Origin of the sequence: uncultured Sutterella sp., assembly GCF_937923675.1 — a bacterium.
Classification (GTDB): domain Bacteria; phylum Pseudomonadota; class Gammaproteobacteria; order Burkholderiales; family Burkholderiaceae_F; genus Sutterella.
Window position 1 is genome coordinate 1 of sequence record NZ_CALDXB010000036.1, and the last position, 49,021, is coordinate 49,021.

The 49,021-nt window shown below is 59.5% G+C and carries 40 protein-coding genes; 25 read left to right on the top strand and 15 right to left on the bottom strand.

Going from position 1 to position 49,021, the window contains the following annotated elements:
* Positions 1 to 222 precede the first annotated feature (222 nt).
* Both Q0106_RS04760 and Q0106_RS04765 read right to left on the bottom strand, forming a co-directional pair.
* Positions 223 to 1,053 carry a Fic family protein gene (locus Q0106_RS04760; RefSeq protein WP_297609582.1) on the bottom strand — a complete coding sequence of 277 codons (831 nt, stop codon included), beginning with the start codon at positions 1,051 to 1,053 and terminating at the stop codon, positions 223 to 225.
* Positions 1,054 to 1,309: 256 nt separating this feature from the next.
* Positions 1,310 to 2,446: a porin gene (locus tag Q0106_RS04765; RefSeq protein WP_297609585.1), complete on the bottom strand. Its 1,137-nt coding sequence runs from the start codon at positions 2,444 to 2,446 to the stop codon at positions 1,310 to 1,312.
* A 339-nt stretch (positions 2,447 to 2,785) separates the two neighbouring features.
* On the opposite strand from Q0106_RS04765, the gene Q0106_RS04770 reads away from it, so the two are divergent.
* Positions 2,786 to 3,949 carry an aminotransferase class I/II-fold pyridoxal phosphate-dependent enzyme gene (locus tag Q0106_RS04770; RefSeq protein WP_297609588.1) on the top strand — a complete coding sequence of 388 codons (1,164 nt, stop codon included), beginning with the start codon at positions 2,786 to 2,788 and terminating at the stop codon, positions 3,947 to 3,949.
* 141 nt (positions 3,950 to 4,090) lie between these two features.
* Here the strand turns inward: Q0106_RS04770 and Q0106_RS04775 are convergent, their stop codons facing one another.
* A complete protein-coding gene (locus tag Q0106_RS04775; RefSeq protein WP_297609591.1) occupies positions 4,091 to 4,702 on the bottom strand; it encodes a response regulator in 612 nt (203 codons plus the stop codon).
* Positions 4,699 to 6,471 carry a sensor histidine kinase gene (locus tag Q0106_RS04780; protein ID WP_297609594.1) on the bottom strand — a complete coding sequence of 591 codons (1,773 nt, stop codon included), beginning with the start codon at positions 6,469 to 6,471 and terminating at the stop codon, positions 4,699 to 4,701. Before Q0106_RS04780 ends, Q0106_RS04775 begins: the two co-directional genes overlap by 4 nt.
* A gap of 116 nt (positions 6,472 to 6,587) precedes the next feature.
* Between Q0106_RS04780 and Q0106_RS04785 the strand changes: the two genes are divergently transcribed.
* From Q0106_RS04785 to Q0106_RS04800, 4 genes are all read left to right on the top strand, one after another.
* Positions 6,588 to 8,384, top strand: a complete 1,797-nt coding sequence (locus Q0106_RS04785; protein ID WP_297609597.1) for a flavocytochrome c — start codon at positions 6,588 to 6,590, stop codon at positions 8,382 to 8,384.
* Positions 8,385 to 8,651: 267 nt separating this feature from the next.
* Positions 8,652 to 9,083, top strand: a complete 432-nt coding sequence (locus tag Q0106_RS04790) for a hypothetical protein (protein ID WP_297609600.1) — start codon at positions 8,652 to 8,654, stop codon at positions 9,081 to 9,083.
* Between the two features lie 135 nt (positions 9,084 to 9,218).
* Positions 9,219 to 9,950, top strand: a complete 732-nt coding sequence (locus tag Q0106_RS04795) for a transposase (protein WP_297609602.1) — start codon at positions 9,219 to 9,221, stop codon at positions 9,948 to 9,950.
* 126 nt (positions 9,951 to 10,076) lie between these two features.
* Complete coding sequence (locus Q0106_RS04800; RefSeq protein ID WP_297609605.1) at positions 10,077 to 10,262, top strand: hypothetical protein; 186 nt, start codon at positions 10,077 to 10,079, stop codon at positions 10,260 to 10,262.
* Positions 10,263 to 10,967: 705 nt separating this feature from the next.
* Here Q0106_RS04800 and hypE read toward each other — a convergent pair.
* The 8 genes from hypE to hybE form a co-directional block, all read right to left on the bottom strand.
* Complete coding sequence (gene hypE / locus Q0106_RS04805) at positions 10,968 to 12,032, bottom strand: hydrogenase expression/formation protein HypE (protein ID WP_297609607.1); 1,065 nt, start codon at positions 12,030 to 12,032, stop codon at positions 10,968 to 10,970.
* A 52-nt stretch (positions 12,033 to 12,084) separates the two neighbouring features.
* Entirely contained in the window at positions 12,085 to 13,203 is a 1,119-nt protein-coding gene (gene hypD / locus Q0106_RS04810; RefSeq protein ID WP_297609611.1) for a hydrogenase formation protein HypD, read from the bottom strand.
* The gene (locus tag Q0106_RS04815) at positions 13,200 to 13,460 is read right to left on the bottom strand and encodes a HypC/HybG/HupF family hydrogenase formation chaperone (protein ID WP_152158020.1); all 261 of its coding nucleotides are present in this window, start codon (positions 13,458 to 13,460) and stop codon (positions 13,200 to 13,202) included. Before Q0106_RS04815 ends, hypD begins: the two co-directional genes overlap by 4 nt.
* A 4-nt stretch (positions 13,461 to 13,464) precedes the next feature.
* Complete coding sequence (hypF, locus tag Q0106_RS04820) at positions 13,465 to 15,870, bottom strand: carbamoyltransferase HypF (RefSeq protein WP_297609615.1); 2,406 nt, start codon at positions 15,868 to 15,870, stop codon at positions 13,465 to 13,467.
* 33 nt (positions 15,871 to 15,903) lie between these two features.
* Entirely contained in the window at positions 15,904 to 16,770 is an 867-nt protein-coding gene (gene hypB, locus Q0106_RS04825; protein WP_297609618.1) for a hydrogenase nickel incorporation protein HypB, read from the bottom strand.
* A 95-nt stretch (positions 16,771 to 16,865) separates the two neighbouring features.
* Entirely contained in the window at positions 16,866 to 17,216 is a 351-nt protein-coding gene (locus Q0106_RS04830; protein ID WP_297609621.1) for a hydrogenase maturation nickel metallochaperone HypA, read from the bottom strand.
* Entirely contained in the window at positions 17,147 to 18,634 is a 1,488-nt protein-coding gene (locus Q0106_RS04835) for a hypothetical protein (protein ID WP_297609624.1), read from the bottom strand. Before Q0106_RS04835 ends, Q0106_RS04830 begins: the two co-directional genes overlap by 70 nt.
* Entirely contained in the window at positions 18,631 to 19,407 is a 777-nt protein-coding gene (gene hybE / locus Q0106_RS04840; protein ID WP_297609627.1) for a [NiFe]-hydrogenase assembly chaperone HybE, read from the bottom strand. Before hybE ends, Q0106_RS04835 begins: the two co-directional genes overlap by 4 nt.
* 460 nt (positions 19,408 to 19,867) lie before the next feature.
* Between hybE and Q0106_RS04845 the strand changes: the two genes are divergently transcribed.
* The 12 genes from Q0106_RS04845 (at position 19,868) to Q0106_RS04900 (ending at position 34,003) form a co-directional block, all read left to right on the top strand.
* Complete coding sequence (locus Q0106_RS04845; RefSeq protein WP_297609630.1) at positions 19,868 to 20,962, top strand: hydrogenase small subunit; 1,095 nt, start codon at positions 19,868 to 19,870, stop codon at positions 20,960 to 20,962.
* Positions 20,962 to 22,725 (top strand): nickel-dependent hydrogenase large subunit, encoded by a 1,764-nt coding sequence (locus Q0106_RS04850; protein ID WP_297609633.1) that lies wholly within the window; start codon positions 20,962 to 20,964, stop codon positions 22,723 to 22,725. The genes Q0106_RS04845 and Q0106_RS04850 overlap by 1 nt, the downstream gene beginning before the upstream one ends.
* A gap of 24 nt (positions 22,726 to 22,749) precedes the next feature.
* The gene (cybH, locus tag Q0106_RS04855) at positions 22,750 to 23,469 is read left to right on the top strand and encodes a Ni/Fe-hydrogenase, b-type cytochrome subunit (RefSeq protein WP_297609636.1); all 720 of its coding nucleotides are present in this window, start codon (positions 22,750 to 22,752) and stop codon (positions 23,467 to 23,469) included.
* A gap of 286 nt (positions 23,470 to 23,755) precedes the next feature.
* Entirely contained in the window at positions 23,756 to 24,844 is a 1,089-nt protein-coding gene (locus tag Q0106_RS04860; RefSeq protein WP_297609639.1) for a Fic family protein, read from the top strand.
* Positions 24,845 to 25,072: 228 nt separating this feature from the next.
* Positions 25,073 to 25,870, top strand: a complete 798-nt coding sequence (locus Q0106_RS04865; RefSeq protein ID WP_297609642.1) for a MetQ/NlpA family ABC transporter substrate-binding protein — start codon at positions 25,073 to 25,075, stop codon at positions 25,868 to 25,870.
* Positions 25,871 to 25,912: 42 nt separating this feature from the next.
* Entirely contained in the window at positions 25,913 to 26,641 is a 729-nt protein-coding gene (locus tag Q0106_RS04870) for a 4Fe-4S binding protein (RefSeq protein WP_297609644.1), read from the top strand.
* The gene (locus tag Q0106_RS04875; RefSeq protein ID WP_297609647.1) at positions 26,638 to 27,273 is read left to right on the top strand and encodes a hypothetical protein; all 636 of its coding nucleotides are present in this window, start codon (positions 26,638 to 26,640) and stop codon (positions 27,271 to 27,273) included. Before Q0106_RS04870 ends, Q0106_RS04875 begins: the two co-directional genes overlap by 4 nt.
* A complete protein-coding gene (locus Q0106_RS04880) occupies positions 27,270 to 28,166 on the top strand; it encodes an isocitrate lyase/PEP mutase family protein (RefSeq protein WP_297609650.1) in 897 nt (298 codons plus the stop codon). The genes Q0106_RS04875 and Q0106_RS04880 overlap by 4 nt, the downstream gene beginning before the upstream one ends.
* Before the next feature lie 192 nt (positions 28,167 to 28,358).
* Positions 28,359 to 29,762 (top strand): flavocytochrome c, encoded by a 1,404-nt coding sequence (locus Q0106_RS04885; RefSeq protein ID WP_297609653.1) that lies wholly within the window; start codon positions 28,359 to 28,361, stop codon positions 29,760 to 29,762.
* Positions 29,763 to 30,254: 492 nt separating this feature from the next.
* Positions 30,255 to 31,601 carry an adenylosuccinate lyase gene (gene purB, locus Q0106_RS04890; RefSeq protein ID WP_297609656.1) on the top strand — a complete coding sequence of 449 codons (1,347 nt, stop codon included), beginning with the start codon at positions 30,255 to 30,257 and terminating at the stop codon, positions 31,599 to 31,601.
* 150 nt (positions 31,602 to 31,751) lie between these two features.
* Entirely contained in the window at positions 31,752 to 33,155 is a 1,404-nt protein-coding gene (locus Q0106_RS04895; protein WP_297609659.1) for a DASS family sodium-coupled anion symporter, read from the top strand.
* A 119-nt stretch (positions 33,156 to 33,274) separates the two neighbouring features.
* Complete coding sequence (locus Q0106_RS04900; protein WP_297609662.1) at positions 33,275 to 34,003, top strand: GntR family transcriptional regulator; 729 nt, start codon at positions 33,275 to 33,277, stop codon at positions 34,001 to 34,003.
* 49 nt (positions 34,004 to 34,052) lie between these two features.
* Here Q0106_RS04900 and Q0106_RS04905 read toward each other — a convergent pair whose 3' ends face one another.
* Positions 34,053 to 35,138 carry an ATP-binding protein gene (locus Q0106_RS04905; RefSeq protein WP_297609665.1) on the bottom strand — a complete coding sequence of 362 codons (1,086 nt, stop codon included), beginning with the start codon at positions 35,136 to 35,138 and terminating at the stop codon, positions 34,053 to 34,055.
* Between the two features lie 264 nt (positions 35,139 to 35,402).
* Here Q0106_RS04905 and Q0106_RS04910 point away from each other — a divergent pair, with 264 nt between their 5' ends.
* Positions 35,403 to 37,310: a sensor histidine kinase gene (locus tag Q0106_RS04910; protein WP_297609668.1), complete on the top strand. Its 1,908-nt coding sequence runs from the start codon at positions 35,403 to 35,405 to the stop codon at positions 37,308 to 37,310.
* Complete coding sequence (locus tag Q0106_RS04915; protein ID WP_297609671.1) at positions 37,303 to 37,947, top strand: response regulator; 645 nt, start codon at positions 37,303 to 37,305, stop codon at positions 37,945 to 37,947. The genes Q0106_RS04910 and Q0106_RS04915 overlap by 8 nt, the downstream gene beginning before the upstream one ends.
* Before the next feature lie 75 nt (positions 37,948 to 38,022).
* On the opposite strand, the gene Q0106_RS04920 is transcribed toward Q0106_RS04915, so the two are convergent.
* Positions 38,023 to 39,519 carry a flavocytochrome c gene (locus Q0106_RS04920; protein WP_297609675.1) on the bottom strand — a complete coding sequence of 499 codons (1,497 nt, stop codon included), beginning with the start codon at positions 39,517 to 39,519 and terminating at the stop codon, positions 38,023 to 38,025.
* A gap of 435 nt (positions 39,520 to 39,954) precedes the next feature.
* Between Q0106_RS04920 and Q0106_RS04925 the strand changes: the two genes are divergently transcribed.
* The 4 genes from Q0106_RS04925 to Q0106_RS04940 all read left to right on the top strand — a co-directional run bounded on the left by Q0106_RS04925 (position 39,955) and on the right by Q0106_RS04940 (position 44,213).
* Positions 39,955 to 41,706 carry an alkaline phosphatase gene (locus Q0106_RS04925; RefSeq protein ID WP_297609678.1) on the top strand — a complete coding sequence of 584 codons (1,752 nt, stop codon included), beginning with the start codon at positions 39,955 to 39,957 and terminating at the stop codon, positions 41,704 to 41,706.
* 99 nt (positions 41,707 to 41,805) lie between these two features.
* Positions 41,806 to 42,258: a hypothetical protein gene (locus Q0106_RS04930; protein ID WP_297609681.1), complete on the top strand. Its 453-nt coding sequence runs from the start codon at positions 41,806 to 41,808 to the stop codon at positions 42,256 to 42,258.
* Positions 42,258 to 42,935 carry an ATP-binding cassette domain-containing protein gene (locus Q0106_RS04935; RefSeq protein ID WP_297609684.1) on the top strand — a complete coding sequence of 226 codons (678 nt, stop codon included), beginning with the start codon at positions 42,258 to 42,260 and terminating at the stop codon, positions 42,933 to 42,935. The genes Q0106_RS04930 and Q0106_RS04935 overlap by 1 nt, the downstream gene beginning before the upstream one ends.
* 12 nt (positions 42,936 to 42,947) lie before the next feature.
* Positions 42,948 to 44,213, top strand: a complete 1,266-nt coding sequence (locus tag Q0106_RS04940) for an ABC transporter permease (protein ID WP_297609687.1) — start codon at positions 42,948 to 42,950, stop codon at positions 44,211 to 44,213.
* A 177-nt stretch (positions 44,214 to 44,390) separates the two neighbouring features.
* Here the strand turns inward: Q0106_RS04940 and fumC are convergent, their stop codons facing one another.
* Complete coding sequence (fumC, locus tag Q0106_RS04945) at positions 44,391 to 45,827, bottom strand: class II fumarate hydratase (protein ID WP_297609690.1); 1,437 nt, start codon at positions 45,825 to 45,827, stop codon at positions 44,391 to 44,393.
* 570 nt (positions 45,828 to 46,397) lie between these two features.
* Between fumC and Q0106_RS04950 the strand changes: the two genes are divergently transcribed.
* On the top strand, positions 46,398 to 47,339 hold the full coding sequence (locus tag Q0106_RS04950; RefSeq protein ID WP_297609693.1) for an aldo/keto reductase: 942 nt from the start codon (positions 46,398 to 46,400) through the stop codon (positions 47,337 to 47,339).
* Positions 47,340 to 47,669: 330 nt separating this feature from the next.
* On the top strand, positions 47,670 to 48,851 hold the full coding sequence (locus tag Q0106_RS04955) for an alpha-hydroxy-acid oxidizing protein (protein ID WP_297609696.1): 1,182 nt from the start codon (positions 47,670 to 47,672) through the stop codon (positions 48,849 to 48,851).
* Positions 48,852 to 49,021: the final 170 nt, after the last annotated feature.

Below are 49,021 nucleotides of genomic sequence, written 5' to 3' on the forward strand. Positions count from 1 at the left end.
AGAGAGCTGAACAAAGGAACCACCCCGGTAAAATTGGTGGATTCCAGCTAACGGCTCATCCCCAACGCGTCTGCGATTTCTGAGAATGCCTTCTTCTCCTCAGGAGTGATTTTCAGGGATATGGAGGCTTTGGCTTCTTTCATGGTCGCGTCCTTTGTTGTCATGAAGGTTGTCGTTACGGGCGACTACTTTGGGTGAGAGAACTTGATTCGAAGAGGGGGCTCAGCGGCGGGCGCTCTTGATGCTTTCGAGTGCTCGTTTTTCCGCAAGGAGCTGCTCAGGCGCTTTCCCCTGGAGCTCTTCAATGGAGTGCTTGTACTCCTCGAGGAACAAGTTCTTGTAGAGCGTGTGGTCGCCCGTTTCGTAATAATGGAGCACAGATGCCAGATAATCCGGGATGCTCTTTTCCTGAAGGAAAATCGGCGTCAGTTGATGAGCTGCCAGAACGGCAGTCTGCATCAAGCGGGAGGTGCGCTTGTTCCCGTCTTCGAAATACTGAAGGTAAGCCAGGTTGCAGTGCACGTAGACGGCTTGAGAAAACGGGCGGGTGATTTTCCCGGCTGTTTCCAGAATCGTTTCGAACGCATCTTCCAATGCGTACGGACTGGCGAGCGGAATATATCCGGATCCCGCAATGGCGACTGGGCGGCGGCGAATCTGGCCCCTAGCTTCCGTTCGAATCAGCTGGTCGGTGATCTGCGAATGGATTGAGCGAACATAGGATTTCGAGAGGACGCCGCTGATCTTCTCTTCACGATCCTGCATGACGCTCACAAAAGCGTCGCGGAGATTGACGAGCATTGCGGCATCCTGATACGTTCTTCCAGCCTCAGTGATGCCGTACTGGAGCAGCATGGCCGCGCCTTTGCGCGAGTACTTGTTGCCTTCAATTTTGCCTGAGACATAGGCGTAATCGATGGCGCGATTCTCAAATTGGCGGCGGTTGCGCAAAAGCGCGTCGATTGAATATTCGTTTGCGAGCGACTCCAGGCAGTCCTCTTCCGAAGCTGTGAAGATGGATGTGTTTTCGAGGAAGCGGGAGTTGTATTCCATTGTTTTCCTGGGCTCTGACGGCGCATGCCGATGGACATTGCTCAAAGCGAAGGCTAGCATTGATTCGCGCTCCCAAACGCGGCGGGAGACGGCTCAAACCCCGAAGCGATGAAGCATCCCGGCAGCATGACGACTTGTCCGGCGCTTCCCGTGAGACTCCGGAGCAAAAAAATCCCGGAGAGGCTTTCGGGGCCTCTTCCGGGACAGACTTCCGAGAAAGGAGATGAAGAAAAGAGGAGTGTTTCGCTGGGAAAAATCACAAGTTGTATATCATGCCGGCCGCCCCCATGAACTGGTTGAAGCGGGCGGGTTTGGACAACAGCTTGTCGCCGTCAGCGTAGGAGGCGGCGAGATAAAGACGCGTGCGCTTTGAGAGCGCATAGTAGTAGACGCTGCCGCCCGAAATGACGGTACCTTCCGTTTCGCTGAGGCCTTCCTTGTTGCCCTGCCACTCAAACTTCCCGTAGGTGAGGGACCCAGTAAAAGTGTGGCGTCCCACCGGATAGGCGGCCGTCACCACAACGGCGTTGCTTCTCAGGCCTTTGGCGGACTTGTCGTAGGAGGTAGATCCCACCATCTGGTTTCTCAGGTCGGCAGCGGCGCCGATGCGCCAGTCGTTTTCGCCGTGGTAGTAGGTAACGGCAGAGACAACGGGCCCGAAGTCGTAGCTCGCGATCAGATGCGTGCCGAAGGTGTCGTGCTTCTTCGGGGCCTCGGGATTGAGGCGGTCAGGCTTCTCCCAGGAGAGGATGGTGCCGAAGCGGAGCTTTTCGCCCGTCCAGCCGCCTGCAAGCTGGGCGACGATGTTGCGGTCCGACCAGCCGTAGTTCTTCTCCTGAGTTTCCGAGCCGTTGGAATAGAGACCCTGAAGGAAGAAGCCTTTCGTGCCTTTGGTCGAGAAGGCGACGGCATTGTCGAGGTTTTGCGGCGCATTGAAGGTGACGTTTGCCGGAGCAATGCCGACGAAGCTCGCGTTCGTCATGTTGGCGCGAAGCCGCATGTACATGGAATAGGGCTGCGTCGCGCAGGAGAAGTTCGCAATTCGGCCGAAGGAGAACTCAATGTCGTTGTTGCCGACGAAGAGGCGCGTGGAGCCGAAAAGGTGATCCGGGTTGGCGAGAGACCCGGTGTCGAGCGCGATGGTCGAACCGACATGAAAGCCCGCGTACCAGTCGTCCCAGAGCTTTTCCGTGCCTTTCAGGTTGATGGCGGAATCCCACGGCGTTTCCTTGTAGCCCGCCATTTTGAAGGCATCGTCGCCGTTCTTCGGGTTCGTGTAGTAGACGCCTTCGGCAATGATGCCGGAGATCTGAACCTCGGCGGCGGAGGCGGCAGCTGCCGTGAGGGAGAGTGCAGCGGCTGCGGCGGCCAGCGTAATTCTGGAGAGAGGCATTTGGTCGGATTCCTTTTTGCGGTTGATTTTTGTGATTGCGCCCGATTCTTTATTCGGGGCCGTGGGGGCCGCCAGAAGTGGTCGGCTTCGTGCGGACCCCTTGAAAACAATCTATTGGAATCGATTGGATGCGCCTATCGGATCTTTCCTCGCGTCTCCGATCACTTCAGAGAAAAGTTCTTCCCATTTTTGATAGTTCGTTTGGATTAGGTCGTTGGTATGGGACGCATTGAGATGGCGCAGGTATTACTTCAATCAATCCCTGATCTCTCTGCGGATGAGCGCAGAATCATGAGACAAACGCCATCGAAGCCTTTCGTTCGAGCAGGGGAGATATTCATGATCACGCTGAGTCAACGCAGCAGCACCTTTACCGATTCCGTCATCCGCCGCATGAGCCGCGTGTGCGCCAAATACGGCGCCCTCAATCTCGCGCAGGGGTTCCCCGACTACAACCCGCCCGAACCGATGCTGAAGCGCCTTGCGGAAGTCGCCTACCAGGGACCGCACCAGTATGCGACCACCTGGGGCGCGCAGAATTTCCGCGAAGCGCTCTGCGAAAAGGTGAAGCATTTCAGCGGACTCGAATACGCTCCGAATTCCGAGGTCGCCGTTACCTGCGGCGGCACGGAAGCCATGATGGCCTCCGTTCTCGCAACGGTGAACCCCGGCGACAAGGTGGCGATCTTCTCGCCCTTCTACGAGAACTACGGCGCCGACGCGATCCTTTCGGGCGCAGAACCCATTTTCGTGCCGCTGAAGCCCCCAGCCTTCTCGTTTGACGAAGAGGAGCTCCGTAATGCCTTCCGTCAGGGCGCGAAGGCCCTCATTCTCTGCAATCCGTCGAACCCGTCCGGCAAGGTCTTCACGAGGGACGAGCTCCTTGCGATCGCGAAAATCGTGAAGGAGTTCGACGCCTTCGTGATTACGGACGAGGTCTACGAGCACATCATCTACAAGCCTGCGGTTCATACGTACTTTGCGGCGCTCCCCGGCATGCGCGAGCGCACGATCGTCTGCAATTCGCTCTCGAAGACCTATTCGATCACGGGCTGGCGCCTGGGCTACGTCCTCGGGCCCGCGGAAGCGCTCGACCGCGTCCGCAAGGTTCACGACTTCCTGACGGTCGGCGCTGCGGCGCCCCTCCAGGAGGCTGCCGTCACGGGCCTCAGGTTCGGCGACGACTACTACGAAGAGCTTCAGGCCGAATACACGCACCGGCGCGATCTCTTCCTGTCGGGACTCGATTCCTTGGGCCTCAGGTACTTCCGTCCGCAGGGCACGTACTTCGTGCTCGTCGACATCAAAGATTTCGGCTATGACGACGACTATCAGTTCTGCCTCGACCTTGCCGAAAAGGTGAAGCTCGGCGCTGTTCCGGGGTCGAGCTTCTTCCGCGAGCCCGTGCACGACTACATTCGTCTGCACTTTGCGAAGGGCGACGACCGGGTGCTCGAGGACGCGATCAACCGCCTGAGGAACATCAAGATTTTGCAGAAGTAATCTGCGGATGTTCCCATGACAAAGGACCGGGAGCTTGAGGAAGCTTTGCCGGTCCTTTTATTTCAGAGCGCACGCGGCGTCTTTCAGGCGCGGGATGGAAGTGCGCCGCCCGTTCGGGCGAATGGGCTTCAAGCGGCAGTCTTATCCGAGGCGGAGCTTCAGCTGCCGCAGCTCGTTGAGATTCGATACGCCGAGCTTGTGGTAGGCATTCGCGCGGTGCGTTTCGACGGTTCGGTCGCTCAGCGACAGGCGCTGCGCGATCTGGCAGTTGAGGAGCCCGATGAGAACCAGATCGAGAATTTGCCGCTCACGCTTCGTGAGGGTCTCCCAGCGTTCTGATTCCTCGCCGCTCCCGACAGGGGTTTGTCTGGCTTTAAGGTCTTTGCCCACTGCGGCATCAACAGCCCGGAGAAACTCTTCCGGGTTGACCGGTTTTTTGAGCAGGTCGTCGGCGCCTTTTCTGAAGATCGTGATCGCCATGTCGACGTCGGCATGCGCGGTCAGAAAAACAATCGGCTGGGTATAGCCGCGCCGGAGCATCAGCGCCTGAAGCTCCACACCGTTGATGCCGGGCATTTGATAGTCAAGCACGACGCATCCCGGACGGTCGGGGTCGTCCTCTTGAAGAAACGCTTCGCCGCTCTCATAGGCCTTCGCCGTCCACCCTTCCGCCCGCAGCATGAAGAGGAGCGCTTCGCAGTGTGCGAGGTTGTCGTCCACAATGCGGATGAGCGCATTTTGTTCCTTCTTCATGATGTCTTCTCCAGAGGTAGCTTAATAACTGCTGAAAGACCGCTCCCGGGCCCCGCTTCAAAGAGAAGCTTCCCGCCATGATTTTCAACGATGGAGCGGACAAGCACAAGGCCGAGACCGAGACCGCTCGGCTTCGTGCTTTGCAGCGGCGTTCCGAGTGCCCGGAGCTCTTTTTCGGAGAGCGGCGAGCCGTTATCGGAGATCCTGATGAGGCAGTGGCCGTCGGCTTTTTTCGCCGATACCCGGATTTCGGGCCGGGGCGTCTTGTCCGCATGGAGCGCGTCTGCCGCGTTTCGAAGGAGATTAAGCACGGCAAGCTCGATTTCCATGGAATCCGCAAAGATGGGGAGACTCCCTTCAAGTTCGCTCAATACTCTGCCCGAAAAGCGCCCGCTCGCGCGGAAGACTTCCAGAGCCTGCTTCACGACTGCCGAGGCATCGAGATGCTCTCTGTCTGAAGGCTTGCGGCGTGCGTAGGCGCGGACTTTGTTGACGATGCTTTCCGCATCCTGAGTTTCGGCGGCCATCCGGAAAAGCGCCTCTCTGGCGGCGGATGCGTCAAAATCGGGCTTTTCCGTCATCCGGAGAAGTCCGTGGATGTAGGCGGAAAGGGAAGAGAGCGGCTGTCGAAGCTCATGCGCGATCATCGAGCTCATCTGTCCGATCAGGCCGACCTTCTGGAGAGACTCAAAACGCTCTTCTGCGGCTGCCGCCACTTTCTGGAGTTCGAGCTGCCGGCTGAGCGCCCGGGAAAGTTCTGCGGTCCTGCGGCTGACGAGATGCTTCAGAAGCAGGCTGTAGAGGGCAAGGAGCACGAGAAGCGCCGCGCCGGCAAGGATCCACGGTCGGTATTCTTCCCAGAAGCCCTTGAGCGTCCAGCCTTTCAGCACGTCGTAGACGCCCGTCTTCATGTTCCGGTAGAGCTCGTCGACGGCGCTGAAGTCGGTTGCAACGCTCCAGCGGTAGTCGGATGCGTCGCTCGCGTTGAGGAGAATCTGCATGACTTCGCGCGCGAGCTCAGGCGATGTTCCGGGAGCGGCGGAGAGCGTCCAGTTGGGATAGTCGGCGGTTGATCGGCGGCAGGGCATGATGCCGGGCTTCGGCTCCAGAATCCTGAGCGCCCTTCGTTCCGGAGCATCTGCAGGAAAATTGTCCTCAAGAAAGCAGCTCGGCACCGTTGCCGCATCGGCCTCGCCCCGAAGGAGCGAAGCGAGCACGCTGAAGCTTCCTGCATCCAGAAAGACCTGTTTGGAGAAGAACCCGAGATGGTCGTAGCCGCGCGCCTCGAGTTCGCCCATTGCGGCGACGTAGCCGTAAAAGCCCATGGGTCGGTTGGCGACGAGCCGTCTTCCGCGGAGGTCGTCGAGCTTTCTGTAGGGGGAGTCTGCACGGACGACGAAGACCGAGCCGTAGGCGTGGTTGGGGTCGGGAAAGCGCTTCGAAGTGATGGTGAGGAGGTCCTTTGTGCCTTTGTTCATCATCCGGCGCGAGAGACCCGCCGTGGAAATGAAGAAGCTGAGGCGGTTCGCAAGAACGTCTTCTGTGAGCTTGTCGACATGAATCGTCTCAAAGCTCACGCGGTCTTTGCCGAAATGCGCCTCCAGGGCTTGCTTCGTTTCCGTAAAGACGGAGACGTGTTCCGGTTCATGACCGCCCGGGGTGATGCCGATCCGGATCGCCGGCTCCGGGACCGCTGAAGCGAGCGCCGGGAGGAGCAGGCAGAGCGTCAGAAGAAATAAAGGACGGCTTTGAGGCGCAGCGTTTGTCATGAATCTCTCCGGGCTTATGAATTCTGGGAGCCCGCGTGTACTTAAGTACCGGATACGTAGGTACCCGGCTGAATATTCTCTATCCCAACGAGTGAACAATCTCTGGAGAGAGAACTATGAAGCAGCACATCGCATTATCCGCCGCTCTCGCGGCCGCCCTCGCCCTCATGAGCACCGGCGCATCGGCCGCACTTAAGGACGGCACGTATGAAACCCAGGTCATCGGCCACAATGCGCCCTTTACGGTGAAGGTGACCGTAAAGGACGGGAAGGTTGCGTCGATCGATTCGAAACAGAACCTTGAGTCGAACGGCGTCGGCCGCGTGGCGCTCGAGAAGCTTGCAAAGAAGGTCGTCGACAATCAGTCGGTCGGCGTCGACGTGGTGACGGGAGCGACGCTCACGAGCTTTGCGTTCCTGAAGGGCGTTCGCGACGATCTCGCCAAGGCGGGCGCGACGGACGAAGACATGGCGAAATGGAAGAAGAAGGTCGAGCAGCATCCGACAGCGCCTCTTGCGATCGATTCTGACGTCGTGGTGATCGGCGGCGGCGGGGCCGGCCTGGCCGCAGCCCTCTCGGCACTCGAGTCCGGTGCGAAGAAGGTCGTTGTTCTCGAGAAGCTCGGCTACCTCGGCGGCTCCACTCAGGTCTCGGGCGGCGCCTTCAATGCCGTTGACGACAAGCGTCAGAAGGCGCAGGGCATTGTCGATTCGAAGCCCATTTTCTTTGAAGCGACGATGAGGGGCGGCCACTATGTCGGGAACCCCGAACTGGTGCACTACCTTACCTACAACGCCACGGATGCGGTCGCCTGGCTTGAAAAGGAAGGCGTCGAATTCAGGGACAAGATCGGTTCGGCAACGGGCTCCCTCGGTCAGCGTTCGCATTACGGCAAGAAGCCTGCCGGCTGGGCCTATACGTCCGTCTTCGAAAAGCGCCTTGCGGATTACGGCGACCGGGTTGAGATCCTCACCGATACGCCTGCCGAGCATCTCATCGTCAGGGACGGCCGCGTGGTCGGCGTGAAGGCGCTCCGCTACGGCAAGCAGCCCGTCACCGTCAATGCCGCGAGCACGGTGATTGCCACGGGCGGCTTCGGCGCCAACATCCCGATGCGTCAGAAAGTGAATACCGGCGTCTGGAAGGAGGTCTCGCTCGACAAGCGCATCGGCACGACGAACATCAACGGCGCGGCGCAGGGCAAGGGCATCGAACTCGGACGTGAAGCCGGGGCCGACATCATCGGACTCTCCGACATTCAGCTTCACCCGAACGGCACGCCCGGCACCGGCCTCATGCAGGATATTGCGACTTCCGGACGCAACCGCCTCTTCATCAACAAGAACGGCGACCGCTTCGTGAGCGAAAGCGCGGCGCGCGACACGCTCTGCAAGGCGATCTTTGCCCAGCCCGGCGGAACCTATTACCTGCTGATGAACAAGCTCCGCTACCCGGATGAAACGACGCCGGACCGCATGGGCGTCACCATGCAGGACATGCTGAAGCTCGGCCGCGTGAAGAAGGCTGAAACGCTCGATGAAATGGCGAAGATCCTCAACGTGCCGGCAGCAAATCTCAAGGCCGCGGTTGCGGAATACAACAAGGCGGCGAGCAACAAGGGAACGCCAGACAAGTTCGGCTTCGTCGCGACCAATACGGATGATGCGCCGATGACGGAGGGCCCCTGGTACGCATGCCCCAAGGTTCCGACAGTGCATCACACGATGGGCGGCATCCGCATCAATGTGCACGCTCAGGCGCTCGATAAGGACGGCAATCCGATCAAGGGCCTCTACGCCGCGGGCGAAGTGACGGGCGGCATTCACGGCGCGAACCGTCTCGGCGGGAACGCCATCGCGGATGTCTTCACCTTCGGGAAGGTTGCCGGCGAAAGCGCGGCAAAGGGACTCTGACGAAAAGGGAGCGACGGCATTTCCCGGATGGAACCTGTTCTCCTGAGGCATCGGTGCCGAAATTGATCCATCCGTCATGAGCAAAAGAGAGGGACCTTCGGGTCCCTCTCGCATTTCCGGAAGTTCCCGCTGCGATCCCCGGAGCGGCAGCGGTTCGGGAGACTTCGGGCGGAGAAAAGACAATCGCAGCTGGAAAGGTTGACAAGAACTTGGAAATAATACTAAATATATTAATGTATTTTTTTTTAGATTTCGGGAGTTCCTGCTATGGAATACACGGAATACAAGATGGATCTCAAACGCATTCGCGCGAAAGTCCGCACCATGAAGCGGACGCTCAAAGCCAGAAAGGGAACAACCAACCTGGTCGGGTATGGCCTCACGGTAATCCGCGAGAGGCTTCTTGAGGATCCTGCCTGCTATCTCACCTATGGCCCCTACTGGTGGGCTATGAAGGACATGCTCATTCGCCGCGGGTACAAATTCGGGACGGAGCTCGATGAGGAAGTTCTTGAGGATTACAGAGGCGGCAATGATGAAGAATCGCTCGTCATGTGCGAGGTCTTCCGCGACATGTATTTTGAAAAGTTCATGCGGGGCGCCCGCCGGTTCTCGCTGGACGGCGCTTCCGACGAGGACTACGTGCTCGTGGATCACGATATGGAAAACCGGATCCTGCCCGATATCGCGCTGATTTAGCTTGTTTGAAGCTTTCTGCATAAGAGTGGGGCGGCTGAGGCGCTCAGCCTGATGATTTTCCAGTAGGATTCCCAACCGCCAAAGCCATCGCTCGAGGCCATGGCGCGAACTTTTCAAGGTGAACCGGGACATCCCATGGATCTGACCTCCAAGCTATTGAAAAACATTCTGAATCTCGAGAACATCGTCGTAGAGAACTGCGAATTCGGACTTGGTTCCGATCAGGAAAGGATCCTGACGGTCGATGTGCAGCCATATAAGCGCCTGCAGCATTTGTGTCCGCAGTGCGGGAAGAACTGTCCGGGCTACGACCGCGGCGGGCGTCCGGCGAGAACCTGGCGCGCCCTCGACTGGGGAGACGTGCTCGTCTATCTGCGCTACGCGCCTCCCCGCATCCAGTGCCCGGAGCACGGCGTCGTTACGGCATCCGTGCCCTGGGCTTATCCCGGGTCGCGCTTCACCATGGACTTTGACTGGCAGACGGCGATCCTGGCTGCAGGCGTCTCTACGACGCTCGCTGCCCGTCTCATGCGCATCGATTGGGCCACCGTCTCCCGCTGCGCGGAGCGCGTCAGAGAAAAAGAGACGCAGGACGCCGGCAATCGGTTCAGCGGCCTCCGGCACATTGCAGTGAATGAGAGGAGCTTCACCCAGGGAAAGAATGTCGTCACCGCCGTTTTTGACCGTGAGAAGAACCGTCTGGTCTGGGCGCATGAAGGCCGCGCGTCCAAGGTATTGGAAGTCTTCTTTGAAGGCCTGACGGCAGACGAGAGAGCTGCTGTCGAAGTGGTGAGCGGCGACAACGCACGCGTGATCGACGAGTGCATTGCAAAGTACGCGCCGCAGGCAAAGCGAAACAGGCGCTGAAAGGCGGATGGAGGCCGGTGATCTATGTCAGGATCCTCCGCCTCAGGGAATAGAATCTTCCTGGAAATTTCTCTGCCGTAACGGAGAAATTTCCGGAAAATTCTCCGTCATAACGAGGTTTTTCTTATGGAACTCATCCCTCGAGAAATGCAGGCTTCCATCGCGGCTCAAACGCGGCCCAAAGCGGATGTTATTTTCGGTGCGCGGCAAACGGGCAAAACTACGCTGCTTCAGGGCATTGTTCTCAGCTCTGCGGCTTGGTTTTCCGGCGACGCACCGAGTGATCTGGAAAGACTCTCGCTCTTTAGTTAATGAGAGAGTGGAGCAACTCGTCTGAAAATCTCAGGTTCGCGGGAACTGAAAAACCCTGAAAATGCGCCGCGGCCAGTTGCAGGACAGCCGTCAAAATGGCGGCGGGCGTTACCACTGGAGCGTTCCACGCTGGCTTACGTCAACGCCCGCCGTGATGACTGCGTCTTCGAACGCTTCTACGATTTCCTGCTCAAGCATTTTGGGGAGGAAGAAAAGCAAAGCCCCCGACCTTTCGGTACGAGGGCCGATTGTCGCTACGGTGGATTGCAATCTCCGCTCCGTAGAGGCCTGCCCACTTAAGGGCAGGACTTAGACCCCGGCAGACTTTGCTGTTGCGGGAACATTGTTACGGTACAGTTAAAAGGTGAGATCGTCAAACGTTTGAATCGCTGAAGTACTTGAGACCGTGACTTGGTTAGGCATCTCAAGCATCATTGCTGTCCAAAATACTTTGGGAATGTCGGAGCCTTTGAGGCGCGTCGAAGATTCCTCAAATCCGCTCTTCGGCGGTACTTTCCCATACAGCCATGACGCAGGCCCGATAAAGCCGAAGGCCTGCCGGAAGCGACGCTCAGGGGACTTCACGACGATTCTGATTATACGCAGGGAGCCGTTCGGTCTCCCTGCACCAGGCATTTGAAAAAATCCGTCGCCCTAGGGTTTTCGATCTGTTTTCGTCCTTCAAAGCGGCTTTTCCGGATCCGATCAGCAGATTCTCGGAAGCTGCTCGCCCGTGAGCCAGTCGACCATGCGCCGGCCGCCCATCAGGGTCACCATCTCAACGAATCCGGGATTCTCCGCCGTCACTTCGCCGATGATCGCGGCTCCCGTCCCATGCGGGTCGCTCCGGATGGCGGCGAGCGCGGCCTCCGCCTCGTCTTCCGGGACGATTGCAATGAGGCGCCCTTCGCAGGCGGAATAAAGGGGATCGAGCCCCAGGAATTCGCAGGCTGCGCGGACCTCGTCCTTCACCGGAATTTGGGCTTCATGAAGCGTGATGCCGACGCCGCTCTCGGCGGCAATTTCGTTCAAGGTCGTCCCGAGCCCGCCGCGGGTGGGATCGCGCAGCACGTGCGCACCGGGCGCGGCGGCGAGAAGGCATTCCACCATTTTCCCGAGCGGCGCGCAGTCGGATTTCAGATCCGTGCCGAAAGTCATGTCCTCGCGCAGGCTCATCACGGTCATGCCGTGGTCGCCGATCGAGCCCGAAACGATCACGCGGTCGCCGGGACGCGCCTGGGAGCCGGAAATCATGTGGTCGGCAAGCCGCTCGCCGATGCCGGTGGTGGCGATGTAGACCCCGTCGCCGTGGCCCTTCTCAACCACCTTGGTGTCGCCCGTCACGACGGCGACGCCCGCTTCCTTCGCGGTCTCGGCCATGGACTGAACGATCTTTTCGAGGTCCCGGAGCGGAAAGCCTTCCTCAAGAATGAAGGCCGCGGAGAGCCAGAGGGGCTTCGCGCCGCACATGGCGACGTCGTTCACGGTGCCTGTGACGGCAAGACGCCCGATGTCGCCGCCCGGGAAGAAGAGGGGCTTCACGACGTGCGCGTCGCAGGAGACGGCAACCGGGCGCGTGATCGGGGGCATCACCGCCCCGTCGTGCCCCTGGTCGAGCCACTCGTTCGTGAGGTGCTTGGCGAAGAGTTCGCCGATCAGCTGCGCCGAGGCCCTTCCGCCCGAGCCGTGCGTCATTTCGACGGCGCCGCGGAGAATGTCGAGCCTGCGGCCGGAGCTTGCGCGTTCGCGCTTGAGATTATTTTCCGTCATATTCTTTTCCTTTCCTGCCGTAATGAATCTTAGGGACTTTTGGGCCGGATCTTCAGGACCGGGCTCGCCCGTAGCTGTATGCCGCGGCGCAGGCGCCTTCAGAGGACACCATGCAGGCGCCGATCGGGTGGGCGGGCGTGCAGGCCTTCCCGAAGAGAAGGCACTGCCGCGGCTCCTTTTCGCCTCTCAGAATGGCGCCGCATTCGCAGGCCTTGTTGTCGGGGACCACGAGTTCAGGCATCACGAAGCGCTTTTCAGCATCGAATTCCGCGAATTCCGGGCGGATGCGCAGCGCTGAATTCGGAACCGTGCCGAGACCGCGCCACTCAAACGTGGGGCGCCGCTCGAAAACCTCGTCCATGAGCTCAATCGCCTTGACGTTCCCTTCCGCCGTCACCGCGCGGGTGAATTCGTTTTCCACTTCGGCGCGGCCTTCGTTTACCTGGCGGATGAGCATCAGGATCGAGAGGAGCATGTCGAGGGGCTCGAAGCCGCAGACGACGACAGGCATCCTCCATTTTTCGCTGAAGTGCCGGTAGGGGTTGGAGCCGATCACGGTCGAGACGTGCGCGGGGCCGACAAGGCCGTTCAACTTAGGTGCATCAGGCCGCTGCGGGGCCGTGAGGAGAATGTGCTCCATCGCGGCGGGGGTCAGCACGTGGTTGCAGAAGACGGAGAAGTTCTTCAATCCCAGACGCTTCGCGGCGAGAATCGCGGCCGCGGTCGGCGGGGTCGTCGTCTCAAAGCCGATTGCGAAGAAGACCACCTCGCGGTCGGGATTTTCGCGGGCGGCCTTCACGGCATCCATCGGGGAATAGATCATGCGGATGTCGGCGCCCTCGGCACGGCAGCGGAAGAAGCTCCGGCCCTTCGATGCCGGCACCCTCATCGTATCGGCGTAGGTGCAGAGAATCACCTTTTCCTTGAGGGCAAGATTCATCGCCATGTCGATGCGGCCGATCGGCATCACGCAGACGGGGCACCCGGGCCCGTGAATCATGCGGACGTTGGGCGGAAGAAGGTCGGTGAGACCCCAGCGCGAAAGGACGTGCGTGTGCCCGCCGCAGAATTCCATGAAGCGATAGTCGCGGGAAGGATCGGCCTCCTCGCGGATTCTTTGAGCGAGCTTCTGCGCCTCGTCGCCGCGGCGGTATTCATCCACGTACTTCATGGGCGCGCTCCGCCCGACGTAATCGTCATGCCTTCGCGAAGCTCGCCCGCGCTTTCCAGAATGCGCAGCGTCTCCTCGGCTTCCTTCGCGTCGATGCGGTTGAGCGCGAATCCGACATGCACGATCACCCAGTCGCCCGGGACCGGATGGTCGATCAGGGAAACGTCGACGGGCTTTTCAATGCCGCCGATCGATGCCATCGCATCGGATCCGTTCGGGGAAACGGAGAGAATTTCTGCAGGAACTGCAAGACACATAGAATCAGACTCCAGCGTGATCCCGGATAAAGGGATAGCTTGACATGCCGCGGGCGAGGGCAAGGCGCGCAAGATGCGCCTGACCGAGGGCAAGCCCTCCGTCGCCCGGAGGCACGATATGGGGAATTCGGGGTTCGATGCCGGCATCCAGAAGCATCTTCGGGATGCGCGACGAGAGGACGCGGTTAAGCATGCAGCCGCCCGTCAGCATGACGGGGCCGTCGAGCCCCGAGCGCTCCCGTCCGTTGATGATCCAGCGGGCGATGCCATCGGCCGCGGTGACCTCAAAGAGAGCGGCGAGCTTCGCGGCGGTCTCTTTCGACGGGTCGGCAAGCCGGACTTCAGCGATATGCCGCATGAGCGGGAGGAACGACAGCACGCCTTTCCCAATTGAAAAGCCTCCTTCCAGAGGAGCGGCTTCATCGATGTGAGGCGCCGCGATGCTCTCGAGCCGCATGGCGGCAGTCGCCTCGTCCTGCATCGTGAAGACGAGTCCGAGAATGGCGGCCGCGCCGTCGAACCACCGTCCGAGCGCGCTCGTGCGGGCGGTTCTCGGCGAATGAATGAGCTTTGGAATTTCGCGAAGCATCATTTCCGGAATGGCCGGAAGATCCCCGCGAAGGGCGTGAAGGAGCTCGAACCTCGCGTCTTCGAGTCCCGCTTCAGCGAGGATGGCGGCCCCCATGCGCCAGGGTTCCCGGGCTGCGCGGTCGCCGCCGGGGAGCGCGAGCGGATGGAGGCTTCCGAAGCGCTCGAACCCGTCGGGGCCGACCGCAAGGAGCTCTCCGCCCCAGACCCTGCCGTCGCTTCCGAGTCCCACGCCGTCGAGCGCGGCGCCGAGCGTCCGTTCGTTTCTTCCTGCTTCAGCCATGGCGGCGCCCACGTGGGCGGCATGGTGCTGAATGCGGATCAGGGGCTTCTGCTTCTCCTCGGCGAGCTTTTGGGCGAGTTCGCCCGAGAAGAAGTCGGGATGGAGGTCGGAGGCGAAGGCGCCGGGCTCGACATCAAGGAGCGAGCGGATGTGTTCGAGCGCCGCCTCGAGCGCGAGGCAGTTCGAGATCCGGTCGAGGTCGCCGATATGCTGCGTGAGAAAGAGTTCGCGCCCGCGCGTCATGGCGGCCGTGTTCTTGAGGTAGGACCCCGTCGCCGCCACGTCGGGCGCGCCCTTTACCTCCGGGATGCGGATTGCTTCGGGCGTCACGCCCCTTGCGCGGCGCACCCAGACGGGGCCGGATTCGGTCGAGCGCACGACCGAATCGTCGCAGCGGATGAGGATTTCGCGGTTGTGAAGAAGGAGCACGTCGGCGATGGAGGAGAGCCTCTTCCTAGCCTCGTCGTTTCCGATCACAAGCGGCTCACCGCCAGGATTGGCGCTCGTCATGACGAGATAAAGGTCGTGAGGTTCTTCCATCCAGGCCGTTCCTTCGGGTTCTCCGAGGAGAGCGTGGAAGATGAGCGCATGGAGCGGCGTGTAGGGAAGCATTACGCCGATTTCAGAGAGCCCGTCCGCAATGCCGGGGAAGGCTTCCGATTCGACGATTTCGGGCTTCTTCCGGAGAAGTACGATCGGGTGAGCCGTGCCCGTGAGGAGCTTCTCCTCGGCGGCATCGACCCAGGCAATGCGCTTCGCGGACGCAACCCCTGCGCACATGACGGCGAGCGGCTTCTCGTTTCTGCCCTTACGCTCGCGCAGGCGCTTCACGGCCTTCGCGTTCGAGGCGTCGCAGACGAGATGAAAGCCTCCGATTCCCTTGACCGCAGCGATGCCGCCCTCGCGGATGACGCGCGCCGTTTCCCGGATCGGGTCGCCGGGGACCGGAGCGCCGTCCGCGCGAATGAGCTCGAGCTTCGGTCCGCAGACGGGGCAGGCATTGGGCTGCGCATGAAAGCGCCGGTCGCCCGGGTCCTCGTATTCCGCAAGGCACGCCGGGCACATCGGAAAGACCGACATCGAGGTCTGCGGGCGGTCGTAGGGGAGCCTGCGGGTGATCGTGAAGCGCGGCCCGCAGTGCGTGCAGTTCGTGAAGGCGTAGCGATAGCGCCGGTTCCGGGGATCGAAGATGTCCGCAAGGCACTCGGGGCAGGTCGCCGCATCGGGCGTGATCATCGTGGTGACGGCCCCTTCGGCGCGCGACGGCGTGATCACAAACAGGTCGACCCCGCGAACGGGAGCGGGCTTCACGTCGATCGAGTCGATGCGGGCGAGCGGGGGCTTCCCGCGGCGGAGTTCGTCAGGGAAGGCGTCGAGCGCCTTCGGGTCGCCCTCCAAAAAAATCCCGACGCCCTCGGGGTCGTTGAAGACCTCGCCGGCAAGGTTGAGCGCCGCGGCGATGCGCCAGACGGTGGGGCGAAAGCCCACGCCCTGGACGAGCCCTTCGACGCGCACAAGACGCGCTTCTCTTGCCATCATCCGCTCTCCCTTAATGAACTTGTCGGAAGCCCCTTAAAGGCTCGCGAGGACGAGCTGGGCTTTAAGCCACGCGCACCACTTGTCGATTCCTTCGCCCGTGGTCGCAGACACCCGGAGCACCTTCGCCTTCGGGTTGACGCGGAGAACGTTCGCTTCGGCCTTGTCGGCATCGAAGGGGACGTAGGGGAGAAGATCGATCTTGTTCATGAGGACGAGCGACGACGCGCGGAACATGTCCGGGTACTTGAGGGGTTTGTCCTCGCCTTCCGTCACGGAAAGCACCGCGACCTTGTGCGCTTCGCCCAAATCAAACTCCGCCGGGCAGACGAGGTTTCCGACATTCTCAATAAAGAGAATGGAGTTTTCTTCGGGCTTGATCGCCTCGATCGCGCGCTTCACCATCTGAGCGTCGAGGTGGCAGCCTTTTCCGGTATTGATCTGGAGCGCCCGCACGCCCGTCGCGCGGATTCTTGCGGCGTCGTTCGTCGTTTCCTGGTCGCCTTCAATGACGGCCGAGGGAATGTCCGTGAGCGTTCTCAGGGTCTTGGTCAGGAGTTCAGTCTTTCCCGACCCGGGGCTCGAAACAAGGTTGAGGGCGAGAACGTGGCTGGCGGCAAGACGCGCGCGGTTTTCGGCCGCAATGGCGTCGTTTCTCGCGAGGATGTCTTCTTCCACGGCGATCGCGCGGCCCTCGGGCATGTCGTGGTCGTGCGAGTGCGCGGGATGCGCATGGTCGTGGGAATGTCCGTGCTCATGACCGTGATCATGATCATGATCGCGGGCATGTTCATGTTCATGCTCGTGGTCGTGATCGTGGACCGTCAGGGTGATGTTCCCGTCGGCGTCCCGGACTTCATGCATATGGGGACCCGAATGGCCGCAGCCGCAGGTAGTGCACATTTCTTTATTCCCTCCTCCGCTTTAGGGAGCGAAAACGTTTTTTCAATGGGGTTCTGGTGGTTCTTCTGTCGCTTGCGGGAGGCCTCCGGGGACGTTCAGCCGTCCGCGGCCTCGAGGATGTCGACCACCTTCATTTCCGTGCCGCCGGTGGCGGCGAGCCGGTAGCCGCCGCACTCGGGGCAGGGGTCGCCGTAGCGCTTCAAAGGCACTGTTTTCTCGCAGGCGAGGCACCAGGCCTCGCCCCGGGGGCGCTCGATCTCAAGCGCCGCGTTTTCCGCGGGGCCGCCTTTTCTTACCGAGGTCCAGGCAAATTCGAGGCTCGGGATGTCGACGCCGGCGAGCTCTCCGATTGAGACCCGCACGGCCTTCACGCGCTTTACATCATTTGCCCGAGCGGTGCGTTCGACGATTTCGAGAATTCCTTCGGCGATGGAGAGTTCATGCATGGCTTCGATTCAGATTTGCTTCGTCTGGAGCCGTTCCATGCAAAGACGGTGGGCACGCAGGCGTCAAGTCCGAAGAGCGCCCGTTCGACTGCGTTTTCAAGCTTCGCGCGGTCGTCCATGTCGTCCTTCGGGTAGAGGAAGGATTTCGCAGCAAGCGATGCCATGCGCTGGCCGGCACCGTTGGGCGAAAACTGCCACTCGGTGGGCGAGGTGATTCTGAGGGTCTGAAGTTCGCCCGAGGGGGTGAGCTTCACGGCATGCATCAGAAGGCCCCGCGCCGTTTCAACGAAGCTTATCCCGATGCCCGCTTCAGGGCCATAGGTCCAGAGAACGTTTCTGCCGTCCTCTTCGGAGGTGGAAAGGGGCGAGGATTCTCCTTCTTTCGGCATAGCCCGGTCGATGAGCCCCGATGACAGGTCGAGGAGCGCCTTAGCGCGCGCGAAGAAGCACGCGGTTTCAACAATCCTTGCGCCCGTGAGCGCCGCAGGGGAAATGCCTTCCGAAATCAGAAGATCCCGCACGGCAGGGTTGTTACGCATGCGCGACAACGCGCCGGTGAGTCTCGGCGCACCCTGCCAGAAGGGCGCCATGTCGAAGCCCGAGTCGTTAAGAAGCCGGTAGGCAATCTCTTCGGCAAAGTCGGGCGTCATGATTTCGCTTCTTTCGGGCAGAAACTGAACGTCGGCTTCCGGAGGACGAGGCTCGGCAAGAAGAGAGAGGAGCAGGTGCGCGGCAGGAATCGTTCCGGCATGGCTTTCGGCCCAGCGGCGAAGGTCGAACCGGCCTTCCTTCAGATTCTTCAGAAACGCTTCCGGCTCCATGCCGAAGAGAAGCCGCGAGGCGGCCGTCCGGGCTTCCGCGAGGAGTGCCGAGAGCGCATCAAGGAGCCTTTGAAAAAGCGCCGGATCAGGCCCTTTTTCAGAATGGGGGTCGAGCTTCACGAGAAGCTGCGCGATGAGCGCAAGCCTCGCGCGGAGCGCTCCGATCTGACGGTGCTCCTCCTGCCCGAGAATCGGCGTGAGGGGCAGGGGCGGCTTTCCTTCCTGAGGGGCGGCAAAGCCCCCGAGGAGCGCGGTCCTCGCTTCGAGCTTTTCGCTCTCGCAGACGAGAACGCGCAGATTTTCGACAATGGCTTCCGTCGTGACGGCAGCCTCGGGGAGGCGGGCGAAGGCGCTCCCGCGCTTTTCGCTCGGCCGCCCGCGGGCGGCAAGAAGCGCGCTGTCGAAGGCCGTCAGATGCGCGATCGGGCAGAGGCCGTAGAGGAGCGTAATGAGGCGTCTCGCGTTTGCACGGTGTTCGTTTGCGGCCAGCATCCGGGCGATGCCGTTCGTGCGCGTTGAGGACACGCAGACGGAGGCTTTTCCGCAGGGCTTCGGGAGCACGTGGATGTGGATGGCGGCTTCATCAGGAGCGGTCATGGCTTCGTCCTCCCTTCTGCGGGTTCTGCCGCATGGGCCTGGGGCTGAGCGGCGGGCGCGGCCTCAGCCGGCGCCTTCTCTTCAGCCGGGAGTTCCCCGGGGCGCGCGGCTTCGAGGTGATGCTTTTGAGGCGCCTCCGCTTTCTTTTCAACCCAGCGGCGGCCGCGGCCGAAGAAGTCGCGGCGGGAGAACTTCTCGTTTTCGTCGCGCTTCTTTGGTTCGGGCTTCGGCGTGAGCGCCGGGGTCTCAAGATAATTCTTCGGGGGCTCGACCTTGATCGGAATCACGCGCCTCAGCGCCCCGTCCGCAGCGGGCGGCGCCCAGGCGGTCGCATCCTCGTCGTCCTCCGGAATGGAGGATGTCGTGAGCATGGTTTTGAGCGCCACGCGGGCGAATTCGTCCGCAGTTTCCTGGTCGGCCATATCGAGGACTGGGCTCTTGAGCGGGAGCGAGAGGAAGCGCCCGAGGATCGGGTCCTCGACCGAAATGAAGGGAAAATCCCCCGCGGGGAGTTCGATGAGACGCACCTTGCCGACGGGCACCTCGACCCACGACTCGGCGACGCCGCAGACATAAACCGCGGCGATCGACCACGGCGTCACCATGACGCCGATCCAGTCGTTGCCCCAGCGGCGGAAGTCGACCGCACGGACGTCAATCTTCGGATTGACGATGGGCAGACCCGCCATGCGCTCGCGCGCAATGCGGCGCATGCCTTCCTCAAAAAAGCCTGCCGGCGACTCAGCAAAAGAAGCCCGGGGTTTGGGATCCATGAATGCTCCTGAAACGGAAAGACGCGGGCTCTCTAGGAGACTGGATGAGGTGCGTGAAATTCTTCATATTAATGGAAAAATTTGCACCGAATCTTTGTTTACAATCGATGAGGACGCGCTTTTTCGAACGAGTATAGAAAGAGCATCCGGGAAGCGGTATCCGTCAAAGGAAGAGGGGCCTCTAGTGCTTTCGGGCGAGAGATCCCGCACGCACTGTCCGCGGTTACTCATAGGTAGAACTTTATGGGTAGGCGCTCTGCGCTCATGGCCTATAGCCCGGAGATCGCGTCAAAAACTATTCTTTCGATGACGCTTTTCATTCCCTTTTCCCGGGAATCTGAAGATTTTGTCAGGGGCGCAAGGGGAACATTCGAAACGCGCGCTCCCGGCAGGCTTTCGGGAAGAACCCTCCGGCCCGGCCGCCTGCATATATGAAAAATGAACGAGGGGGAGACCCAACATGCTTGAAACCCAATATCAGGCACTTCGCCGTCAGGGCGTGAGCCGCCGCAGCTTCCTGCAGTTCTGCTCGCTTACCGCGGCGAGCCTCGGACTCGGCAATGCGGGCGCGCAGGAAATCGCGCATGCGATGGAAACGAAGCCCCGTACGCCGGTCATCTGGCTCCACGGCCTTGAGTGCACCTGCTGCTCAGAATCTTTCATCCGCTCCTATTCGCCGGTGGTTCAGGACGTCGTCCTCTCCATGGTGTCGCTCGACTACGACGACACGATCATGGCCGCTGCGGGCGAACAGGCCGAGGAGTCGCTCCACGAGACGATGGAAAAGTACAAGGGGAACTACATCCTTGCCGTCGAAGGCAACGTTCCTCTCAATGAAGGCGGCATCAACTGCATCCCGAACGGCGAAATCTTCCTCAACAAGATCAAGAAGGTTGCCGAAGGCGCCAAGGCCGTGATCGGCTGGGGCTCCTGTGCCGCCTGGGGGTGCGTACAGGCCGCGAAGCCCAATCCCACGAAGTCCGTTCCGATTACGGAAATCATCACCGACAAGCCCATCGTGCTCGTCCCGGGCTGCCCGCCGATTCCGGAAGTGATGACGTCGGTGATCACCTACATCCTCACTTACGATCGTCTGCCGCCGCTCGACCGTCTCGGCCGTCCGAAGATGTTCTACGGCCAGCGCATTCACGACAAGTGCTACCGCAGAGGCCATTTCGACGCGGGCCAGTTCGCCGAGAAGTTCGACGACGCCGGCGCGAAGCTCGGCTACTGCCTCTACAAGGTCGGCTGCAAGGGGCCGACGACCTATGCGCCCTGCTCGACCGTGCAGTGGAACGAAGGCCTTTCGTGGCCGGTCAAGTCGGGTCACGGCTGCATCGGCTGCGCCGAACCCAACTTCTTCGACAAGGGGTCCTTCTACAAGCACGAAACGACCGTTCTGCCGCCCATCTTCGGCGGCGTCGAGGCAACGGTCGACAAAGTGGGGCTTGCAACCGTCGCCGTCGTCGGCGCGGCTGCCGCCGCACACGCAGCGCTCTCAGCCGTGGCTCAGGCGCGCGCCAAAACGAATAAGGAAATCGGAGGGAAGGAATAATGAGCGAACGCAGAATTGTTGTTGACCCGGTCACCCGCATTGAGGGTCATCTGCGCGTGCAGGCCGTGCTCGGCGACGACGGAAAGATCGTCGACTCGATGAGCACGGGCACGATGTGGCGCGGCCTTGAAGTGATTCTGAAGGGCCGCGACCCGCGCGACGCCTGGGCGTTCGTTGAGCGCATCTGCGGCGTCTGCACGGGCATTCATGCCCTTGCCGCCGTCCGCGCGGTCGAGGACGCGATCGGAATCAAGATTCCGAAGAATGCGAACATTATCCGCAACCTTCTGAACGCCACCCTTTATGTTCAGGACCACATCGTTCACTTCTATCAGTTGTCGGCCCTCGACTGGGTCGACGTGGTGAGCGCGCTTCAGGCTGATCCCCGCGAAACCGCCGACATTCAGCAGAAGATTTCGCCCCGTCATCCGCTCGCGGCCGTGGGCTACTTCCGCGACATTCAGAACCGCGTGAAGAAGCTCGTCGAATCCGGTCAGCTCTCGATCTTCAACAAGGGCTACTGGGGACACCCCGCGATGAAGCTCCCGCCTGCGGTGAACCTTCTCGCCGTCGCCCACTACCTCGAGGTCCTCGACTTCCAGCGCGAGGTCGTGCGCATCCACACGATTCTGGGCGGCAAGAACCCGCACCCGAACTATCTCGTGGGCGGCGTCGCTTGCCCGATCAACATGCACGACACGGGCGGCCAGGGCACGATGGTGAACGAGGTGACGCTCAACTACATGCGCGCGGTTGCGCGCCATGCGGTCGACATCGTCGAAAACGTCTACCTCCCCGACATCAAGGCGATCGCCTCCTTCTATCCGGACTGGTTCAAGTACGGCAAGGGGCTCGCCGGCGTCAACTGCCTCGCCTACGGCGACTTCCCCGAAATCGCGAACGACTCTTCCGAGAAGTCCCTCCAGCTCCCCTCGGGCGCCATTCTGAACGGCAACCTCAACGAGGTCTTTGAGGTCGATGCGCGCGATCCCGAGCAGATTCAGGAATTCGTCGACCACTCCTGGTACCAGTACCCGGATCAGACGAAGGGCCTCCACCCCTGGGACGGCATTACCGAGCAGAAGTACGAGTTCGCAAAGGGCTCCGAAGGCTCCCCCACGAAGTTCCAGTGGCTCACGCCTGACGGCAAGTACTCCTGGATCAAGAGCCCGCGCTGGCGCGGCCACATGATGGAAGTGGGCCCGCTCGCCCGCCTTGCGATCGGCATCGCGAAGAACGTGCCGCACATCAAGGAGCCGGCGCTCGACCTTCTGAAGGAACTCAACCTCCCGCTCGAGGCTGCGTTCTCGACCCTGGGCCGCCATGCCGCCCGCGCGCTTGAATGCCATTGGGCTGCTCAGAAGCTCGTCCAGTACGTCGACGACCTCACCGCCAACATCAAGGCGGGCGACGAGGCCGCGGCCAACATGGAGTTCTGGGAACCCTCCACGTGGCCCAAGGAATGCAAGGGCGTGGGCCTTTGCGAAGCCCCCCGCGGCGCGCTCGCCCACTACTGCGTCATCAAGGACGGCAAGCTCGAAAACTGGCAGGCCGTGGTGCCCACCACCTGGAACGCCTCGCCGCGCTCCAACGAAGGGCAGAAGAGCACCTATGAGCTTTCGCTCATCGGCACTCCGGTGGCTGATCCCCAGCGTCCGCTCGAGATCATCCGCACGATCCACAGCTTCGACCCGTGCCTTGCCTGCGCCACGCACCTTCTCAACCCCGAGGGCGAGGAGCTCTGCTCGGTGCAGGTCCGCTGACGCGGTCTCCTTCAGGAGGATCCTATGAAAATCGATCCAGTCACCTACGAAGTCGACATGAAGGCGGGCACGCACCCGCTCTATGTCTGGGAGGCGCCTGTTCGAGTCTGGCACTGGGCCATGATGGTCTGCATGTTCGTGATGATCGCCACGGGCTTTCTGATCGGCGCGCCGCTCGTCTCAAACCTGGGCGACACGTGGGCGACCTACGACTTTGCCTACATCCGCTTCGCGCACTTTGCCGCGGGCATCATCTATACGGTGCTCTTCATTTACCGCCTCTACTGGGCGGTGGTCGGCAACAAGTACTCGCGGCAGATCTTCATTCCGCCCCTCTGGTCCTGGAAGTGGTGGAAGGGCGTCTTCGCTCAGGTTGCCTACTACCTCTTCATGAAGAAGACGTCGCCTGAGTATGCGGGCCACAATCCGCTCGCTCAGCTCGCGATGTTCGGGTTCTACGTGCTCGGCTCCATCGGCATCATCATCACCGGTCTCGCGCTCTACGCCCAGGCCTGGGGATGGGGCGAGTCCTGGATGGCCTGGTTCGGCTGGGTGTTCCCGCTCTTCGGGGACGTTCAGTCGGTGCGCACCATCCACCATGCGCTCATGTACGTGCTCATCATCTTCACGATCGCTCACATGTACATGTCCTTCCGCGAGGACATCATGGGCGGCGCCACGACCCTCTCGTCCATGACGACGGGCCTGAGGATGTTCAAGCACCAGGGCGGAGAGAATCACTGATTCTCTGATGCCGGCTGAAAGCGTTTGACTCTGAACGCATTGAAGCCCTTCGGTTCCTTTGACGGGAATCGGAGGGCTTCTTTTATTTCAGAAGGTATTTTTCTGGACATTGGCTTAGTAGGAACGAGTACGGGTCTGTCCAGAGTCGTTCATTGGGGGAGAGTAAGAATGCTATGGATCTTACTGTTAATCTAATAAGATCTAATAAAAATCTAATATGAACTAACAAATATCTGATAAGATCTGATCTTAATTTAATAAGATCTAATCAATAATTGATTTTTTGATGAAGCTCGTTCTAAATTCTTATTCCTTTGTTTTTGATAGAGAAATTGTTTCGCTGCTCCTTGAAATCGAAGAGTTTAAGGGAAGCTGGAAAGCTTACGGCAACCTTGCTCCCGAGCGGCTGATAGAGCTAAAGCGAATAGCCACCATCGAAAGTATCGGCTCATCTACCCGAATAGAAGGCTCCAAACTTTCAGACGCAGAAGTTGAGCGAATCATGGCGGGTTTGTCCAAGCAGTCATTTCGAACGCGGGATGAGCAGGAAGTCGCCGGCTATGCGTTCCTTATGAACGAAATATATGACTCATGGGAGGAGATGCCCCTTACCGAAAACATCATCCGTCAGATGCATAGTCTCCTCATGCGTACAAGCGATAAGGATGAACGCCATCGCGGCGAGTATAAGCACGGGGAGAATAGTGTCGCGGCATTCGACAGCAGCGGACAGCAGGTTGGCATTATTTTTGAGACGGCGACTGCTTTTGAAACGCCTCGCCTCATGGGTGAGCTTCTGGAGTGGACGAACATCGAGTTGACTAAGCGCAGTCTTCCTGCGCTGATCGTAATCGGCATGTTTGTCGTTGCCTTCCTTGCCATTCATCCCTTCGAAGACGGCAACGGGCGCCTCTCAAGAGCGCTCACGCAGCTTCTTCTTTTACGACATGGATATGTATACGCACCATACAGTTCTCTAGAAAGCGTAATTGAAGCTACGAAAGATAGTTATTACGTTTCCTTAAGAGCTACCCAGAAAACGCTTGGGGAGCCCGAGCCCGATTGGAGTGTTTGGCTGCACTATTTCCTCAAGGCGCTCGTGAAGCAAGTGCGAAACCTTAAGCGGAAAGTAGAGGCAGAGAATCTGCTTAAAACCATGCCTGAGATTTCTCTGCGAATCATTGAGCTTCTCAAAGCGCACGGAAAGCTCAGCATCTCTGAAGCCGAAAAACTCATTTCTATCAATAAATTCACGTTGAGAGCCCACTTCAAAAACCTTGTTGCAGAAGGGCACATCATCAGGTCCGGCAAGGGCCCTGCCACCAGATATTCACTGCCGCAGAGTGAAGTAAGCAAGCGTGAGCTCGGTAAGTGAGGCGGAATCTATTGGCGCCAAGCTTGTTTGGGGACGCGTCCTTCGCTGTGACTGCCTATCCCGCAAGGTAATACGACAGGCTTCGAACAAGAATAGAGATACGGCATCGTAATACCGCAAATCCCGGGCAGCGGTAAGAGCCGCCCGCAGCATCTCCCCGGTAAGGTGTTCCTCAGGTCAAGCGCTTCAGGCGCTTGGTAAACATTGAAAAAAGAGGAGACATCTGGAATGAAGCGCCGTATTGTGATTGCCGGAATTGCGTCCGTCCTGACGCTTGCGCTTGCCGGCTGCGGAGATAAGGCTGGAAATAAGGAAATCAAGCTTGGGACCCTTTCCGGGCCTCATGCCGAGGTGGCCGAAGTCGCGGCCAAAGTTGCGAAGGAGAAGGGCCTCAACGTCCGGATCGTTGAATTTTCGGACTACGGCCACGTGAACGAAGCGCTTGCCGTCAAGGACATCGACGTCAACGCCTTCCAGCATGTGCCGTTCCTGGAGAAGGCCATCTCGCAGCGCGGCTACGAGTTCACGCCGCTCGGGAAAACCGTGGTGTTCCCGCTTGGCGTCTATTCGCTCAAGATTAAGGATAAGTCTCAGATCACGGACGGGATGCTCGTTTCCGTGCCCGCCGACCCCGCCAATCTCGGCCGGGCGCTTCAGCTTCTTGAACGGAACGGCATCATCGGTCTTCGGCCCGGCGCAGGCGTGCATGCGACGACGCACGACATCGTGAAGAACCCGAAGAATCTCCAGTTCCTTGAGACAGACAGCGCCTTTCTCGGGCGGTCGCTCCCCGACGTGGGCTTTTCCGTCATCAACGGCTCCTGGGCGGTGAAGTCGGGGCTTTCGCCTGCGAAGGATGCGTTCCTCCTCGAGGGCGGCGATTCCGACTTTGCGAACGTCCTCGTTGTGCGCACCGAGGATAAGGATCGTCCGGAATTCAAGGTGCTCCAGAGCGCCTTCCAGAGCCCGGAGGTAAAGGCCTTCGTGCTCGATAAGTACAAGGGCTCCGTGGTGCCGGCTTTCTGACGGCTGAAGAAGGTCAATACCCAAAAAATCAAGGACCCCAGAATGATCATCACTGAAAAATGCGTCGGCTGCCGTCAGTGCCGGCCGTACTGCCCGGTGAACGCGATCGGCGCAGCTTCCGACGGCTGGCGCTCCGTCATCAACGAGGAGAAGTGCGTCGAATGCGGCACGTGCCTCCGTTCGAACGTCTGTCCCGTCAATGCGATTGAAGCTCAGGATCTCGTCTATCCGAGGAGCCTTCGTTCCCAGTTTTCCGATGTGACGAGCCCGCACAAGTCGACGGGCGTTCTCGGGCGCGGCACGGAAGAGATGAAGACCAACGACGTGACGGGACGACTCAGGCTCGGCCGCGTGAATGTATCGGTCGAGCTCGGCCGCCCGGGCGTGAGCGCGTCGCTCCGGGATGTTGAAGTAATCGCCCAAGCGCTCGCCGCCTTCGGCGTGCGGTTCCAGAAGGAGAATCCCGTGACGTCCCTCATGACCGATGAGTCGCAGGGAACCCTGAGGCCAGAGGTTCTCGGCGAACGCGTGCTTTCCGCCCTGATTGAGTTTGACATTGAGGAGAGCCGCGTCCCCGCGCTCGCGGCGGTGCTCAAAGCCGCCGCCGGGGAAGTGGATACGGTGTTCTCGGTGGGGCTCGCCGCACCCCTTCGACCCGATGAATCAGAGGCGCGGCTCTTTCAGATTCTTCGCGACAACGAGGTCCGGCATCGACCCAACGGCAAAACCAATGTCGGTCTCGGACGACCCTTCCAGGAGGCTCTCGAATGACGCATACGCTGCATCGCCGGGGTTCACTCGATGAACTCAAAAAAGACTACGTGATTCTCGCCATGGCCGCCCGGGGCGTGAACAGGGAGGGCGCAGCCCCCGCACTCGCGCGGGCGCTCGAAATCTTCGCTTCGCACAACCCGGTGAATTACGGGAACGTTGCGGGGAATGCCTTTACGGGCGAGCTCGCTCAAATCGCCGCGAAGACAAAGGACAACACCGTCTCGCATGCGGTCTTCCGCTCGATCGACGACGTGACGGAGGTTCTCTCGGATCTGAAGCGCGAGGATCTCGGGCTTTCCATCGTGGTGTCGGGGCTTTTCGATCAGGTTTCGAAGGCCTGCTGCAATACAGGATTGAAGCCCCACACCGTCAACATTTCGCTCGGCCTCTTCGGGAAAACCGAACGGTTGCCTGAGGAGCCCGTGCTCGAAATCGCCTCCGTGTGCGGGTACAACATGATTTCGTTCGCGCTGATTCAGAAGCTCGTGCGCGATATCGAGTGCGGAAATCTGGATCCGGAGAGCGCCGCGAGAAAGGTGGCGGCAAGCTGCCGCTGCGGCGTCTTCAACTGGGAGCGCGCGTCGCGCGTCTTTGCCCGTCTCGCTGCCGAAAAGGAGGAAGCAGCATGAAAACAGCCAATGAGAAGCGGAAGGCTTTCCGCGAGAATCTGCGCACCGGGCGCTTCATGATCGCGCCCGGCATCTACGATGCGCTTTCGGCTAAGGTGGCTCAGGCCGCAGGACTTCCCTGTCTCGCGATGGGCGGCTACGCGATTTCCGCCTCGCGCCTCGGCGAACCCGATGTCGGGCTTCTCTCGCTTTCTGAAATGACGGAAGCCCTGAAGCAGATCTGCGATGCGACGGACATCCCTGTAATCGGCGACGGCGACACCGGCTACGGGAACGCCCTCAACGTCATCCGGACCGAACAGGAATACGAGAAGGCCGGAGCCGCCTGCATCTTCTTTGAGGACCAGGTCTGGCCCAAGCGCTGCGGGCACATGGAAGGAAAGGCCGTGATTCCTGCAGAGGAACATGCCGAAAAGATCCGCGCCGCCTGCGACGCGAGGATCGATAGCGACACGCTCATCATGGCGAGAACGGACGCGAGAGCCGTGAACGGCCTCGAGGACGCCGTCCGGCGCGGGCATCTCTATGCCGAGGCCGGAGCGGAGGCGCTCTTCATCGAGGCGCTGAGGGACCGCGGCGAGGTCGAGCGCATTGCCCGGGAGTTTGAAGGAACGGGCGTCCATCTATTCGCCAACATGATCGAAGGCGGAAAGACTCCGATCATCCCAGCGCACGAGCTTCAGGCGATGGGCTACGCCGGGGTTTTCTGGTCCTGCGCGTCGCTCTACATGGTGACGAAGACGCTCTTCGACAATTTCTCGACGCTTGCGAGGGAAGGCACGAGCGATAGCTTCCTCGGCGACCTCATGCCCTTCAATGAATTCAACCGCTTCATCGGGCTCGATAAGTACCGGGAGCTCGAGAAGAAGTACGGCGTTGAGCGTCAGGGATGAATTTCCTCGTTGCCGCATCTTCGCGCATTCGTTCTGTTGTGAACCGATGAAGGGAGCTGTGGGACGGCGTTCGTCATTGAGGTTGGACAGGCATCCTGAACATTTCCTAATGGACGAGGGAGCTTGATAGAGCCGAAAATCAGCAAAGGACTTCTTGTTGAAGAGGTTCTGAACTCAAAAAAGGGGAAATCAATGAAATTCAAACTGCTCACCGGCGCCGTCCTGATGGCGGCCGCCGCTGCGGTCATGGCCGAAGGCTTTGATGTCGTCGTTGTCGGTTCGGGCGGCGCGGGCCTTTCGTCCGCAATCCTCGCCAAGGAAAACGGCGCGAGCGTCGTCGTGCTCGAGAAAATGCCCTACCTCGGCGGCAACACCAACTTCGCTTCGGGCGGGATGAACGCTGCAGGCACCAAGCAGCAGCTTGCGGCAGGCGTTACGAACGACAGTCCGAAGATTTTCTACGACGACACGATGAAGGGCGGGCACAACCTCAACAATCCCGCTCTCCTTAAGACGCTCACCGAAAACGCCCGCTACTCCGAAGAATGGCTCGTGGACCTCGGCGCCAACTTCTGCTTCAGAAAGGGGCGCGGCGGCGGACAGTCCATCGCCCGCGGTCATGGTCCCTGCGACGGCTCCGCTGTCGGCCCTGAAGTTCTTCGCGTGCTCCTCAAGAAGGCCAATGCCGACAAGATTGACATCCGCAAGAACAACCAGGTCGTCGACATCGTCATGAAGGACGGCAAGGTTGCGGGCGTCAAGGTGAAGACGCCCAAGGGCGAGGAAACAATTGATGCGAAGGCCGTCATTCTCGCTACGGGCGGCTTCGGTGCCAACCTCGACCTCGTCGCGCACTATCGTCCTGAGCTCAAAGGCTTTTCAACCACGAATCAGCCGGGCGCTCAGGGCGAAGGCCTGAAGCTTGCGGAAAAGGCGGGCGCGGCCTTTACGGATATTGATCAGATTCAGATTCATCCGACCGTCATCAAGCGCGACGGCCATCTCATCTCCGAGTCGATGCGCGCCCGCGGGGCGATTCTCGTCAATCAGGAGGGCAAGCGCTTCACGAACGAGCTGCTGACGCGCGACGTCGTTTCTCAGAACGAATTGAAGCAGCCGGGTCAGCAGGTTTATCTGATCTACGATCAGTCCATCTTTGATTCGAACAAGCTTTCGCGCGGCTACTTCGAGCACGGCTATTCCGTGAAGGCTGATTCTGTTGCCGATCTTGCGAAAAAGATCAACGTCCCGGTCGCGAACCTTGAGGCGACCTTCAAGGACTACTGGAACGCATACAAGACGGGGAAGGACACGGCTTTCGGACGCCCCGAGATGGTGATCCCGCTCGACAAGGCGCCGTTCTATGCCGCGAAAGTGACGCCCGGCATCCACCACACGATGGGCGGCGTGACGATCAACCCGAAGACTGAAGTTCAGTCGAAGGACGGAAAGAGCATCCCTGGTCTCTTCGCTGCCGGCGAAGTGACGGGCGGCGTGCACGGCGGAAACCGCATCGGCGGGAACGCCGTTGCCGACATTGTGACTTTCGGCCGCATTGCCGGTCAAAATGCCGCCGCCTACGCTGAATCGCATTGATCTTTTCTGAAGCGAAACCAGGCTCAGCACACGGCCCGGGAGGATGTATCAATCTTCCCGGGCCGACGCTTGTGAGGCATGGCAATGGATGTCTGATCAGGGAAGCGCATTGACCATACATAAAGTCAATAAGTTCCGTACTTATCCATATTTTTCAGATGCGGCGCATCCTGTTGATGACTGCAAAATAGGGGATGCCGCAATAAGTCCGTATTTAAAGTCTGCATGTCATAACCGGACATATTGCTATTGCATTGATATTTATAGAAACAATCCTGAAGCATCGTCGGTTCCATCGTGAGATCCGTCAAAACAAAAGGCTCCTGATCGACGCGTTCGAATCGTTTCCCGAAAAATGGGTTCCAGGCAATCGGAGAGCGGGCAGCTGCCGTCGGCGAAACGAGCATGCACGAGGAAAGGATCAGCTGCTTCGACCACGTTCTCCGGTTCCCATTCAGACCAAAAGACCACATTCTGCAAAGGGAGCAAAAAATGGAATCCACGGTACTCGACAGCCAGATCTTCGGCTCGATGTTCAGCACGGACGAGATGCGCGCGGTGTTCTCCGACAAGGCCTGGGCCCAGGCCTGGCTTGATACGGAAGCCGCGCTCGCGAAGGCGCAGGGCGAACTCGGCGTGATCCCGAAGGAGAAAGCCGACATCATTAACGAATATGCCCGCGCGGAGCTCCTCGACATTCCCCTGATCGGCGAGTACATCAAGAGCTCGATCACGATCGTGCCGCTCCTCAAGGCCTTCAAGGCCGTGCTCCCGGATCGCGCCGGCGAATTCGTGCACTGGGGCGCGACGAGCCAGGACATCTACGACACCGGTCTTGTTCTCATGCAGCGCAATGCCTGGCAGATCATTCTGCGCGACATGAAGCTCTGCCAGCAGCATGCGCTGAAGCTTGCCGAAGCGCACAAGCACACCGTGATGGCCGGCCGCACGCATGTCGTTCATGCCATTCCCATCACCTTCGGCTACAAGGCCGCCGTCTGGGCGGATGAACTCGGTCGCGACATCGAGCGGCTTGAGGAAATGGCGAAGCGCGTTTTCGTCGGAGAAATGGCGGGTGCCGTCGGCACGCTCGCGTCCCAGCCCGAGCACGGCCTCGCGACGCAAAAGCGCATGATGGAAATTCTCGGCCTCGGCGTGCCGACGATTGCCTGGCACGTCGCCCGGGACAATCAGGCCGAATTCGTGAGCACGCTCGCCATCTGTGCGGGCACCCTCGGCCGCATCATGCATGAGATCTTCTCGCTCCAGCGCACCGAACTTCTCGAGCTTGAGGAACCCTTCTTCATGGGCAAGGTCGGCTCCTCCACCATGCCGCACAAGCGCAATCCCGCCGTTCTCGAAAACGTCATTGCGCTCTGCCGAAATGTGAGGAGCGCCGCTCCGACCATCGTCGAATCGATGGTGAGCGAAAACGAGCGCGACTGGGGCTGCTTCATTTCCGAATGGGAAGCCATTCCGCGCACCTGCGGGATGCTCGCCTGCGCGCTTGCCAAGTCGAAGAACATTCTCGAGCACCTCATCGTCTATCCGAAGCACATGGAGCGCAATCTCTTCGTCCAGAAGGGTCTGATGATGTCCGAGTGCGTGATGATGCACCTCGCCGCAAAGCTCGGACGCATGACGGCGCACGACATCGTCTACAAGAGCTGCATGGAAGCCTACGAAAAGGAAATCCCGCTGAAGGACGTCCTGATGAGGACTCCCGCTGTGGCCGATGCCTTCACCGAAGACGAAATCGACCACATGCTCAATCCCCATACCTACATCGGTCTCGCTCCCGAATTCGTGGACCGCGTGACGGCGAAGTACGCCGAATAACGCTTCGCATCGAGCTTCCGGGGCCCCAGACAGCGGCTTCGGTCTGAGGGAGGATGGGCTCCCCGACTCATCCTCCCTCCGCTCATTCAAGCGGCTCGCTCCCGGGTTCCAACAGCTTTCGCATTCCAGCAGCAGCCTGGAGGTTTTGTCATGAAGGAAAAGATGCTCAGATGGGCGGCGCCGGTTCTGGTGCTTGCTCTTATTTGGCTTACTCCCGCTCCGGAGGGCCTCAAGCCCGAAGCGTGGCATATGTTCGCCATCTTTGCCGCCACGATTGCCGGCATTCTCTCGTCCCCGATTCCGTCGGGCGCCGTCATGTTCGTGGCCCTCGCGCTCACGTACTTTACTGGGACGCTGCCGCTTGGCGACGTGCTGAAAGGCTTTTCATCCGCAACCGTCTGGATGATCTTTTCGGCCTACGTTCTCTCCATCGGCTTCGTTCAGTCGGGCCTCGGGCGCCGCATCGCCTACAAGACGCTGAGTCTCTTCGGCGGCTCGTCCCTCGGCGTTGCCTATTCCCTCGGCGTCGCCGACCTCATCATGGCTCCGGCCATGCCGAGCGTGACCGCGCGCTCGGGCGGCATCATCCTGCCGGTCGCCAAATCGATCAATCAGGTCCTTGGGTCCCAGCCGGGCCCGACGGGAAAGCGCATCGGCGACTTCCTCATCATGACGTGCTTCCAGATCACGCCGATCACGGGCGCCATGTTCATGACCGGCATGGCCGCCAACCCATTGTGCGCGCAGCTCGCCGCTGATGCGCTGGGCGTGCACCTCACCTGGGGCGGCTGGTTCTATGCGGCCGTCGTACCCTGCATGGTCTGCTTCATCGCGATGCCGTTCCTCAACTACAAGTTCATGAATCCGGAACTGAAGCGCACTCCGGAAGCAAAGATTATGGGGAAGGAGGAGCTCCGCAAAATGGGCCCGATGACGCGCCAGGAAATCCTGGTGGCGGTGGGGTTCCTCCTGGCGCTCGTCGGATGGGGTACCTGTCTTCTTACGGGGCTCAACGCCAATGCGATTGGGCTGGGTCTGGTTGCCTTCCTCTTCGTGACCGGCGCCGTTGCCTGGGGCGAGGTTCTGAAGGACAAGGCCGCCTGGGATACCGTGGTCTGGTTCGGCGCCATCATTTCGCTTGCCACCGGCCTCACGAAACTCGGCTTCATCAAGTGGATGACCGTCGGGTTTGCAGCGTCCCTCTCCGGCCTTGACTGGATCACGACCTTCCTGATTCTCGGCCTCGGCTACATCTATCTCCACTACGTCTTTGCGACGGCATCCGGGCACGTTGCCGCCATGTACGTTCCGTTTGCCTCGGTCTGCATTGCAGCCGGCGCGCCGGCAATGATGGTGGCGATCTGCTTCGCGATCTTCTCGAACACGATGTGGGGGATTACGGAGTACGCGGGCGGCCCCGGCCCGATCTACTTCGGGCAGGGCTACTTCACGCGGCCGCGCTTCTACAGGATCAACTTCTTCATCGTGACCTTCTGCGTGGCGGTGGTCTTCTCCGTCGGCATGCTCTGGTGGAAGGCGATCGGTCTCTATTGAGAAGAAGCAGCCTTTTGAGCGTCGACTGACGCTGCATTAAGATGAATCCGCCCGGAAGAGGAGTGCTTCTCGGGCGGATTTGTTCCGTTTAGTTCTGCTTTCTGCCCCGAGCCTTTCTCATGCCCGCCGACAACCTCTACGACCGAATTGCTCAGAAGATCGTCCGCGAGATCAATACCGGGAAATATCCCGTTGGGGAACTCCTGCCGCGCGAGGTGGATCTTGCGAAGGCGGAGGGCGTTTCCCGGGCGACGATCCGGTCCGCACTCGAAAAGCTCGAAAAGCACGGCCTCATCAAGCGCACGCCCCATGTCGGCACGCGCGTTGTTTCCCGCGGGCGCGTAAGCAGCATTGACGAACAGCTGAGCACGATGTCAGACCTCGATCGGCTCGCAGTCAGGAATCCGCGAAAGCTCCTCGAAGTGAAGGAAATCGTCGTCGACAAGACGCTCTCTGAACGGATTCACTGCCCGGCGGGAGAGCCCATGATCCGGATTTCAATGGTTCGCGAGGGCGCGCGTCCTTCTGATCCGTCGATTGCCTGGACCACGGAATACATCCCGCCCGAGTGGGGAAGGCTGGTCCGCATTTCACAGGAGAACCCGGACCGCCTGATGATTGATCTCATCTGCTCGCACTATCGGCGCCGCTGCGTGGAAGTTCGCCAGACCATCGAGGCGACGGCGCTCTCAGAGGAGGCGGCAAGAAATCTCGACGCTCAGCCCGGCGTTCCTGCCCTCAGAATTCTGAGGCGCTACATCAGCGACCGCAACAGAACGCTCCTCATCACGCTCTCGATCATGCCTTCCGACCGGTACGCCTTCAATCTCAATGTTCGAATTGATTGAATGAAGGGCGCCGCGCGAAAGAGCACTGCTCAACCTCGCCGAGGTCTTCTTAACGCTCCAGGTCGATTTCAGCACGCATCTGCGCCGTGAGTTCCTCGAGGTTCTCCGGCATGGCGAAGTCCTCAAGCTTGCGCAGGGCATCCATGTCGCCTTTGTGAAGCTTCGTCAGGATCGGCTCCATGTTCTTGAAGAACGCTTCAAAGATGCAGTCTATGGCTTCCGGCGTCATTTTCCGGGCTGTTCCGGCATTCTTTCGGGGAGAGTGCATCAGAATCCGGTTCTTGGTCAGAATGAAGAGCTTCAGCAGGACTTCCACGATGCCGAAGCTCCTTTCAAAGAGCTTCTCTTCAATCTCTTCGGGCATTTCGTCCGCATCTCCCTGCAGGAGGCTGCACTTCCAAAGCTCCGCGGTAAGGGTCTTCCATTCCTTTGAACCTTTCTCCAGAGGCTTCCAGTAAATGAATCCTCTGGTGCCGAAGCGCCTTGCCGTGCGCATGTTGCTCGTCGCAAACCCATAGATCTTCGGCGTCCCTATGAATAGTAGCGGCACGTTGAGGGAGTTCGTAAGGCTCACGATGAAATTGAAGAGCATCTCCCGATTCCTGCGGCTCGACGTGAGATTCTGAATCTCGTTGATAACGATGATGCCCGCGTAGTGCAGGGCAAGCACGTTCGCAAGCGTCGATTTCAGCGTCTCGAGCGTCGTGCGGTCCGTTATGCGGAATTTCTGCCGGTAGTCGTTCCCCGTGAGACGGTCGACTTCATTGAGGAGATTGCGGCAGAGTGCATTGACGCTGCCGTCATGCGGGCATTCGACATGGAGGTAGACAATCTGCAGGACGCGCCCGCCCAAGTGCTCGCGATCGTGCTCGATGAGCTGCGGGTAGCACTTCAGAATCCTTTCCACAGTGCGGGTCTTGCCCATACCGGAGGCGCCGATCAGGCTCGCCGTCAGCTCTTCATGCACTTCTTCCTCAAAGGTAGCTTCCAGCACCTTTTCGCCCGCCTGCATCCGGGCGTAGAGATCCTTCAGGTACTCCGCGCGTTCCGGCGTCATCGGCTTGCGAAGCACGTAGCCCTGACGAATCAGCATGTTGATCGTTGCAAAGAGCGCAAAGTGACGACTCGTCGGCACAAAAAACGCCTGCAGGAGGTTGTTCATCCATTCGGCAGAGAGGCGCCTCGATCATGCGGCATCTGCGGCGCCAGGGAGAGCATCTTCAGGATCTCCCGCGGAGACCGATCCATGTAGACCGGCAGCGCTTCTATCAGCGGATTGTTCCGGTGTACTTCGGCTGCGGCGGGTCGGTACTGTGCTTTCTCACTCATTATCTTCGTTATTTATCAAAATAATTAGTAATTTTATCAAAATCGGGGTCGCTCGCCATAATTAAGTTTTGTGGAAGATAGTATTATTGAACTAAAAATATCAATGAAATTTAAGGATTTTTTAGTTTACACGCAAGAATTCATGAAAAAAGCATCCGCATTGCTCGGCTGTCTTTGCCTGTTGATCTTCTGGACTGGTACTGACAGCGCCTCAGCCTCTGCGGCCAAGAGCACTTCCGAAACCGTCTCAGCAGACATTGTCTTTGGCTACGTCTCGCTTTCTGAAGCCAATGTGCATAACGAACTTTTCAGAGAAACAGAGAAGTGGCTGAAGACTCAGCTTTCTGTCTCTGCCGAATTCAGAGGCTACGCCGTCGAAGAGCTTGCGGAAGCGATCCGCATGCGGCAGGTTGACTTCGTTCTTACAACCTCCGGGTTCTACCGCGAGCACATTGACCTTGGCCTAAAGGATCTTGCAACTTCCGTGTACGAACGGGAGCCAGACGCGAATCGAAGCCTTGGCTCTACCTTCGTAGTGCTGAAGACCCGCACGGATTTGCAAACGCTTGATTCCCTGCGCGGCATGAAGGTGTCTGCTCTTCCGGAGAGTTCCTTTGTCGGCTGGCAGATGGCCGCCCGCGAGATCATCCTAGCCGGCTTCGATCCCCATCATTTCTTCTCAAAGATTATTGAACGGCGCATGCCTATGGACGTCATCCTGGAGGATGTTCTTTCCGGAAGGGCAGATGTAGGGATTCTGAGAAGCTGTCAGCTCGAAGAGTATCGGGATCTAGGATATCCGGGCATAGAAAAGCTCCGGGCTATGGCAGTTCGGAGCGGATCATCGGAACGCTGCGAAGTTTCTACAGAGCTCTATGCCGCCTACACCATTTCGACGCAGCCTGAGACGGCAGGCACTGCTGCTAAGGAAGTGCTTCAGGCCCTTCTTTCCATGCCTCCGACAAAGCCGAACGGCTTCAGCTGGAGCGTCGCAACCGACTTTTACGGCGTGGATGCGCTTCTTAAGGATCTGAAGCTCGGTCCGTATGCATACCTCAATCAGTGGACGATCTCTCGCATATGGAAGGAATTTCGGTTCTGGATCATCATGTCTTTACTGATCGCCGGGGGCTTTGTGCTTCATTATTTCCGAACCCGGTATCTTGTTGAGGTGCGAACGAATGAACTAAAGGCTTCTTATCGCGAGCTGCGTCAGATGCAGGAGCAGGCTCTGCAGAGCCGGGAGGTGGCGGATGCGATGGAAAGAGAGGTCATTTTCCATCATATGAGCGGGATTCTGGCTCATGAACTGAAGGCGCCTATCTCCACAATCAGCTACTTCATCAATGGGGTGCGGCTTCGCCTCGAACGTGCTCAGCCCGACATTGCTTCCGCACTCGACGGGCTGAAGCGGATTGCCGCAATTCTTCATAATACGGCAGCAGCCATCGATGCGGTACGAGGAGAACTGAAGTCGGGGGAGCGCGAATCTCTTGATGCCGGACGCATTCTCGATGAGACGATGAATCAGTTCAAACTGCAGACGGTTTTGCCGGCTGAGCTCCGGATAACGTGGTCCGCTCATGGAAATCTGCAGTACAGGGCTTCAGCCTATGAACTGAAGCTCATGATCCTCAATCTCGTCAAAAATGCTGTTCGAGCGGCGGGCAAAGAGACGGGCGGCAAGGTTGATGTGCAGATATCCGCGCTTGAGCTTCCCTCACGCGGACTGCGGATAAACGTTTCCGACAACGGCAAAGGCGACCCGGACCTGCTCAATGAAAAGATTCATGCCCGCTTCGTCAACAGATCCTCTGCCGGAGGAGAGCAGTTTTCAGGACTCGGTATGGGGATAATCATTGTGAGAAGGCTCGCAGAAGCCTACGGCGGGTCTCTTGTCTATACGGCCAATTTGCCGGTTGGGGTCTGCGCCACAATTACTCTTCCTGCTTTGGAAAAGGAAAAAAAGGATGAATGACCCTCTCGTGCTCAGCCGAAAGAATGCATTGGTGCGCATCGTAGACGACGATGAAGAGCTGTGTGAAGGCTTTTGCTACCTGATGGAAGGGGCGGGCTGGGACGTCCGTTGCTTTTTTTCTGCCGAGGCATTTCTTGCTGAGGATGATTTGAGCAAGCCGGGATGCGTGATTCTCGACGTCGAAATGACAGGGATGAACGGCCTCGCCTTGCAGCAGGAGCTCGGAAGGCTTGACGAGGCAGACTTGCCGATCATCTTCGTCACGGCTTTCGGAAGCATTGAAATGGCGGTTTCAGCCATGAGCGCCGGAGCGCTAACTTTTCTTGAGAAGCCTGTAGCCGAAGAAAAGCTCCTCTCTGCGGTGGAGGACGCCGTTTCGCGAAGTCTCCGCGCAAAAGAGAAGAAACTGGCTTCAGCCGCAAAACAGAGCAACTGGGATACCCTGACACCGAGAGAAAAGGAAGCTGCAAGGCTTATTTCCGAAGGGCTTCTCAACAAGCAGATTGCTGCGGCACTAGGTATTTCGATCAATACCGTGCAGGTTCATCGAGCCTCGATTTACCGAAAGCTTGGCATTCACAATGCTGCTAAGATCGCTGAACTGCTTGCGGGGCTGGCATCTGAATCCAAATCCTGAAGGAAGAAGAGATGGCTTTAGGAGTAGCCATCCCTTCTTGGCGGATCAGTCAAAGTACAGAAGGAGCTCGGAACCTTAATTGCCCTTGTCGGAAGCAGCCGCCTCTGCCGCGAGGCGGCCGAAGGCCAGCGCCTTGCCGAAGCCGGTGCCGGTCATGTAGGCGGCGCCGTGAACGCCGCCCATGACCTCGCCGGCAGCGTAGAGGCCGGGGATGCGTTCGTTGAAGATGTCGATCACGCGAGTCTGCGGGTCGGTCTTGAGACCGCAGTAGGTAGAGAGCAGAACCGCAGTGGTCGGCATGAGAATGAAGGGCCCTTCGGTCAGCGGCAGGGGCGTGCCGAAGCCGGAGCCGAGGCTCTTGCGGCCAAGCGGATCAAGGCCCTTAGGAGCAAGTTCGTTGTATTCTCGGACCGTGGCTTCAAGTACGGCGGGGTCGATCCCAGCCTGCTTCGCCACATCAGCTAGGGTCTTCCCAACATAACCGAACGGCGTTTTGCCCTCTTTGTCAATCATGCCCCAGAAGCGCTGCTCTCGGGCGTCGGTTTCGAGGGACTTCTTCATCATGGCGTGGTCGAAAAGCTGGAAGCTCTTGCCCTCGGGCTGCTTCAGTGCGGCGTCGCCGAGGAGTTTGTAGGAGAGGGATTCATTGACGAAGCGCTTCCCGTCCTTATTGACGATGATTGCGCCGACATAGTAGACCTGCGACTTGTCCTTGATGGACTTGGCGCTGGGCGTGAAGCCGTAGGTTGCCTTAATGACGTCCGGGTTAAGAAAGTCTGCGCCGTAGGCCTGAGCCATCAGGATGCCGTCGCCGTCAGTGCCCGCACCGCTCATGGCCATAACGTTCCGGATGGCCGGGTTGTACTTGGCGCAGAGAGCAGAATTGCGCGCGAATCCTCCGGTGGCAAGCAGAACGCCGTATCTGGCGCCGATGCGCTTTTCTCCGGCCTTGGTCCTGACGGAAACGCCGGAAATCCTGTTTTTCTCAAAATCCCAGAGGAGACGCTTCGCGTCGGTAGAGAAGCGTACTTCAATGCCCTTTTCCCGCGCCGTCTTCTGGTAAAGCGAAAGGACCTCCGCAGGATTGAAGTTATGAGCGCGTGGCACGCTCATGCCTGTGGCGATGCCGACGTAGGAGGACTTTACGCCGCGGTCCGTGAGCCATTTGAATTCGACGCTCAGCGCCTTGACGAGGCTTTTGACGACATCCGGGTTATTTTGTCCCTGACCGACGCGCAGAAGGTCCTCGACGAACTTCTCTTCTGAATCGTGAATGCCTTCGGCGCGCTGATCGGCAGTGTCGGCAGCGGAATACTTGCCGTCGCAGACCATGGAAGAACCTGCGATGAGACCGTTCTTCTCGAGCACGACGGCTGAGAGACCAAGCTCGCCGGCGTGCGCGGCGGCCGAGAGGCCAGCGCCGCCAGCGCCGATGATGACGAGGTCGAAGGTTTCGTCATATTGGGCAGGCGCCTTTACGGGCGACGCGGAGACTGATGCGGCAGTACCGGCGCCAAGCCCGGCGGCCGCGCTGATGAATCCATATCGAAGGAAGTTTCTGCGGGTAGTCATAGTCTATTGCTCCTTTCAGCATTTCCGAGTATTGGCTGGATGCGAAGACATCGTGAATCAATCGATGCTTCGTCCGGGAAACAGTTCAATCCTCGGCCGGATAGGGCCTGAGCACCATAACCAATGATGACTAGAAGGGGGTGGATCCATGGCTAAAGCCCAGTGTCAGCCTCAGCATGCTGACCTTTATTTTCCATATGAATATCAATAAGTTAAAAGGGTATTTCGGTGTGGTTTTCATCTGGACTCAATGACAATTTCATGAAGCCTGACGAGTAGAAGCTGCACCTTGTCGCCCAATCGTCATTTTGCTGTCAGAGCTTTGTTGCATCTGCTTCCTAGACTTTTTTGAAGGATCCCGCAGGAAGTCCGGGTGTGCCCGGCCGCAGGGCGGTGATTCCCTTCAATCAAATTGTCCGATCTCAGGAAACAGACGTGAATAAACACATCCTCTCCGCCGCAGCCGCTGCTGTGCTTCTCTCCTTCTCTGCCGCGAGCGCCGTTCAGGCCGCTCAGATCTATCCGGTCGACCAGGCGCGCTTCATGACGAACGCGCGCTTCGACTTCAAGGTCGAGCTCGATACCGTCGTCGACAGAAAGAACATTCAGGTTCAGATCAACGGCCAGGACTACAAAAAGGTTCTGAAGGGCGACGAGATCTACGTTGCCGAGGAAATCGACGCCAAGGGTTCGGCCATCATCCTGCGCGATGTGGAAATCAAGAAGCCCGGCAAGTACACCGTCACCGTGAAGTCGCCTGAAGGCGAGCTGCGCGCGAACTGGGACATCTACACGACGCCCAAGAAGGCCGTGGCGAAGAACGTCATCATTCTCCTTGCCGACGGCCTCTCCGTCGGCCACCGCACCGCCGCCCGCATTCTTTCGAAGGGCGTGACGAACGGCATGTACAACGCGCCCCTCGCCATGGACGACATGCCGCACATGGCGCTCCTCGGCACGAGCTCGGTCGATACGATCGCGGCCGACTCCGCCAACACGGCTTCGGCCTACATGACGGGCCACAAGTCGTCCGTCAACGCGCTCGGCGTCTATGCCGACCGCACGAAGGCCTCGCAGGACGATCCCCGCCAGGAAACGATTGCTGAAATCCTTCGCAGGAAGACCGGCAAAGCGATCGGCGTGGTTTCGGACGCTGAAATCGAGGACGCAACGCCGGCCTCCGTCGTCTCTCATACCCGCCGCCGCGCCGACAAGGCCGACATCGTCGGCATGTTCTGGGATGTCCGTCCGGACGTGATTCTGGGCGGCGGTTCGGCCTACTTCCTCCCGCAGGGCGTGCCGGGCTCGAAGCGAAAGGACCAGACCAACTACATTGAGATGTTCAAGAATGACGGCTACCAGTTCGTCACCGACCGCACGGAACTTAACGATGCCGTGAAGGGGAAGGCCCCGCAGAAGCTCCTTGGCCTCTTTCACACGGGCAATATGGACGGCTGGATCGACCGTCATCAGTGGAAGGGCAATACCGTCAAGAAGTTCCCGAACCAGCCTGATCTCACGGACTCCTTCAACGCCGCCGTCAAGGTGCTCGAGCAGAATAAGAACGGATTCTTCCTGATGCTTGAAGCCGGTCTCGTCGACAAATTCTCGCACCCGCTCGACTGGACGCGCTCGGTGGGCGACACCATTGCCTTCGACAAGGTGGTCGAGCTCGCTCAGAAGTACGTCGACAAGCACCCCGACACGCTCCTCATCGTGACGGGCGACCACACGCACTCGATCTCGGTTGCGGGCACGGTTGACGACAACAAGCCCGGCAAGGACATGCGCGAGAAGGTGGGCGTCTACGCCGAAGCGGGCTACCCCAACTACGAGGATAAGGACAAGGACGGGTTCCCCGACAACTTCGCCCCCTCGAAGCGCCTTGCCGTCTTCTTCGGCGCTCACCCCGACTACTACGAAACCTATCGTCCCTATCCGGATAAGACCTTCAATCCGGCCGTCAAGAACGAAAAGGGCGAATACGTGGCCGACGACACCTACAAGAACGTCGAGGGGGGTCATTTCGTTGAAGGGAACCTTCCGAGAAATGAATCCCAGGGCGTTCACACGGTCGACGACCTCGTGGTCACGGCCCGCGGTCCGCGCTCTGAAGAGATCAAGGGCTTCATGAACTCGACGGAAATCTTCCGCGTAATGGCTGAAGCCATGGCCCTCGGCCACTGATCCGGCAGATAAATGCCCGTCATCGGGACGGAATGCAGCCGAAGATTTCCATCGGCCGCGCTCCGTCCCGTTTTCATAGGTTCAAAAAAAGAGGAACACATGTTTCGAAGAAAGCTCCTCTCCATCGTGCTTTTAGGGGTTGCTGCGCCCATCTTCACCAGTCTTCCGGCGCGGGCGGAACCGAAGCCCAACCTGACCTTTGACGAGATGTACGCGGGGTATTCCGTTCTGGGTCTGAAGCTCTCCGAGAAGCTCAAAAGCCTCGCAGGGAAGAAAGTGACGATCCTGGGGTTCATGGCGCCGCCCCTCAAGGCTGACGCCAAATTCTTCGTCCTCACGAAGGAGCCCGTGAGTCTCTGCCCCTTCTGCAGCACCGACGCCGACTGGCCGGAGAGCATCATCGTGGTCTTTCTTTCCGAAAAGCAGGACTTCGTGCAGGCGAACCGCATCATTGCCGTGACGGGAACGCTTGAGCTCGGAAGCCGCATGGACGAGGAAACGGGATTCGTGTCGCTCGTGAGACTCGTCAACGCCCGCTTCGAGGTGATCTGATGAAGCCCTTTGACCTTCAACTCGAAAACCTCCGCCTCACGGTGCCGGACGGCGACGAATTGCGCACGATTTTCGCCTCCTCGCGCTTTGCGCTTCCCGAAGGGAGCCTTCTCGGCGTCAGGGGCGAGTCGGGCTCCGGGAAAAGCACGTTTCTGAAGCTCATCTCCGGGATCCTCATCCCTACCGAAGGGGCCGTGAGCTGGGGTGAAACGACTCTTTCCCGATTGCCCGAGGGCGAGCGCGACCGCTGGCGCGGAGAAAACTGCGGTTTTCTTTTTCAGGACTTCAGGCTTTTCGAGGATCTTTCGGCCGAGGAGAACGTGCTTCTCCCGGCAACTTTCTATCGGCGGCCGACGGCAGACGACAGAAAGCGGGCACGCGAGCTTCTCGACCACTACGGCGTGCGCTCCGGAACCCGCGCGGTGCACCTCTCGCGAGGCGAAATGCAGAGAACGGCGCTTGCGCGCGTCCTTTTTGCCGCGCCGAAAGTGATCCTTGCGGACGAACCAACAGCGAGTCTCGACGGAAAGAGGGCGGAGGAAGTGACGATGGCGCTCATCGGCGCGGCTAAGCGTCTCGGCGCCACGCTGATCCTTGTTTCGCATGATCCGCGGGTCCTCGCGCACTTTCCGCAGAAGGTGGTGATTGCCGAAGGCCGCCTCATTGAAGGGAATTGAAAGGAGCTCTGAATGCATGTCTGGATGCTGCTCAAAAGCGAGCTGAAGCGCTCCCTCGGTGTTCTCGGGGGCATGGCGCTTGTTCTCGCGCTTGCACTTTCTATCGCCATATCAACGGGTCTTGCCGAGAGAATGCTCAGAAGTTCGTCGGCTCAGGCCGCGGACGACTTCGACCTCCTCGTGGGTGCAAAGGGGAGCGCCGTGTCGCTTCTTCTCGGCACCGTTTACCTTCGTGATGAACCGTTGTCCCTCGTACCCGCAGAGGCCCTCAGGACGCTCAGGGATTCAAAGCGCGTCCGCTGGTACGCGCCGATTGCGCTCGGAGACCGCATCGGCAATGCCGCAATCGTCGGCACGACGAAGAGCATGGTGCTTCAGGGAGGGGCGAGAAATGTGGCAGAGGGCCGCGTTTTCGAGGCGCCCCTTGAAGCAGTGGCAGGTGCGGAAAGCGGCCTCAAACTCGGGGATGAGTTCCTCCCGGTGCACGGCAGAGTCCACGGCGCCGGGCACGCGCATCAGGGGGAGAAATTCCGCGTGGTCGGCGTGATGCCGCCCACGGGCACGCCCTGGGACCGCGCCGTGATGGTGCCGATCGAGCGCGTCTGGGCGCTTCACGGGATCAGTCATGAAGCGAATGCCGCCCATGCTGAGGCTGATGAGCACGATCAGCATGCCGCCGGGACGCCGGAACCGCTCGAGCACTGGCTGACCGAGGACCTTTCCAGGTTCCCCGGGATGTCCGCGATCGTCGTGAAGCCCGTGACCGTGGCGGATGCCTACCGGCTCCGGCAGGACTTCTCAAAGATGACGGTTTTGGGGGCTGACGTGAATCCCGTTCCCCTCATGGGCGTCTTTTCGGGCGAGGTGCTGGTAGAGCTTTATGCCGCAATGGGCGGGGCGTCTGAAGCGCTTTCCTTCATCACGGGGCTCACGCTCGTGATCGCGCTCGCGGCAACTCTCGTCACGGGCGTCCTCCTCGGGCGGCTGAGGCTTCCGACGCTCCTGCAGCTTCGCGTTCTCGGGGCGCCGAAGCGCTACGTCGCGCTCCTTCTCTGGTGCATCGTTATGGCGGTGGTCGGCATGGGCGCCGTCATGGGTGTGATTCTGGGGTGGGGCATTGCCGAGCTCTGCGCGATGGGGCTCGCGCATCAGACGGGGATCGCGATGAGTCCGGCGCTTTCCCTGAATGAACTCCGGCTTTTTCTGCTGACCCTTGCGCTTGGGGGCCTCTGCGCGCTCATTCCCGCCTGGGCGGCGGGACGCGCCAGGATGAGCTGAGAGAAACAAGGCCTCAGGTCGCGGCGACGAATGTCCGCGGCATGAGGCCATTGCGCTTTTTTGCCTTCATGTCTTTTCGCAGCGAAGAAAAGCGGGCGGCACCGGACGCTCTGAGGTGCGCCTGATGCCGCCCGCTTGTTGCTTTCCGCGCTTATGAAGCCGAAAACCGGCTAGGAATTACTTGCCGCAGCAGCACTTCTTCACGGGATTCGGGTGAATCATCTTCGTGGGATCGACGTACTGGTCGAACTGTTCCGCAGTGCAGAGCTGGAGTTCGAGCGCAGCTTCCTTGAGGCTCTTGTTGTTGACATGAGCGTAGTGGGCGATCTTCGCGGCGTTCATGTAGCCGACGAGCGGAGACAAGGCGGTCACGAGCATGAGGGAGCGCTCCATCAGGTCGTGCAGACGCTCCTTGTTGGCTGTAATGCCCGTGACGCAGTGGATCTCGAAGGACTTCATGACGTCCGCGAGGTTCTTGATCGACTGGATCAGGTTGTAGGCGATGACGGGCTTGAAGACGTTGAGTTCAAAATTGCCCTGACTCGCGGCGAAGTTGATGCAGGTGGCGTTCCCCATCACCTGAACCGCAACCATCGTGACGGCTTCGCACTGGGTGGGATTGACCTTGCCCGGCATGATGGAGGAGCCCGGTTCGTTGGCCGGAATGTTGATTTCGCCGAGACCGCAGCGCGGGCCCGAGGCGAGCCAGCGGATGTCGTTCGCGATCTTCATGAGGTCGGCGGCAAGACCCGCGAGCGCGCCCTGAAGGAGGCAGACGGCGTCGTGGCTCGTGAGCGCATGGAACTTGTTGGGCGCATCCTTGAACCTGAGGCCGGTCTTCTTCGTGAGGATTTCAGCAACCTTGGCGCCGAAGCCTTCCGGCGAGTTGATGCCCGTGCCGACGGCGGTGCCGCCGATCGCGAGTTCGCGGCAGGGTTCAAGGGCAGCGAGGATGGCTTCACGGCTGTGCGTAAGCATCGAGGCGTAGCCCGAGAATTCCTGGCCGAGCGTGAGCGGCGTCGCATCCTGAAGGTGCGTGCGGCCCGACTTGATCAGGTCCTTGAATTCATCAGCCTTGGCGTAGAGGGCCTTTTCAAGGCCTTCGAGGCGCGGGAGGAGGTAGTTCGTCGTTTCGACGACGGACATGATGGAGAGCGCGGACGGGAACGTGTCGTTCGAGGACTGCGACATGTTGACGTGGTCGTTCGGGTGAACGAGCTGGTCCTTCGAGAGGCTCGCCTTGTCGCGGAAGTTGCCGCCGAGGATTTCGATGGCGCGGTTCGCAAACACTTCGTTCATGTTCATGTTCGACTGCGTGCCCGAACCCGTCTGCCAGACGGCGAGCGGGAAGTTGCCGTCGAGCTTGCCCTCAAGGGCTTCGTCGCAGGCTTCTTCAATGGCGGCGGCGCGCTTCTCGTCGAGCTTGCCGAACTCCTGGTTCGCAAGCGCGCAGGCGCCCTTCAGGAGCGCGAAGGCACGGACGATCTCCACAGGCATCTTTTCAATGCCGATCTTGAAGTTCTCATAGCTGCGTTCGGTCTGGGCGCCCCAGTACTTGTCGTTGGGAACCTTGACCTCGCCCATAGAGTCCTTTTCGATGCGGAACTGATCCATCTTGATTTTCTCCTTTCGTTTTCTTTCGACGAGCCCGCAAGTCCCTCGCGCGATATGCGCATGACGTTCTGCGGACTTGGCTTGGTGCTAATGATAATGAAAATGAATATCATTAACGAAAACGAGATGCCTCTTTGGGGATATGCGCATACGGGTAAGTTGCGTTGAATGAGGGTGCCGGGATCCCGTCTTTACAAAGAGAAAGCCCGGTGAGAGCTGGTTTTGCCGGATATCGGGAGCTTTGGGAAGACGTGTTTTCAGCGGATGCCGGCTGACGGCCGAGATACCACGAAGGCGGGAGAAAAAGAGGTTCGGCGGGGAGCGCCGGGAGGGAAAGATACGTGGTGAAGGAGGACCGCGAGACGCTGAGCCTGCGCATCCGTTTCGGCTGTTGATTGGAGGAAGAAAGTCATTTGCCTTTTCTTTAAAAAGCAGTTCTAGGCAGTTTTTGTGGAGGAAAACTCAAATTTGGCGCGGCGGCTGCCCGTAAATTGAGCTGAAAGAGTGGATTGTCTTCAGGGCGCCCTGAAGCGATCAGGCATTTTGGAACTTGTTTATCTGCGAGGCTTTATGTTCATTTCGCGCCGCAGCGCGCTTCTTGCGCTCGCCCTCAGTTCAATGGCTCCCATGCTGTCTGCCCGGGAGGCGATGCCGCCGACCGACGACAGCTCATCGAAATCGGATGCGACCAATCCCGGAGGCTTCAACATGAAAACGCGCACCGTCGAACTTCAGAACGGGATTCACATGCCGATCTACGGCATCGGCACCTACAGCCTTCACGGCGACCGTTGCGTTTCGTCGGTCCTTGAGGCGCTCAAAAACGGCGTGCGTCTCATCGACACTGCGCACATCTACGGCAATGAGCGCGAGGTGGGTGAAGCCGTTCGCCGCTCCGGCATTCCGCGGAATGAGATCTTCGTGATCACGAAGCTCTATCCGGATCAGTATTCGGACCCGAAAGCCGCCATTGATGAGTCGCTCGAGCGTCTCAACATCGGCACGGTCGACATGGTGCTGCTCCACCATCCCGGGTCGGACGACGTGAAGGCCTATCACGCGCTCGAAGAAGCCGTGAAGGCGGGGCGCATCCGCGCGATCGGCCTCTCCAACTGGTACGAGAAGGAGCTTAAGGACTTTCTGCCGCGCGTCTCCATCAAGCCTGCGCTCGTTCAGAACGAGATCCATCCCTACTACCAGGAGCAGGACGTTGTTCCCTTCATTCAGAAGCTCGGGATCACCGTTCAGGCCTGGTATCCGTTGGGCGGCCGCGGCTACACGGAGGCGCTTCTCTCGGATCCGGTCCTCAACGCTATCGGTCGTGCGCATGGGAAGTCTGCGGCGCAGGTGATTCTCCGTTGGGATCTGCAGCGCGGCGTCGTGGTGATCCCGGGATCATCGAACCCCGCGCACATTCGCGAGAACACGGAGATTTTTGATTTTGAGCTGAGCGTCGAGGAAATGAACCGCATCGCGAAGCTCGATCGTGCGGAGAAGCATGACTGGTATTGAGTGAGACGGCCTGGCCCTGGGTTTGGCTTGGGGTCTGCGGCGATTCCCCTCTGATGCTTATGAAAGGCTCGTTCCGGTGCATGTCCGGGGCGAGCCTTTTCATGCTTCGGACGTCTGTGAAGCGCTCTGCAATATCTTTGGGTTTGCCCGCAGCAGTCTGTAAGCCTCTTCAGCCGGGGTGATGAAGCTCAAATATGCACGACTGAACATAAGTACTTCTAGTTCATATGTTGGAGAATTTCCTTGTCCGAAAGGATGAAGGAACCTTGGGCGACCCCAATTCAAAACTTCAAGCAAAGCTCAGGTTCCTCGAGAAATCAGGAGATTCTTATGTCTGAACAAGTCCTAATGGATCGTCGCGGCTTTCTGAAGGGCGGCGCCGCTTTCGGCGCTGCCGCGGCCTTCGGAGGCGCTGCTGCTCCCGTTTTTGCGGCTGAAGCTGAGAAGCCGAAGGTTCGTCCGCTCGAAGGCAAGATGGACTATGAAGCGGTTCGCAACCGCGCTCGCGAAATGATGATGCCCCGCTGCTACGTCTGCCCGGAGTGCAACGGCCGCGGCCCCTGCATCGGACAGGTGCCCGGATTCGGCGGCATGGGAGCCAACCGCGGCTTCCAGGCAAACTACGATTCGCTCGCCGCCGTGCAGCTCAACAGCCGCGTCGTCCACGGCGTGCATGTTCCGGATACGTCGATCGACTTCTTCGGCACGAAGATTTCCATGCCTGCGGTTGCTGCGCCTACCGGCGGCACGACCTACAACATGGGCGGGAAGCTCACGGAACAGGAGTTCGTCACCGCCATCTGCGGCGGCTGCACGAAGGCGGGCACGCTCGGCGCGGTCGCGGACGGCATCGGCGATCCGCTCCCCGTCTTTGAAGAGCGCCTTCAGACGCTGAAGTCCCTTGGCTACAAGGCCCTCGTGGGCCTCAAGCCCCGTCTCAACAAGGACATCATCGAGCGCATGAAGCTCGCCGCTCAGGCCGGCGTCGTTGCGCTTACGATCGACCTCGACAGCGCCGGCCGCGCGGCCCGCGCGACGAAGGGTCAGACCGTTGAGCCGAAGACCTTCGAACAGTTGAAGGAACTCGTCAAGGCTTCGCCGCTTCCGCTTCTCTTCAAGGGCATCATGACGCCTGACGAAGCCGAGCTCTGCGTGCAGGCGGGCGCTGCCGGCATTGTGGTTTCCAACCACGGCGGCCGCACCCTTGCCGACACCCCGGGGACGGCTGCGGTTCTCCCGAGAATTGCCGACAAGGTCAACGGCCGCTGCTTCATCATGGTGGACGGCACGGTGGCCCGCGGCACCGATGTTGAGAAGTATCTCGCGCTCGGCGCTCAGTGCACGCTCGTCGGACGCCACTTCGTCCGTGCGGCGCACGGCGGTCTCGTGGACGGCGTTGCGCTCTTCGCGAACAGGATTAAAAGCGAGCTCGCCGTGGCGATGGTTCTTACCGGCGCCCAGAAGGTGAGCGACATCAACCGGAAGATGGTCGTGATCCCGAAAGACTATTAACAAAGCAATGCTTTAGTTGACAAATGGTGCTATAGGCGGCTTGGGGTCAGGCCGCCTGTGCATAGAGGGTACTCCCATTCGTAAAACAGGCACGAATAGGGGGCTTCTCGCTTTTGACAGGGCTGACGATTACAAATATTTATTGAAGCTCAGCCCTGTATAGTTTTATC

What these genes read in the sequence shown, in the direction of transcription:
- Q0106_RS04815 (WP_152158020.1), bottom strand. Translation starts at nt 13,460, where the DNA reads ATGTGTCTTGCAGTTCCTGCAGAAATTCTCTCCGTTTCCCCGAACGGA.
- Q0106_RS04770 (WP_297609588.1), top strand. Translation starts at nt 2,786, where the DNA reads ATGATCACGCTGAGTCAACGCAGCAGCACCTTTACCGATTCCGTCATC.
- Q0106_RS04830 (WP_297609621.1), bottom strand. Translation starts at nt 17,216, where the DNA reads ATGCATGAACTCTCCATCGCCGAAGGAATTCTCGAAATCGTCGAACGC.
- purB (WP_297609656.1), top strand. Translation starts at nt 30,255, where the DNA reads ATGGAATCCACGGTACTCGACAGCCAGATCTTCGGCTCGATGTTCAGC.
- Q0106_RS04900 (WP_297609662.1), top strand. Translation starts at nt 33,275, where the DNA reads ATGCCCGCCGACAACCTCTACGACCGAATTGCTCAGAAGATCGTCCGC.
- hypD (WP_297609611.1), bottom strand. Translation starts at nt 13,203, where the DNA reads ATGAAGTACGTGGATGAATACCGCCGCGGCGACGAGGCGCAGAAGCTC.
- hybE (WP_297609627.1), bottom strand. Translation starts at nt 19,407, where the DNA reads ATGGATCCCAAACCCCGGGCTTCTTTTGCTGAGTCGCCGGCAGGCTTT.
- hypF (WP_297609615.1), bottom strand. Translation starts at nt 15,870, where the DNA reads ATGATGGCAAGAGAAGCGCGTCTTGTGCGCGTCGAAGGGCTCGTCCAG.
- Q0106_RS04780 (WP_297609594.1), bottom strand. Translation starts at nt 6,471, where the DNA reads ATGACAAACGCTGCGCCTCAAAGCCGTCCTTTATTTCTTCTGACGCTC.
- Q0106_RS04795 (WP_297609602.1), top strand. Translation starts at nt 9,219, where the DNA reads ATGGATCTGACCTCCAAGCTATTGAAAAACATTCTGAATCTCGAGAAC.
- Q0106_RS04850 (WP_297609633.1), top strand. Translation starts at nt 20,962, where the DNA reads ATGAGCGAACGCAGAATTGTTGTTGACCCGGTCACCCGCATTGAGGGT.
- Q0106_RS04865 (WP_297609642.1), top strand. Translation starts at nt 25,073, where the DNA reads ATGAAGCGCCGTATTGTGATTGCCGGAATTGCGTCCGTCCTGACGCTT.
- Q0106_RS04880 (WP_297609650.1), top strand. Translation starts at nt 27,270, where the DNA reads ATGAAAACAGCCAATGAGAAGCGGAAGGCTTTCCGCGAGAATCTGCGC.
- Q0106_RS04885 (WP_297609653.1), top strand. Translation starts at nt 28,359, where the DNA reads ATGAAATTCAAACTGCTCACCGGCGCCGTCCTGATGGCGGCCGCCGCT.
- hypE (WP_297609607.1), bottom strand. Translation starts at nt 12,032, where the DNA reads ATGACGGAAAATAATCTCAAGCGCGAACGCGCAAGCTCCGGCCGCAGG.
- Q0106_RS04835 (WP_297609624.1), bottom strand. Translation starts at nt 18,634, where the DNA reads ATGACCGCTCCTGATGAAGCCGCCATCCACATCCACGTGCTCCCGAAG.
- Q0106_RS04870 (WP_297609644.1), top strand. Translation starts at nt 25,913, where the DNA reads ATGATCATCACTGAAAAATGCGTCGGCTGCCGTCAGTGCCGGCCGTAC.
- Q0106_RS04785 (WP_297609597.1), top strand. Translation starts at nt 6,588, where the DNA reads ATGAAGCAGCACATCGCATTATCCGCCGCTCTCGCGGCCGCCCTCGCC.
- Q0106_RS04955 (WP_297609696.1), top strand. Translation starts at nt 47,670, where the DNA reads ATGTCTGAACAAGTCCTAATGGATCGTCGCGGCTTTCTGAAGGGCGGC.
- Q0106_RS04935 (WP_297609684.1), top strand. Translation starts at nt 42,258, where the DNA reads ATGAAGCCCTTTGACCTTCAACTCGAAAACCTCCGCCTCACGGTGCCG.
- hypB (WP_297609618.1), bottom strand. Translation starts at nt 16,770, where the DNA reads ATGTGCACTACCTGCGGCTGCGGCCATTCGGGTCCCCATATGCATGAA.
- Q0106_RS04775 (WP_297609591.1), bottom strand. Translation starts at nt 4,702, where the DNA reads ATGAAGAAGGAACAAAATGCGCTCATCCGCATTGTGGACGACAACCTC.
- Q0106_RS04800 (WP_297609605.1), top strand. Translation starts at nt 10,077, where the DNA reads ATGGAACTCATCCCTCGAGAAATGCAGGCTTCCATCGCGGCTCAAACG.
- Q0106_RS04940 (WP_297609687.1), top strand. Translation starts at nt 42,948, where the DNA reads ATGCATGTCTGGATGCTGCTCAAAAGCGAGCTGAAGCGCTCCCTCGGT.
- fumC (WP_297609690.1), bottom strand. Translation starts at nt 45,827, where the DNA reads ATGGATCAGTTCCGCATCGAAAAGGACTCTATGGGCGAGGTCAAGGTT.
- Q0106_RS04920 (WP_297609675.1), bottom strand. Translation starts at nt 39,519, where the DNA reads ATGACTACCCGCAGAAACTTCCTTCGATATGGATTCATCAGCGCGGCC.
- Q0106_RS04930 (WP_297609681.1), top strand. Translation starts at nt 41,806, where the DNA reads ATGTTTCGAAGAAAGCTCCTCTCCATCGTGCTTTTAGGGGTTGCTGCG.
- Q0106_RS04860 (WP_297609639.1), top strand. Translation starts at nt 23,756, where the DNA reads ATGAAGCTCGTTCTAAATTCTTATTCCTTTGTTTTTGATAGAGAAATT.
- Q0106_RS04895 (WP_297609659.1), top strand. Translation starts at nt 31,752, where the DNA reads ATGAAGGAAAAGATGCTCAGATGGGCGGCGCCGGTTCTGGTGCTTGCT.
- Q0106_RS04915 (WP_297609671.1), top strand. Translation starts at nt 37,303, where the DNA reads ATGAATGACCCTCTCGTGCTCAGCCGAAAGAATGCATTGGTGCGCATC.
- Q0106_RS04765 (WP_297609585.1), bottom strand. Translation starts at nt 2,446, where the DNA reads ATGCCTCTCTCCAGAATTACGCTGGCCGCCGCAGCCGCTGCACTCTCC.
- cybH (WP_297609636.1), top strand. Translation starts at nt 22,750, where the DNA reads ATGAAAATCGATCCAGTCACCTACGAAGTCGACATGAAGGCGGGCACG.
- Q0106_RS04875 (WP_297609647.1), top strand. Translation starts at nt 26,638, where the DNA reads ATGACGCATACGCTGCATCGCCGGGGTTCACTCGATGAACTCAAAAAA.
- Q0106_RS04790 (WP_297609600.1), top strand. Translation starts at nt 8,652, where the DNA reads ATGGAATACACGGAATACAAGATGGATCTCAAACGCATTCGCGCGAAA.
- Q0106_RS04760 (WP_297609582.1), bottom strand. Translation starts at nt 1,053, where the DNA reads ATGGAATACAACTCCCGCTTCCTCGAAAACACATCCATCTTCACAGCT.
- Q0106_RS04845 (WP_297609630.1), top strand. Translation starts at nt 19,868, where the DNA reads ATGCTTGAAACCCAATATCAGGCACTTCGCCGTCAGGGCGTGAGCCGC.
- Q0106_RS04950 (WP_297609693.1), top strand. Translation starts at nt 46,398, where the DNA reads ATGTTCATTTCGCGCCGCAGCGCGCTTCTTGCGCTCGCCCTCAGTTCA.